The organism is Flavobacterium sp. LAR06 (genome assembly GCF_041946075.1).
Taxonomy (GTDB): domain Bacteria; phylum Bacteroidota; class Bacteroidia; order Flavobacteriales; family Flavobacteriaceae; genus Flavobacterium.
The window spans coordinates 173,015-230,685 of the sequence record NZ_JAUTYT010000009.1 but is presented as its reverse complement, the minus strand read 5'-3'; the positions used below and the strand labels follow the sequence as shown (position 1 = coordinate 230,685).

At 37.4% G+C, this 57,671-nt stretch carries 32 protein-coding genes (2 of these 32 running past the window's edge); 7 read left to right on the top strand and 25 right to left on the bottom strand.

The window, feature by feature from the left end; all coding sequences use genetic code 11:
* Positions 1-1,042, bottom strand: partial view of a T9SS type A sorting domain-containing protein gene (locus Q7C23_RS14645; protein WP_375033238.1) — the 5' portion only. 851 nt of this gene lie to the left of the window's left edge; 1,042 of the gene's 1,893 nt are visible here — the first part of the coding sequence; the start codon lies at positions 1,040-1,042; its stop codon lies off the left edge, out of view.
* 881 nt (positions 1,043-1,923) lie between these two features.
* On the opposite strand from Q7C23_RS14645, the gene Q7C23_RS14640 reads away from it, so the two are divergent.
* Together Q7C23_RS14640 and Q7C23_RS14635 are read left to right on the top strand one after the other, a co-directional pair.
* Entirely contained in the window at positions 1,924-2,499 is a 576-nt protein-coding gene (locus Q7C23_RS14640) for a Crp/Fnr family transcriptional regulator (protein WP_375033237.1), read from the top strand.
* A gap of 62 nt (positions 2,500-2,561) precedes the next feature.
* Positions 2,562-3,578, top strand: coding sequence for an NAD-dependent epimerase/dehydratase family protein (locus Q7C23_RS14635; RefSeq protein WP_375033236.1), 1,017 nt, complete (start codon positions 2,562-2,564; stop codon positions 3,576-3,578).
* 344 nt (positions 3,579-3,922) lie between these two features.
* Here Q7C23_RS14635 and Q7C23_RS14630 read toward each other — a convergent pair whose 3' ends face one another.
* From Q7C23_RS14630 to Q7C23_RS14515, 24 genes are all read right to left on the bottom strand, one after another.
* Entirely contained in the window at positions 3,923-6,403 is a 2,481-nt protein-coding gene (locus Q7C23_RS14630) for a TIM-barrel domain-containing protein (RefSeq protein ID WP_375033235.1), read from the bottom strand.
* Positions 6,404-6,809: 406 nt separating this feature from the next.
* Positions 6,810-7,472, bottom strand: a complete 663-nt coding sequence (locus Q7C23_RS14625; RefSeq protein ID WP_375033234.1) for a hypothetical protein — start codon at positions 7,470-7,472, stop codon at positions 6,810-6,812.
* A 110-nt stretch (positions 7,473-7,582) separates the two neighbouring features.
* Complete coding sequence (locus Q7C23_RS14620) at positions 7,583-9,667, bottom strand: beta-galactosidase (RefSeq protein ID WP_375033233.1); 2,085 nt, start codon at positions 9,665-9,667, stop codon at positions 7,583-7,585.
* An 86-nt stretch (positions 9,668-9,753) separates the two neighbouring features.
* Complete coding sequence (locus Q7C23_RS14615) at positions 9,754-11,583, bottom strand: glycoside hydrolase family 2 protein (protein WP_375033232.1); 1,830 nt, start codon at positions 11,581-11,583, stop codon at positions 9,754-9,756.
* Positions 11,584-11,716: 133 nt separating this feature from the next.
* Positions 11,717-13,624 (bottom strand): glycoside hydrolase family 97 catalytic domain-containing protein, encoded by a 1,908-nt coding sequence (locus Q7C23_RS14610; protein ID WP_375033231.1) that lies wholly within the window; start codon positions 13,622-13,624, stop codon positions 11,717-11,719.
* Positions 13,625-13,638: 14 nt separating this feature from the next.
* Positions 13,639-15,978: a sugar-binding domain-containing protein gene (locus Q7C23_RS14605; RefSeq protein ID WP_375033230.1), complete on the bottom strand. Its 2,340-nt coding sequence runs from the start codon at positions 15,976-15,978 to the stop codon at positions 13,639-13,641.
* A gap of 147 nt (positions 15,979-16,125) precedes the next feature.
* Positions 16,126-17,904: an NPCBM/NEW2 domain-containing protein gene (locus tag Q7C23_RS14600; RefSeq protein ID WP_375033229.1), complete on the bottom strand. Its 1,779-nt coding sequence runs from the start codon at positions 17,902-17,904 to the stop codon at positions 16,126-16,128.
* Between the two features lie 75 nt (positions 17,905-17,979).
* The gene (locus Q7C23_RS14595) at positions 17,980-19,830 is read right to left on the bottom strand and encodes a beta-L-arabinofuranosidase domain-containing protein (protein WP_375033228.1); all 1,851 of its coding nucleotides are present in this window, start codon (positions 19,828-19,830) and stop codon (positions 17,980-17,982) included.
* A gap of 66 nt (positions 19,831-19,896) precedes the next feature.
* Positions 19,897-21,480 (bottom strand): alpha-L-fucosidase, encoded by a 1,584-nt coding sequence (locus tag Q7C23_RS14590; RefSeq protein ID WP_375033227.1) that lies wholly within the window; start codon positions 21,478-21,480, stop codon positions 19,897-19,899.
* Between the two features lie 196 nt (positions 21,481-21,676).
* Complete coding sequence (locus tag Q7C23_RS14585) at positions 21,677-22,027, bottom strand: L-rhamnose mutarotase (protein ID WP_375033226.1); 351 nt, start codon at positions 22,025-22,027, stop codon at positions 21,677-21,679.
* A gap of 157 nt (positions 22,028-22,184) precedes the next feature.
* A complete protein-coding gene (locus Q7C23_RS14580) occupies positions 22,185-23,819 on the bottom strand; it encodes an alpha-L-fucosidase (protein WP_375033225.1) in 1,635 nt (544 codons plus the stop codon).
* 48 nt (positions 23,820-23,867) lie between these two features.
* Positions 23,868-26,768, bottom strand: coding sequence for an RICIN domain-containing protein (locus Q7C23_RS14575; RefSeq protein WP_375033223.1), 2,901 nt, complete (start codon positions 26,766-26,768; stop codon positions 23,868-23,870).
* 171 nt (positions 26,769-26,939) lie between these two features.
* The gene (locus Q7C23_RS14570) at positions 26,940-28,472 is read right to left on the bottom strand and encodes a glycoside hydrolase family 43 protein (protein ID WP_375033222.1); all 1,533 of its coding nucleotides are present in this window, start codon (positions 28,470-28,472) and stop codon (positions 26,940-26,942) included.
* 109 nt (positions 28,473-28,581) lie between these two features.
* Entirely contained in the window at positions 28,582-30,702 is a 2,121-nt protein-coding gene (locus tag Q7C23_RS14565; RefSeq protein WP_375033221.1) for a family 16 glycoside hydrolase, read from the bottom strand.
* A 20-nt stretch (positions 30,703-30,722) separates the two neighbouring features.
* Entirely contained in the window at positions 30,723-32,738 is a 2,016-nt protein-coding gene (locus tag Q7C23_RS14560; protein WP_375033220.1) for an NPCBM/NEW2 domain-containing protein, read from the bottom strand.
* A 124-nt stretch (positions 32,739-32,862) separates the two neighbouring features.
* Positions 32,863-34,329: a cellulase family glycosylhydrolase gene (locus Q7C23_RS14555; RefSeq protein ID WP_375033219.1), complete on the bottom strand. Its 1,467-nt coding sequence runs from the start codon at positions 34,327-34,329 to the stop codon at positions 32,863-32,865.
* Between the two features lie 118 nt (positions 34,330-34,447).
* Complete coding sequence (locus tag Q7C23_RS14550) at positions 34,448-35,674, bottom strand: glycan-binding surface protein (protein ID WP_375033218.1); 1,227 nt, start codon at positions 35,672-35,674, stop codon at positions 34,448-34,450.
* Between the two features lie 19 nt (positions 35,675-35,693).
* Positions 35,694-37,274 (bottom strand): RagB/SusD family nutrient uptake outer membrane protein, encoded by a 1,581-nt coding sequence (locus Q7C23_RS14545; protein WP_375033217.1) that lies wholly within the window; start codon positions 37,272-37,274, stop codon positions 35,694-35,696.
* Positions 37,275-37,298: 24 nt separating this feature from the next.
* Positions 37,299-40,487, bottom strand: coding sequence for a SusC/RagA family TonB-linked outer membrane protein (locus Q7C23_RS14540; RefSeq protein ID WP_375033215.1), 3,189 nt, complete (start codon positions 40,485-40,487; stop codon positions 37,299-37,301).
* 745 nt (positions 40,488-41,232) lie between these two features.
* A complete protein-coding gene (locus Q7C23_RS14535; protein ID WP_375033214.1) occupies positions 41,233-42,603 on the bottom strand; it encodes a glycoside hydrolase family 43 protein in 1,371 nt (456 codons plus the stop codon).
* 178 nt (positions 42,604-42,781) lie between these two features.
* Positions 42,782-44,368 carry a glycoside hydrolase 43 family protein gene (locus Q7C23_RS14530; protein ID WP_375033213.1) on the bottom strand — a complete coding sequence of 529 codons (1,587 nt, stop codon included), beginning with the start codon at positions 44,366-44,368 and terminating at the stop codon, positions 42,782-42,784.
* A 433-nt stretch (positions 44,369-44,801) separates the two neighbouring features.
* Positions 44,802-48,824 (bottom strand): two-component regulator propeller domain-containing protein, encoded by a 4,023-nt coding sequence (locus Q7C23_RS14525; RefSeq protein WP_375033212.1) that lies wholly within the window; start codon positions 48,822-48,824, stop codon positions 44,802-44,804.
* A gap of 365 nt (positions 48,825-49,189) precedes the next feature.
* On the bottom strand, positions 49,190-50,734 hold the full coding sequence (locus Q7C23_RS14520) for an alpha-N-arabinofuranosidase (RefSeq protein WP_375033211.1): 1,545 nt from the start codon (positions 50,732-50,734) through the stop codon (positions 49,190-49,192).
* A gap of 97 nt (positions 50,735-50,831) precedes the next feature.
* Positions 50,832-52,832 (bottom strand): glycoside hydrolase family 97 protein, encoded by a 2,001-nt coding sequence (locus Q7C23_RS14515; RefSeq protein ID WP_375033210.1) that lies wholly within the window; start codon positions 52,830-52,832, stop codon positions 50,832-50,834.
* Between the two features lie 629 nt (positions 52,833-53,461).
* Here Q7C23_RS14515 and Q7C23_RS14510 point away from each other — a divergent pair.
* The 5 genes in view from Q7C23_RS14510 to Q7C23_RS14490 are tightly spaced (at most 17 nt apart) and all read left to right on the top strand, a layout consistent with a single transcriptional unit that may run on beyond the window.
* Positions 53,462-54,589, top strand: a complete 1,128-nt coding sequence (locus tag Q7C23_RS14510) for an NAD(P)/FAD-dependent oxidoreductase (RefSeq protein WP_375033209.1) — start codon at positions 53,462-53,464, stop codon at positions 54,587-54,589.
* Positions 54,590-55,303 (top strand): methyltransferase domain-containing protein, encoded by a 714-nt coding sequence (locus Q7C23_RS14505; RefSeq protein WP_375033208.1) that lies wholly within the window; start codon positions 54,590-54,592, stop codon positions 55,301-55,303.
* Positions 55,300-56,352 carry a type III polyketide synthase gene (locus Q7C23_RS14500; protein ID WP_375033207.1) on the top strand — a complete coding sequence of 351 codons (1,053 nt, stop codon included), beginning with the start codon at positions 55,300-55,302 and terminating at the stop codon, positions 56,350-56,352. Before Q7C23_RS14505 ends, Q7C23_RS14500 begins: the two co-directional genes overlap by 4 nt.
* 17 nt (positions 56,353-56,369) lie before the next feature.
* The gene (locus tag Q7C23_RS14495; RefSeq protein WP_375033267.1) at positions 56,370-56,807 is read left to right on the top strand and encodes a 3-hydroxyacyl-ACP dehydratase FabZ family protein; all 438 of its coding nucleotides are present in this window, start codon (positions 56,370-56,372) and stop codon (positions 56,805-56,807) included.
* Positions 56,804-57,671, top strand: the 5' portion of a protein-coding gene (locus Q7C23_RS14490) for a beta-ketoacyl-[acyl-carrier-protein] synthase family protein (RefSeq protein ID WP_375033205.1). The gene runs 407 nt beyond the window's last position; only the first 868 of its 1,275 coding nucleotides appear in the window; the start codon lies at positions 56,804-56,806; the stop codon falls past the right edge of the window. The genes Q7C23_RS14495 and Q7C23_RS14490 overlap by 4 nt, the downstream gene beginning before the upstream one ends.

The window sequence follows — 57,671 nt, the reverse complement described above, 5'->3', positions numbered from 1 at the left end:
GAAAATACTGTAGATTCTCTGGCAGAAAAGTTCCTTTCCCACTTTTATCAATGACCAATAAATATCTTTTTAGATCTAAATTCAAATCGCTAAAAATGGCATTTGCATCAAACTGAACAATTGTAGATAATGCTCTGGCCTGGTCGCCTGTGGCTTTGATCAGCCATTTTCTTTGCAAAAGTGGCAAAGAAGAATTTTCGGTGGGAATACCTGCCGTTAATGGAGCATTATTATCTCCCCATACCAAAAAGTTTTTATCTTCAATAATGCCTTTATTTTCCTGATTGGATGTAGCAATTTCATCAACCCCAATGGTAACTATACCTTCTGTTTGTGTACTATGAGATTGTTTCTGATTCAGTTCAAGAGCTTCATCTTTACCAATACCAGCAATACGATTAACAAAGGCGGGAGCATCTTCTACATCAAAAATAATTTTCTTATCGGAAGAAAGATAATCTTTTGAGTTGGTAAGAGTTATACCATATTTTAATGCCAGTCCTGTCTCTACAGCTTGCTTGTCTTTATTTCTTAGCACTTTATTGTATATAACTAATTCTGCCAAAATCCCTTTTGAAGCTTTTTTTTCTTTTCCAGAAAAATTTCCAAACTCCATAAAAGTAGTAGCATTATTTACTTTGTTTCTTGCATCGAAAGTTTTCGTATAAGAATTTAAAGTAGGTGCGTCTAATTTACCTCCCTCATAAGGAATCGTTTCTTTACCATTTACAACTACTTTGTTGGTTAAATCTACTGTAGAATTAGCGGCTTTAACACTCCATAATTCTTGTTCGGGCAGAACTTTATCGGAAACATAAACGGTAAAGTAAGTTGCATTTGAAAGTTCTTCTATTTTTTGTTTTATCCGCAAAGAGCTCGCTTTACTATAATCTAAAATAATGGGATTAAAATTAATTAAGGTTTCTTCCTTGTCTGAATCCGCTCCAGTAATAAAAGTAAAATCCACCTGCTTCTTTACTAGCAGCTCGTTTAAATTACTTTTATTAAGTCGATGTGTTGGCAAATTCTTAGTTTGACCCATACAAATAATGGTAGAAAAACTAATAATCAAAAAATAGTAACTTTGTTTCATAGGCTATAGAACAATTAAATTTGGGGATTTTAATGTAATTTCTTACCCGTTCCAACAGCACCTACTTTCTTTTCCGATAGATAAAAAAGAATTCTTGTAATTTTTTATAAGAATTCTGCTGCGAATCTATAAAAGTAATTTTGATTTTTTACTATCATTATTAATAAAAAATGTTTTTTTATTATTATTTTTTTTGTTAAAACGAATTAATTACTTCTAAAATCAGTTAAAAACCTATATGATTGAAACCAATAATTTTATACTAACCTGATTCAATAAGTCTTATGTAATAAAGCTTTTTTTACAGTTTTCTTTTAAACTTTAGAATAGAATAAATGCCATGTGAACTGCACTCAAAGTTGAGGTGAATTATTGATTAATAGTAAGATTCTATTACAAGTTTTATAAATTCAAAATTTTGAGTTGATACCTTCTGCCGCAAAACAAAAGCGTTTTACTAACTTATTACCACATGTTCACATATCTTAAGTTTTGTGGCAAAATCGTAGCACTTGGTGTTTTTGAAAATTAGAAATCCAGCAAAATCAAATACTAAGAAGTTTGGGTTCGAATGTATTAGCATCAAGTTCATGTCTTTAAAATAAAAACGGATAAGGGAAATATATTTACCAATACTTCATTATTAGGGAAGCATATATTATTGCATTTATAATTGACCAAAAATCTAACTTAAATTGAATAATTTTAATCGTATTTTTGCCTGGCCGAAAAACACCCTGCTATTAAACCCACAACCGATTGAAAATCAAAAACTTTAAAAGCAATCAAACAGTAGACTAAAAAGCCAACAAATATTCTAATAGTAACAAATGTACGACCAATTATTGAACCTGATAAGTACCAAAATTGTACTCACTGACCAGGACAAAGAACTATGCCAAAAGTATTTTAGACCAGTATTATTCCCTAAAAATTGCATTATTGAAGAAGAGGGTAAAGTCCCAAAATATCTTTACTTTGTCCTATCGGGTTTTATGCGACTGTTTTATTATAATAATTTTGGTGATGAAGTTACCACGCACATCAACTGCCCGCCAGGATTTTTTACTTCTTATTCCAATTTTATCAACCAGACAAAATCTAATGAAAATGTAGAATGCATTACTGAATGTGAACTTTTGAGAATTGCAAAAATTGACTTGGATTCCCTTCTTCAAAACAGTGCAGCTTTTAAAGATTTTAGTCTTTGGGTCTTTGAGCAATCACTTACATACAACGAAAACCGCTCAAAAGATTTAGCAACCTTAACGGCAGAAGAGCGTTATAATAAATTAATTGAAAACTATCCTGAAATTATACACAATGTTCCTCTTCAATACATTGCCTCGTTTTTAGGAATGAACCCAAAAAGTTTGAGCAGAATTAGAAAGCAAATAATTAAGTAACATTTGCGAAGTATTTAAAAAAAATCATCTCCCAATTTTGTGCCTTAATAAAAACAAATAAAATGGCACAGAAAAATTTAGCATTGGTTACAGGAGCAAATGGACATCTCGGCAACAACTTGGTAAGATTACTTATCGACAAAGGTATTCCAGTAAGAGCTTCAGTTCGCAACATCAAAAACAAAGAACCCTTTATTGGCTTAAATTGTGAAGTCGTACAATCTGATATTTCTGACAAACAGTCCTTAGTAAATGCTTTACAAGGTGTAGAAATATTTTACGCAGTTGGAGCAGTCTTTAAACTTTGGGCCAAAGACCCAAAAAAGGAAATTTATGATGTCAATATTGAAGGCGCAAAAAATATCGTTGAAGCTGCAGCAGAAGCTGGCGTAAAACGAATTGTGTATGTAAGTTCTATTGCAGCTTTAAATTATTCCAAACTCCCTACAAAAGAAAGTTATGGACAGAATCCTGACCGCAGGGATATGTACTACAATTCAAAAAATGACGGCGAAAAACTAGTTTTTGAATTGTCTCGAAAGCACAAGATAGAACTGGTTGCCGTCTTACCATCGGCAATGATTGGCAGCACTGCTTTCAACCCCTTAAGCGTTTCTTATAATATTATTTCTTTAATTCTTGAAAAGCAAATACCTGTTGAAACAAACATCACTTTGAATTGGATTGATGTAAAAGACGTTGCTCAAGGTTGTTATTTAGCGGCAACAAAAGGAAAAAATGGCGAACGTTATATCCTGGCAAATGAAAAGTGTACTTCCATAAAAGAAACAACACAACTTGCAAAGGAGTTATTTCCGGATTTAAAAATAAAACTTCCTATGGCAGTTCCAAAACCAATATTATTTATGATTGCCTGGTTTATGGAAATTGGTAGTAAGGTAAATGGAAAAGCTCCTTTATTGAGTACCAAAGATATCGCCATGTTTTCAGGACTTCAACAAAACTTTGACATCACAAAAGCAAGAAATGAATTGGGTTTTAGTCCAAAAAACTCAATACAAGCAGTCAAAGAAGCGATGTTATATTTACAGGAAAACAAAAAGAGTGCTAATCGATAAGAATGCTACACGATGTAATATCGATTTTGTGCAAGTTGAGCTAAGGGAATAAATTAAACTTTTGTGTTTTATAGCGTTTTTATTCTTTCCATAAGAAAACGGGAATTGCCCTCTAATTTGCCACAAAAAGTCAAGGTGATTTTTTTACAATATATCACAAGTCTAAGTTTTGTGGCAAAATTGTGGCATATACGATTTTGTGAAATTAAAAATTCAATGATTATTGGAGGTTCACAGTTAGGTTCGAATGTGATTACGGACTCACTTCTTCCGTTTATTAAATGTTCTTCTACTGAACATTTAACGCAGCCATCTATTTAGTGATTTGCTTTCACCATAACTTTTTACAGCTTAACTAAAATTGTATTTCCTGTATAATCAACAACTTTACTAAATTTAGTACTGTTATTATTTTGCTGGTCAGGATTTGCAGAAACTTTCACAACATTGAACTGCCGTTGTTTTATCATTCCGATAAATTCTCCCTTTTGTTGCTCAATTGTTAAAACCTTTTTTGAATCATTCCATTTAAATGTAATTGTTGCGTATTTCCCTTTTTCATAATTATAATTATCTCCTTCATCTTCATAAAGTGTAAATACACCATCAGCTCCTTCATAAACTCTAATTTCAAGATTATCCCATTTCTTTTCATTAGCATATTGCACTTTAGGTCCAAAAGGAATAATACTGCCTGCCCTAATATATAAAGGAATTTCATCAATACCTGCTTCCTTTTCAATTTCCTTACCGCCATTGTATTTAATATTAGTCCAGAAGTCGTACCATTGAGTACCAGCAGGAAGATATATCTTTTTTGATTTTTTCTGACTAAAGTCTATTTCGAGGTTTTTAGGATTGTCCTTATCTTCTACTTTATTCCACCCTGTCTCTTCATTAGTTTTTACAATTACTTCAGGAGTATACTGTGCATTAACAACAGGAGCTACCAATACGGACTGACCAAATAAATATTCATTGCTGATATCTTTGACTTTCTCATCTTTATCAAAATCCATCACCAAAGCACGCATCATACTAGACTGTCCATTTGTGACTTTCCATGCATTTGAGTAAATATAGGGTAATAACGAATAACGTAAATGAATTGTTTTTTCAATAGCATCGTAAATCGTTTCTCCTTTTTGTCCAAACTGATATATTTCTCTTGGTATATCTGTACCGTGAGAACGCATCATTGGGGTAAATGCTCCAAACTGCAGCCATCTTAAGTATAGTTCCTGGTACGATGAATTTTTGGACCCCGAACCGATATTCCCATTTTTATTATAGGCACCTGCAAAAAAACCACCAATATCACTATTCCAGTATGGAATACCACATAGAGAAAAATTTAATCCCGCAGGAATTTGATTTCGTAGATTTTCCCAGGAAGAGTTCACATCCCCCGACCATGTATTAGCTCCATAGCGCTGTTGCCCGGCAAAAGCTGAACGTGTTAAGATAAAAACCCTTTTTGCAGATGATGTTTCACGCTGATGGTCATAAACTCCTCCCACACTCATTAATGGATAAGCATTTCTGACCTTTCTAAAGGATCCCAAAAATGTCATATTGTCAAAGTCTTCTGGCTTACTATCTAAATGATCTGGTTCTGTAGAATCCATCCACCAACCGTCAATACCCAAAGAAAATAAGCCTTTGTTAAGGTATTTCCAATAAATATCCCTTGCTTCAGGATTATATGCATCATATACCTTTACACCTGAAGGAAAATTCATATCTGGCGGCCATACCTCTTTTGCTGACTGTGGCCATGTCTGAAAGTCCATCAACATATTTTTATCTTTCATCTCCTGAAATTGTGGCGTTTTTGGGCCGAAGGAAGACCAGATCGAAATAAGCAAATGTGCATTCAAATTATGAATATCATCTATCATTTGTTGGGGGTTTGAAAATTCAGGGTTTAAAAAACTCATTCCATTCCAATGATAATTATCTCCCCAATACTGCCAATCCTGAATAATACCATCCAATGGAACACCTAGATCGCGATATTTTTTCACTACCTCAACAGTTTCATTTTGACTTTTATAACGCTCTTTACTTTGCCAGAAGCCAAAAGTCCATTTAGGAAACATCGGCACCTGGCCGGTTAAATCACGCATTTGGGCTATAACACCATCAGCATTATTGCCTTTCATAAAATAATAATCTATACCATCACCTACTTCTGATTTAAAAGAGGTTTCTTCACTAGAATCACTAAAGTCGGTCGGTGAGTAATTATCCCAAAAAAGTCCATATCCTTTATCTGACTGGAAAAAAGTAACAAAATCCCAAGTATTATTCTGTACCATGCGGATTTTCTGATTTCTTTGAGACATTTTTCCATTTTGGAGAATCCCCAATCCGTAAATAAACTCTTTTTTATCAAGAATAAAAGATTGTGCTACGCTGTACGTTTTAATTCCTGAATCATTAAAATCTGTAAAAAGTGCTCCTGACTCTTTCTCCTTTAATAGTGGCTTTCCATCAAATGTCTGAAAAAATATTCTTCCATTTTCTAAATTTAAAATGGCTTCAATACTCTTGCTTTTCAAAGATATAACGTTATCTATTTTAGTAATAGTAAACTTTGTGTTTTCTGGAACTTTAATAACTGATAAGCTTTTTTTATCCTTTTTTTTACCAGCAGGATATTTTATAATTCGAATTATTTCAGGACTGTAAAACTGCATTTCCACTACTGTAGTATGAATCGAAGCTTTTATCCCTAAATTTGTTCTTTCATAAGATTGAGCTATACTATCTATACTTCCAAAACATATTATTATTGATAATAAAGAAAATTTTAATGACATACTTTATAATTTTAAATGATTATTTTCTATCTATTTTACTTACTGCTTATAAGCCAAAAAATGCTACTACCAGTTAGTCATGGTGAATTTCTATATTAATCAATGAACACATACCAATCTGTCTAAATTTGAAATAGCACAGGTATTGTTATCGAGCCTTTTTGCAATTACTTTATTGTGGAAAATCCATAATAAATTTAAGTGTTTAAAAAACACTTAAAAAAAACAAATATAATATTTAAACTATTACGATCGGTTGCTTTAGCTTTAGGTTATTTAAAAATATCGCTAATGCAAGCGTTGGTTATTAGAATGACTGGAATAATAATCAAAATTATTATACAAGGAGTTAAAAACAATTTTGAAGAATAATACAGATAAGAATCCATAGAAGATATTATTACTATTAAAAAATGGAAAAATATTTTTCTATTGCTAACTTTTCGTATTCTCTGCTATTAAATTTAAAACGTGTTTGAGTTTCAATTTCAGTAGTTATTTGCTCACTAACAAAAGGTACTATGATTTTTTTCTGTATAATTTTTTTGCAAAACTTCAATTCATTAGCCTCAACACCCAATATTTCTTTATAAAGATTTGTAAGTTCAGATAATGTAAATTCTGCTGGCAAAAGCTCAAAACCCACCGCAGATTCACGTAAGGCATTCCCTATTTGATACAGGCTTAAATCTATTATTCCGTTATAATTAAACAATAAATCCGATACATCAGTAACTTTCCACCATCTTTTATAATATTCACTGATACCAAAAAACGTTTTATATTTATCAATATTTATCAGTCCATAATATTCGATAATTACATTGTGATCTGAGCTTTGCCCACTTGTATCAATAAATGTCCTTAACTGTCTTAGAAATATATTCTTATCTCCTCCATACTCCTTCACCAAACGAGATGCTGCATCATCGGCGCTTTCATTAACCTTAAGGGTATCCGTTAAAATCTTCCAGTTGGCATTAACACGATTGTTTTCCTTTGATAATAGAACTTTAAGGGTACCACTATCATAACAAAAAAGGGCACAGTTTATCGTAATTTTAATCATAACATTTATTTTAATTTATTTTATTTGCTGCCACCAGAACTAAGACGAAAGTCGATTTGGATACAACAATTGCTTTTGAAAAAAACAAATCATTTATTTTTTATAATTCATCATTCACTCCAAACTAACACACCAGCCGGTTTTAGCGTCTTTTCCCCCACCAGTATTTTAGCATTTGTAGGTACGTTCATTGTATAATTGTCTGAAGAATAATTTACCGCCATATAAAATCCATCTCGCCAGTAAACATATATTCCTTCCGGATAATCTTCGGTGATAATGCCAGCGTTGGCATAGATCTCACGTAAAATATCCTTTTCAAGTTTTGAATCGTCGGTATCTACACCTATATAGGTAACTGTTCCTTTTCCTATCTTGCGTTGTACCACTGCAGCTTTGCCTTTATAAAACTGGTTATCATAAGTGGCAAGCACTTCAGTGCCCTTATTTGCTTCGAGAAGATCGGCCCAGTTGTTCCAATTATAATGGGATGATTTCATCAAGATATCTCCTTTGGCAGACCCCGAGAGCATATCTGTGGCTTTGATATGGGCACCAATAAGATCCGAAATTGGAGCAGCCCACTCGCCTTCCCAGAAATGTCCTGCTCTACTTTTGGTGGCCGTACGACAGGTAATGATCAGATGACCGCCGTTTGCTGCATAATCGTTCCATTTCTTTATTAATGCCGAATCGGTCAATTCGTAAGCCGGAACAATAAGAAATTTATATTTGGAAAAATCTGCTGTTTCCGGAATCACAGCTGTAGGGGCACCCAGGGATTTTGTCATCTCGAGAAACTTTACAGGGTAGTTCCATGTATCCCATTGAAACGTTTGTTTTTGTCTTTCTACAGACCAGAAATTTTCCAGATTCCAAAGTATAGCTGTTGACCTTTCAGCCAATTTTTCAGGCAGCTTTGCATTGGGTTTGAATTGTTTTCTAAGCTCTTTGATTTCTTTTATGAATTGAATATAATCCTCTCCTCCCGCCGATGGAGTAACACCATCTGTTTGCATAACTCCGGCATGGTACTGCTCAGAGCTGTACAAAACCTGACGAAAACGATAGGAACAGGCAATCTTTCCACCAGCGGCAAAACTGTGATACAGCCACATTCGTACGGTTCCAGGCAGCAAAAGCGGGTTATAAGATCCCCAGTTAACTGGTCCGGGCTGCATTTCCATTACTCCCGAAACACCTCCAACTGATTTATAGTATTCAGCCGCAAAGAGAACAACTTTACTATTGCCCAATCGAAAGCCCAGGTCGCCAATATTATCAGTGCCTCCATTCGGATAGGCAGTGTAGGTCGTGAAATCCATTTTCTTTGTTCGTCCCGGATCTGCTCCGGTGCAAACAGCTGTATAGTTTGTAGTAATGTATTGTCCCTCCAGAATAGATTTTCGTAGAATAGTTGCCTGTAAATCGAGAAACTGGGCCTGTTCATCAGCCTGATAACGTTTAAAATCGAGTAGTGCATGAGGGTTATTACCCCACCAGCCGACCAGGTTTGGATTAGGAATAATAACCTGATCAAAACTGTCGAACCATTGGCTCCAGAATGCGGTTCCCCAAACGGCATTTAAAGTATCAACTGTTTTATATTTGTTTTTCAGCCATCGTCTGAAAGCCTCCTGAGAAGATGGACTATAATCTGAAATTGCTGGAGGCTCGTTATCAAGCTGCCATCCCATTACATTTTTATTCTTCCCGTAACGCTTCGCCATTTCTGTCACAATTCTTTCAACAAATTCGCGGTATTTAGCATTGGTGATCGAGCCTAATCCTCGTGTACCATTCTCAGCACGGATATAATGGTTCTCCATAATAAAGGTTTCAGGGTAATTCACTCGCATCCATGTAGGTGTAGTTGCAGAAGGGGTACACATTAGAACTTTAAGATTGTTTTTTACACACAGCTCCACCACTTTATCCAGCCATGCAAAATCAAATTTACCTTCTTCAGGTTCCATTTTATACCAGGCAAATTCAGCCAAATGGACAAACTCGAAGCCCATGTCTGCAATTTTCTTAATATCTCTTTCCCACTGGTTTTCGTTCCACTGCTCCGGATAATAATAGATACCTGTTGTTACCAGATTTTTATCCGGAAAATAGGAACTGGCATTCTGTGATTTCACAGTCATTTGGGAAATCGTCATTACTATAAATACCATTAAATACTTTTTCATCTTATTATTTTATTACAGTTAACCTTATTGCTATTGTACCTAACTGGTTACTCTTTATTTATTTATTTATTTATTTACTTATTTATTTATTTTACTGCAGCCTCTCTGCCAATTTCTCTTCTTTTTTTATAATAATCATTGATAATATACCATGCCTTTTTCTTTTCTCCTTTTTCAGATAACAATCCTTTTCTATTGTATCCTTTTTGATAAACCTGATTCATTCTGCCCAAAGATTTATAATCAAATAAAAGCCAGGGAGATATGCCGCATAAATTTGGAATCGTCTTAAACATTTCCAGCTGATCGCTATAAATCTGTTTCTGATATTCTTCTGTCCAGCCAGAAGCCGCATCTGCAGGACCTTTACTTCCGTAAAGAGCTTCTGCTCCAAACTCTGAAATAAATACTGGTTTATCAGGATAAGCGAAACTCCATTTTACATCCGATGGTTTACCTTGCCAGGGAATATACCAGCCGATGTATTCATTAATACAAATCAGATCAGAATATTCATAAAGCGGATCTGACACATTGAATGCATTATTGCTATAAGATTGTGTATTGATAACATGGTTAATTAGTCGTGTTGAATCAAGGGCCCTGCATTTTTGGGTTAGTTCAATAAGGGCATTAGTTCGGTTTGGTGTGCCCGGATAGGTTTCGTTTGAAAGACTCCAGATAACAACCCCACAGCGATTTTTGTCCCGATGAATCATTTCTTTTAACATCTTTTCCATTTTTTTTGGCACCAGGCTGTCCGAAAATTGAATGTGCTGATAAACGGGAAGTTCACTCCACACCATCAGCCCTAACTTTTCAGCTTCTTTAATCATATTTTCATTATGCGGATAATGCGCCAGACGAACCAGGTTACAACCCAATTCTTTTGCAGAATTTAACAATAGTAAAGCATCCTCTCTTGAATAGGCTCTTGTTCCTTTATTCGGGTTTTCTTCATGGATATTTACGCCTTTAAAAAAGATTTCTTTTTTATTCAGCAATACTTTACTCCCTTGTACTTCTATGCATCTGAAGCCTATTGTGTCAACAATAGTATCTGTTTCACTTTCAATAATGACTTTATAAAGCTTAGGATTTTCGGGCGACCAAAGCTTTAGATTCGAATCAAACGCTACACTGGCATGTCCTTTACTATCCGATTCAGTTTTGTATATTTTGTTGAGTTCAGGAATTTTTATTTTAATCTTTTGTTTTGTGTTGCTTCCATTGAGCTGAACCCATCCCAATACTTTGTTCAGACTTCCTTTTTTTAACTGAACAGCATAATCTTCTATAAAGGTTTTAGCAGTTTCAATTAAATTAACCTCACGGGTAATACCTCCAAAATTGAACCAGTCATATCCTGCAGCAGGCAAACCATTCTGCAAACGCTGATTATCTGCTTTAACGATTATTGAATTTTCTCCTTCTTTTACTTTGCCTGTAATTTCGAACTCAAAGGGAGTAAATCCGCCTTCGTGGCTTCCTATTTTTTCACCGTTTAGATATACCTCCGCCAAATAATTTACCGATCCAAAATGCAGAAATAGTCTTTTTCCATTATCCGATTTGTAATGAAATACTTTTTTGTACCAAACGATACCTTCCAAATAAGTCAGTTCGGGTAATTGTGAATTAAAGTCTCCTGGTACTTTTAGCATTGGTCCGCCATCAAAGGAATACTCCACAAAGTCGGTTTTGCTTTGTGGCTTTTTTTCCAGCCAGACCTGTTTCCACTCCCCTGCTCTGGTGGGATCCAGTATAACCTGCCATTTCCCATTCAAACCAGTTAAGTGTCGGGACTCAACATTCATCATTGCTGTTTGAGCCTTTACATAATTGCCTGGCAATAATAGGAACAGAACCCATAATCCCACTTTTTTAAACGCTGTATTCTTTGCTATTTTATTCATAATTTAGTTGCTTTAAGTACATCATCTTATAACCAAACTGATGTAAGTATTTAGAAATTAAAAAAATACAACTATTATCTAATTCCTGCAATCTCTCACTTATAATGATTTAATACTAAACATGTTAAATCATTTATTTTACCATACCTGCAAAGCCTCCGTTTGGAAGACATTCAATTTTTACAGTACTTCCTTTTTTAATCTTTATTATTTCTGAAGAAAAAGACTGACCATCCTTCCCGTCTTTGATTAGCTCAAAATTATAATCTCCTTTATCCATAAAATCAAACTTCACCAATAAAGTCTGTGGTACATTTTTTCCATTTAGCCCGGCGATATACCACTTATTTCCTTTCTTTCGAGCCATAATAACTTTCTCGCCCGGAAAACCGTCAATTAGTTTGGTATCGTCCCAGGCAACCGGAACCTGTTTTAAAAATTCTTTTGGTTCCTCGGGTAAAGATTCATAAGCTGAAGACCTGTCGGCAAAGTGCTGTAATCCTGATTCAAATACAACAGACAAAGCCAGTTCGTGAGCATAAGATGTTATATGTGGATGTTGTGAATCTGAAAAGGTAACCGGAGTGTAATCCATCGAGCCAATTACATTTCGTGTAAAGGGAAGTGTCGTATTATGAGCTGCAGCTTTATTAGTCAGTACCTGATCATTATTGTACCATTCGGCACCATATACCGCCTCTGTCGTCATGAGGTTGGGAAAAGTACGCGCCCAGCCACGCGGCACTGTTGCGCCATGAAAGTTTACTAATAAATGATATTTGGCCGCATCTTTAAGAATGTCAATGTAATAAGTCATCATATCTTGCTGGTCACCGGCAAAAAAATCTACCTTGATTCCGTAGACACCAATTTTATTGAGCCATGAAAATTCTTTGGCACGTTTTTCTGCTGTAAGTAAACGGTCATTTGGTGTGGGGTCAAGCCATATTGTTCCTGAATTATACCACATCAATGGTTTTATTCCTTTGCTTTTTGCATAGTTTACCGCATCGGTTATATCTCCGCCATTACTCATTACATCCCATTCCCAGTCGATCAGCACGTAAGGCCAATTCATTTCTACGGCTAAATCAACATATTCAACTACCTTTTTATAATCCTTTGAGCCATGATTATTTGCCCAGTAGATCCACGATACCGCGCCGGGTTTAATCCATTCTGTGTCTTTTAACTGGTTGGGATCGCTTACATCTGAAATCAAGGTGGATTCTACAATATCAGACAATTTACCAATGATTAGGGTATGCCACTGCGAGTTCCAGGGTAATGTAGTCATAACACCAGCCTGCTGAAAATTATCACGTGAAGAAGGGTACGTAACCTGATATTGGTTACTGTTTTTCAGGTTAGTTAATTTTGCAGCACAATTGTTCTCTGTAATATTCGCTTCAGAAATAAGCGTCCAAACTGACTGTTCATTCACCTTGTACAAAGCCGGGAACCCCCTTACCTGCTCTGTATTAGTGGTTGAATCCGTTTTGTTTAATGGGAAGAACTTTTCATACGAAATATCATAAGGCTGCATCCAGCAAGAGGTCTTATCCGGTAAAACATATGTTGTGGCTTCATTAATAATATTAACTTTTGAATCTAAATGATTTGGGAAAGTATAACGAAAAGCAACACCGTCATTATAAACCCTGAAAACAATATTTATTGGCTGCTGATTGGAATTTTTAAAACTGAAAGTCTTTTCTGTACCAAAATTTTCGCACAGTTGACGTTTACCACAAACCATTTTGTAGGTATCATGAACGGAAACCGATTTTGATGCCGCAACAAAATGAAGATTATCGACAAACTGCTCATCGGTACGATTAATGCCTAATTTAGAATCAGATAATACTTCTGTAAACTTATTTTCGATTTTATATAGCGCCTTAAAAGAAAGATGGTGTACAGCATTTTTATCGGGCAAATTCAAAATAACTTTAATTTTTCCGTTAGGCGAAATTATTTCCTGTGCATTTATAATAAATGAACTTAAAATAAAAAATAGAAAAGAGATGGTACGTTTCATTGCTATTTTATGCATTATTTATTTTGATTTGACTTAATACTTATACTATTTCCTTCCAACTGATCGGATGTTACCGTTAATTTAATTTCACCAGCCTGATGATTGCTTTTAATTACTATTAAAGCTCTGCCTTTCCATGCTTTGCGTGTGTCGTCGACATATTGTTCGAAGTCTTTCAAATCAGCATTATCTACTCCGGCAATGACACCCGGTCCATCAATTTTAAAATTCAAACGGTTGGTAGCATTGGGTTGGAATGTCCCATACTTATCTATTATTTCAATAGTTATGAATGATAAATCCTGTCCGTTGGCCAGTATTTCTTTTCGATCGGCTGTCAATTTTATTTTTGAGGCATCACCGGCAGTTTGAAGAATTGTTGATTCCATTTCCTTATCATTTTCTACTCCGACAGCTTTAAGAATCCCTGGAGAATAAGGCACTGAAAAAGTAGCTTTAAATTGCTCCTCCTTACTTGTTTTTTGCTCACTAACCAATTTTTCATTGAGATATAGTCTCACTTTTGGATATTTTGAATATACCTCAACCTCAACTTTTTTCCCTTCAAAACCCGGCCAGGTCCAGCTTTCCCACGTTGGATAAACCGACCACCATGTTTCTTTGATTTCTAAAGGTTCCGGAGCTGGTTCACGAACTGCCAAGTATAATTTTTCGTTATTATTATAGAGCATGCTTCTGTAATGCGAAATGGGCTTTCTCCAACCAATCAAATCAATATCACCGCAGTACGCACCGTGATAAGGGAAGAAATCATTCTCCCAATGCTGACCAGGTACATCACCTGAATAATACCAACGTCCGATTCCTGATTCGCCTAAATAATCCATGGCTGTCCAAACGAAATCTCCTATTACATAATTATTTTCCTGCACCAGTTTCCAGTTGTTAAAAGCATCTTTTGGATAGGATTCCGTTTGAACGATGATACGCGAAGGCACTCTTTTATGATCGTCCGGAGCAGTATGCAGGTTGTAATTATATCCGGCAACATCGTGTATCGCCATCAACGGATCGAACACTTCCCAATTCTTACCACTATTTACAATTGCAGAGGTAACAGGACGGGTATTGTCTATTTTCTTTAATGCATCAGAAAGCATTTGGGCTGTTTTCACAGCTTCAGGATCTGCTCTCTCAGGGATTTCATTGCCTATACTCCACATGAAAACCGAAGGATGGTTTCGGTCACGTAGTACCATTCCCTCTAAATCGCGTTGCCACCATTGGTTGAAATATTTTGCATAATCGTTATTATTTTTTCCAATTTTCCAGCAGTCGAAAGATTCGTCCATTACCAGTAGGCCTAATCTGTCGCAGGCATCAAGAAAGACTTCAGAAGGTGGATTGTGAGAAGTTCTCACCGCGTTAAATCCGCCGGCCTTCAGTAATTCTACTTTGCGCTCTTCGGCACGGTCAAAAGCGGCAGCGCCTAAGCAACCGTTATCATGATGTACGCAACCTCCGTTTATTTTTACGGTTTTTCCATTCAATTGAAATCCATTTTCGGCAGTAAATTTTAGGGAACGGATACCAAAATTGTTTTTGGTATCGTCCAGCACTTTTTTATCTTTTACTACCTGAACCTGAGCCTGGTATAAATTGGGCGTTTCCGGTGTCCAAAGCATCGGATTTGACACCTGGATGGTTTGTGTTATTTCCTTCTCGCCATTGGCAGGAACCTCAACCTGTACCTGATTTTTCCCAACACTTTTAGAACTCTTGTTTAAAAGATGGGTTGTAACAACAATTCTCTGTGGTGATGCTGTTTCATTTTTAACCTTGGTTTTTACCAGTACAGTAGCCTTTTTTGAAGATACTTCAGGAGTTGAAACAGCAACTCCCCAGTTTGCCACATGTACAGGATCGGTAACTATCATCCAGACATGGCGATAAATTCCTGATCCACTATACCAACGGCTGTTCATCTGTTGTGAATTGTCGACACGTACTGCAATGACGTTTTCCTTTCCAAAAACCAAATAAGGTGTAAGGTCATAACTAAATGAGGAATAACCATAAGGATAAACACCAAGTGATTTTCCGTTGATAAAAACTTCGGAGTTCATATAAACACCTTCAAAATAAATAGAAGCTTTTTTTGCCTTCCAGTTGTCCGGAACCAGAAAGGTTTTGCGATACCAGCCAGTTCCTGACGGAAAATATCCACCACCTCCACCAGTAGTATTTTTGGGATGAATTTTGCCTTCAATACTCCAATCGTGTGGCAAGTCGAGTTTACGCCAGCTCTGATCATTGAAATCATTTGCTTTGGCTTGAGGAGCATCCCCTAAAAAGAATTTCCAGTCGTAATCAAATAGCTGTTTTCTTTCCATGGCAGTTTGTGCAGATCCATAAACAAAGCTTAGACACATTATAATTAGGAATACCAGTTGTTTGGTGAGATATTGTATTTTGTATGAACTTAAACGTATCATTTTGTTGTGTTTATATTTTTATTAAATTATTGGATGTCGATCATATTATTGCAAAGGAGTTATCCGATACAGCCCCGCCCCATGCTGTGGCAATTCACGCTCAAAGCTCCCATCAAAAGTTCCGAGATCTTTGTGATTCCACAAATCGCGCACTTTTACTTTGCCTTTTAGATGAATAGCTTCAAAGTCGACTTTTACATTGGCCTTGTCGGGGATATCTATTGTTCCTTTATCAACCAAAACTCCAAAATTCACTGAGCCAGTTTCCTTTGTTACATAGCCGGTTGCTGTAAAAGAATCATATCCTTCGGGCAATTGGTAAATGATCACGGATTCTCCATGTGCACCAATTCCCTCTCGTGTTTCATTATTTATGATAATTGGGTTATTATCGCAGGTACGATTGACATTCGCTTCTCCCCAGCCCGAGGTTGCGCTCAGCCATTTAAGATTAGTCAGTTTCAAATCGCCTTTGGGACCGTGAAGGACAGGATCAACCCAAACGATATGATCCCAATCAAAACCGTTGCCACCATCTTTCACAAAAAGAACAAGTTTTTTTCCCTCTTTTACCGATACTTCTATCTTTTGCGAACTTCCTTTGCCGGCAATTATTGGACTTATATAATCGGCATTGTTAAAATCAAGATTTTCTCCCTTGCTTTGCGCATTGAAAAGGGCCACATACTTGTCTTTGCTATTAGGCACATCGGCTGTCCATACAATCAGATTTTTTTCGCGCGACACCTGACGGTTATTTACACTGTGTTGATTTACTTTGAGCATTTCGGGATTGGTAAGCATTTCCCTGGTAAAATCGTCAAGTTTGGTCATATCTCCACCAAAAATAAGTGGTGAACGACCAATAGCCCAAAGACTCATAAGCGTATATTGTTCGTTTTTGGTGAAATTGGTTGGGCGTTTGAATTCAACAATTCCAATAGGAAGCATATCAGCATCTGGGAAATGACCTGGTCCACGAAAAGGTGTCCATACCTCCATTCGCTCAAACATGCCTTGCAATAATCCCCAGCGATCCCAAAAATCATCGGTGATACGCCACATATTGGCATGATTCATAACATGTTCACCCATTTTAACAGGTGTTGCTCCCGGCGATAAACTTAGCAGAATGTGTCGGCCGGTTTTGTCTATCGCTTTTCGAAGCGCTTCAATTTCTGCTTTTTGCACATCATCGTAAGGTCGTGAAATATCGTCACACTTGATAAAATCCACTCCCCAGTCAGCATACTGCTGCACAATGGAATTATAATAAGCCTGACCTTCAGGGCTATTAGCATTAACACCGTACATATCAGGATTCCATGCACAGGTAGAGCCTTTAATGGCAATATCCTGAGCTTTTACGTTTGTCCCGAGTACCGGGGTATTTTTTTCCACCGCCTGACGGGGAATTCCGCGCATAATATGAATACCGAATTTCAGTCCTTTGGAGTGTACATAGTCTGCAAGGTGTTTGAAACCTTTTCCATCTGCAGCCGAAGGAAATTTTTTCAGACCGGGCGTTAAGCGGCCAAATTCATCCATGGTAAGTGTCGCCTTCGGGTCGTATGCATGTCCTGTCGATTCAGGCTCATACCATTGAATATCCACTGTGAGATAGTTATATCCGCTTGGTAAAAGGTATTTTTCCATTGCATCTGCCTGTTCTTTTATCTGCTGTTCGGTAACGGTTGTTCCAAAACAATCCCAGCTGTTCCACCCAAGAGGAGGCGTGGACGCCCATTGGTGATATTTTTGGTCTGTTTGTGCATTTATAACACTAAAAACAAGGGCTAAAATCCAGGTGAATTTATATTTCATTTTTATTTTAATTAGGTTAAAAAACAAAAAGTATAGTTTTTCTGTTTTAGTTTATAGTTGAGTGTAAGCTACTTGCTAATACTCATTTTGTATAGTCGCATACACTCCGTACGACTCATTATTTATTTTGTAAAAAGGCAGAAGTGTATATTCTTTTCCTTTATTTTTTAAGGTAAATGACATCGAATTCTCTTGTTTAGAGATATTTTTCAAAATATCTACCTCATTTCCTTTTAATATGGTTTCTTCATTAACTTGAAATGCTAGTAAAACCGGCCCATAAAACAGTGCAACTACATTTGGATTATCAGGCATTTTTTTGATATTAAAATGGTAATTAAAACGTATTTCTATTTTATCCCCATTTTTCCACTTTCTGTCAATTATAAAATAAGACATCGGAGTTACTTTAGCTGTAATGGGTTCTCCGTTTACCAAAACCCGGGTTTGCTTGTCAGCCCAGGATGGGATAAATAATTTCAATGCAAATGGCGTCGTTTTATTAGCCGTTATGTTAAATTTTACAATTGAATTATCTGGAAAATCGGACGATTGTGACAAAGTAATTCCTTTAGACTTCCATTTCACAGTGGAAGGAATATACAGATTGACCCAAAGGTTATCATTGTTATGAAAATAAATAGTAGCATTTAAGTTCGTAAACGCTTCAATAGTTGTTCCGTTGCAACAAAAAAACTCAGTGGGACTGGCAAAGCTCTTCTTATTCGGAGAACCTAATGGCAAAGAATAAACATTCCATCCCGTTTCGGCATTTTGCAGTGCAAAAACAGAATTATAAAGTGTATTCATATATACATCTGCGTATTCGGGTTGGGCAGTCCAACGAAACAAAGTACTTGTGATTTTTTGAGTGTTATGTGAAACGCATGACTCGGATGTTTTGTCAGTAAGTGTTGTACTTAAATAATCTGGTTTTCCCCAATGTTCTGCTCTTTGAGCAGTTGGAGTTGTAGCAATAGGCCTTGGACCACTACTGGAACCATTGACATAAGAATGATGATGTTCCAGCATCTCCCAAAAATGGGAAACAACATCACGATAATAGCTGTCTCCGGTATTTTCATACCGTTTGGCAAAACCAATTATCAAAGGCAAATGAGTATTAGAATGCAAGCCAGACAAAATATCTTTCCCTTCATACAATGGTTGGCTGAACCACTTACGGTCGAAAAGACAAGTCAACTTATAATGCGTTGAATCTTTAGAAATTTCAAATAAATTCTGTAAAACATCATTCATTCCACCCGCTTCATTTGCGGGATTTGCCTGAGGAGTATATAACATTTTTTCAATACTTTCAGACGAAAGTTTATCCATACGCTCTTTTACATAAGCAGCCATATTAACCACTATTGCATAAGCTTTTTTATTTCCTGTATGCTTATAAACATCGAGCATTCCCTGCATAATTTTATGATAAGTATAGTATGGAGCCCAAACTCCGCTAAATTGTGTTTCCAATTGAGTAAAATCTTTTTCGGGGAACGCGCTCAGGTATTTGCCACCAAGTTTTTGCTGACACTCACCAAGCACATCAACCATATATTTCACACGTTTTTCAAGCAAAGTATCGCCCGTTTTTTCAATCAAGGAAGCACAAGCCGACAAATAATGACCTACAAAATGCCCGCGCAATCCCACTTTAGGGGACTCCCAGCCTTCAAGTGGTTGGGCTTTGGATTCAATTCCGGCATTAATCCTAAAATTGTGTAGTAGCCTATCTGTATCAAACTGATAAATATATTTTGTATTGGCAGTCTCCCGCTGCTTTATCCAGGAATCAGTCAAAACAACATCTTCATTTAAAAATGCAATGGGCTGCTTCGCCTTGTCAAGGAACGATTGCCCAAAAAACGTCTGACAAACAAACAAAAACAACCCAATATATTTTATTTTATTTTTCATATTGAAAATTGAATATTAGAAAAATCGTATTACCATATTGAAACTATCATTCTAAATCAGAAACAATTACTTCATAGTTATTTTAAAAACAATCGCAATATTATTCGGAATAGCTTTTGGTTTTATAATTACCAATGAGTCTGCTTCTTGTTTCCAGGAAATTTTTTCTTTACTGCCAAGAAGTTCAATTTTTTTGATTTTTCCTGTTCCCTCTTTTTTTGACAGCGACTTCAATAAAATATTTTCTGTAGGTTTACCCATCACCGTAGCATACAATACATTTCCTTTCTGATTGTATCGAATATCTTTTGCTGAGTATTGTATTTTTCCTTCATTAAATCCCTGGCTATTAATAGGGTTCGCTAGATCAGCGGATGGCCCTTCACCGTACAGTTTCCAAGGACGGGTGTCGAAGATGCTTTCTTTGTTAATATCCATCCAGGCCGCAATACCTTCAAGAACAGCAACTTCTTTGTCATCAATTGTGCCATCTCCACGCACAGGAATATTAAGTAATAAATTTCCATTTTTACTGACAATATCTACTAAAGAAAGAATGACACTCGCAGCCGATTTATAACGGTTTTCATCATACACCTTTCTATTGTAATGCCAATCTCCAATACAAGTGCAGGTTTGCCATGCTTTTTCTTGTGGTTTGTCAGGTGCTCCACGTTCTACATCCCACACCATACATTCCTTTTGCTGTTCAGTAAGTATTTTACCAAACAAAACCGCTTCAAGCTTCCCTTTGTGGGTTGTCATATTATGGTTGTAGTAGTGAGCAGCTATTTTTAAACCAGCATCGCTAGCAGGATACAATGGGAGTGCTGTATCATCAAAATATAGCAGGTCAGGGTTGTACAAATTAATAAGATCCATAGTGCGGTTATAAAAATTTTCACAATACGCTTGGGAAGGCCATGAGCTTTTATCCTGCCATTCCCAATTCCACCCCTTTCCCTTGCTTGGTTCATGATTTTGTGCATACAATTCCTGAGGATCCAATCCTTCCCACCAAGTGCCTTTTCCAGCTGCTTTTGTAAGTTTTCCATCGTATGGAATACCACTAAATTCTCCAGATTTATCGGCGCCCTGTGCCGTTTCGTACCACATCCATGCATGGGCAGCATGTACACTCAATCCAAAAGGAAGCCCCTGTTTTTTAGCGGCTTTTGACCAACCACTTATAATATCCTTTTTAGGACCAACACGAACAGAATTCCATTCTTGGTACTTGCTGTCCCACAAATCCAGGTTGTCGTGGTGATTGGCCATGGCAAAGAAATATTGTGCACCCGCACGTTTGTATAACTTTACCAACTCTTCAGGATCCCAATTCTGGGCTTTCCAGTCTTGGATTACATCTTTAAAGCCTACTTTGGAGGGGTGACCATAATGTTCCACATGCCATTTATAGTATTCAGAACCTTCTTCATACATGCCACGTGCATACCAGTCGCCCTGTTCAGGCTGACACTGTGGTCCCCAGTGTGCCCAGATACCAAATTTGGCATTGCGAAACCAATCAGGAACTTTATATTGGCTAAGAGATTGCCATGTTGGCTCAAACTTGCCTGAAGCAATGGGCTGGTTGTTGGTATTAACTACCAGTATTTTATCCTGTGCCAATATCGTAAAGCTGCACAAAATAAAAATTACTGTCAAAGAAATGATTTTCATAAAGAAATACTTTTTTTAAAATTGTTCATACTTTTTTTAATGTTACTATAGATCTTCTATAGGATACAATCCAATTCTTATTTGCGCTGCCTTGATACTGTGCTACAATAAAATAAATTAATACCAACATTTATTAATCTCCTAATTAAGCATCTTTAAATTATCAATCCATTTTATAAATGCAATCCATCAATTCCCATTTTTGGTCGGCGGTTGCCTCGGCAGTGCTATCCTGAAATTGGGACATATGCGCTTCCCATTCGCTTTGACGCGGCTTTAGTGCTAATTCAGCCATTGCCTTGTCATGATCAAAATCTGCTGTGGTATCCATGATCATGAAAAGCTTTGTTCCAAGAAGGTAAATTTCCATATCAATAATCCCTACCTCTTTCATTCCCTGTGTTATCTCAGTCCAGGCAGCTCCTTTAGCATGGGCCTTTTTATAAGCTTCGATTAGAATAGGCTCGTTAAGCAACTCCATGGCTTTGCAGTAACGTTTAAATGAATTTTGCATTTTTTACAATTGTTATTCTATTGATTAGCGAATAGTTTTTTTTGTTGTTTTCAGATTCTTGTTATTACATGAGAAGCTTTAATATCCATTATAAAACATGGAATTCTATAAAATTCTTTACTCGATTAAAACTAGTAAGTCCACATATATTCTCTATTTATTTTATTTTAAGTACTAGTGCAATATCATTCGGGATAATCTTCGGCTTTATAATTACCAGTGAGTCAGTATATTGTTTCCATGAAAGCTTTTCTTTGCTTCCAAGGATCTGAATACTTTTAATTTTGTCCTTATTTTTATTCTTGCCAAGCAATTTTAAACAAATGTTATCAGAAGGCACTCCTAAAAGAGTGGCGTAAAGAATTTTTCCGTTTTGATTGTAGCGGATGTCTTTAGCGGATAGTTTTATTTTTCCTTCATTAAAACTTTTGTTATCATCAGTTTTTACCGATTCTGAAGCTGGTCCCTCACCAAAGTATTTCCATGGACGTGTATCAAAAATACTTTCTTTGTTTACCTCCATCCAGGCCGCTATTTTTTCAAGAATTGCTACTTCTTTATCGTCGATTGTACCATCTCCCTTAACAGGAATATTAAGCAACAGGTTTCCATTTTTACTGACAATATCAACCAACATATGAATTACTGTCGCAGCAGATTTGTACCCATTATTTTCATAAACGGACTTACTGTAATGCCAGTCGCCAATACAGGTACAGGTTTGCCATGGAAGGTTTTGAACAGTATCAGGAGCACCTCTCTCTACATCCCATACCATGCATTTTTTTTGTTCATCGGTTAATATTTTTCCAAATAACACAGCCTCCAGCTTATCGTTATGGGTTGCCATATTATGATTGTAAAAATCAGCTGCAATTTTGAGTCCAGCATCGCTTACCGGATAAAGAGGCAGTGTAACATCATCAAAATAAAGCAAATCGGGATTGTATTTATTGATAAGATCTATGGTGCGGTTATAGAACTTTTCGCAGTACTCCTGTGAAGGTACTGCTGCTTCATTGCTCCAGTCCCACTGATTCCATAAGGCATACAGATCTTTTTCACTTCCCTTGCTCATAGGATGGTTTTGGGCATAAAGTTCTGCAGGATCAAGTCCTTCCCACCATGTTCCTTTACCATCTGCTTTACTGAGTTTTCCATCGTAGGGCACTCCTGCTAATGCTCCCGTCTTATCTGAACGCTGGGCGGTTTCAAACCAGGTCCAGGCATGTGAAGCGTGTACACTAAGTCCGAATGGAAGATTATATTTTTTTGCTGCTTTTGACCAACCGGTGATAATATCTTTCTTAGGCCCCACGCGCACCGAGTTCCACTCCTGGTATTTACTGTCCCATAAATCCAGATTATCATGATGATTGGCCATGGCAAAGAAATATTGGGCTCCTGCGCGCTTGTATAATGCTACAAGTTTTTCAGGATCCCAATTTTCAGCTTTCCAATCCTTAATGACTTCCTTGAATCCAACTTTGGAAGGATGCCCATAATGTTCAACAAACCATTTATATTGGTCACCCCCCTCATTATACATGAATCTCCCAAACCAGTCTCCTTGTTCCGGCTGGCACTGTGGTCCCCAATGCGCCCATATGCCAAACTTTGCATTACGGAACCAGTCAGGCGTTTTATATTGCTGCAGTGATTGCCATGTTGGCGCAAACTTTCCGGCGGCAACAGGTTCATTACCCTCCCTAATTGGGGATACATACTTTTCCTGAGCTGTCAAAAACTGTGAAAACAGGATGCAAGCCACTATAAACCGGTTAATTTTCATATGTCTTTTATCTTATATTTATAATTTTTCAAATCTCAACAAACCGATTTATTTTTTAATAATCTTAAATGATTTTGAGAAATTTGAGTTTACTCCTTCAACCTGCACTATGTATAATCCGGGTTGCAATGAAGCCCCCAGTAACAATTGTCCTGATTCAGAATTGGATTCAGCTTCTTGTACTTTTTTCCCCGTAACATCAAAAATGCTGACACGAATTGGTTCATTCGATTTTGGAACTTCAACCTTAAATTCAGTACTAAATGGATTTGGATAAAAGGATATTGAATTGTCTGATACCTCTGAAACATCATCTTTAGACAACGAATTCATTTTTAAACTTTGGCTTCCTGTTATATTTATTGACCATTGCTGGTTAAAACTGCTGCTCTGACTCCATTGAAATAAATCAGCGCCATTAGTGGTAGTACCCATTCCATCCAGATACAGACCTGTGGCTTTATTTTTAAACTTAACATAGTTGCCTGCTGTTTCACGTGTCCAATATTGCGCGTCTGTACCACTAAAACTATATTGTCCTACTACGGAACCATTGGAATTTCTATACATACCATCAAGATACAATCCTGAAGCGCGATTCTTTAACATTACATAGTTTCCAACCGTCTCAATTGACCATTGTTGTGCAGTGGCGCCACTGTTAGCATATTGTCCTGCACTGGAACCATTGTCGAATCTGTACATACCATCCATCAGCAAATTGGTACCTCTATTGGCTAAAGTAACGTAGGAAGCTGAAGGTTCTGAAGGATTTGAAGGATCCCAGTAAATTAGGCCTCGTCCTCCGCCCGCACCCATAAATACCCTTCCGGCAACATTCATATCTCCAACAAGCAATGACGTACCACCAAACTCATGGGCATCATCATTGATTCTAAGCCAGGTAACACCCTGATCTGTTGATCTGAAAAGGCCATTGACACCCGATACTGTTCCCCAGATGAAAATAGTAGGATAGCTCGCTCCGGACATTGTTTTTCCTATTCCGATAGCTTTGCAATACGATACATTGGCAACAGTGGTATAAGCCGCCCCAGCGTTGGTCGAATATTTTAATCCATTTCCTGCAAGAGGCACCCAAATATGCCCTTCAAAACTGGGTACTGTTCTAATCAGGACTGATTCCCACGGATGATTCGCGGTTGACGCGCCCGGAGTACCTGCCACTGAAAAATTAACTCCCTTATTGGAACTTCTTAGCATCTGCCCGGTTGATGGATGGTATATGTAGAAATAATTTGAATTTACCTGATCAGCCACTGGTGCTGCATCTCCGAGCGATACACCCGAACAGCCGGACCAGCTTCCTCCATTATTGGTCGTATACCAGGTAGTGGTAGATCCCCAGGGACAATGCAGTATAGTTCCTCCATCGGCACTGATGGCTACTCTTCCTGATACGCCCACGTTCGTTGCGGTGCCTGTCCATGTTGTTCCCTTGTCGTTAGAATAGTAAACAACATTTTCCCCGTTACCAATTCGGACTACTTTGTTTGGGTTGGCAGCAGCATAAGCAATACTATGGTTATTGTGGCCTCCTAAAGGAGAAATTCTCGTTGACGGAAAAGAAGTCAGTGACTCATGTACAAAGCCTGATACGTCTCCGAAAGAGGAAATAAACGGACCTCCCGGAATGCTGACCCCATCAAGCAAGGCAGTCTCTTCAATTCCGATCACATCATTTTTCCATGTCGTATTTGTGGCTGTAATATTGGAACAGGTAAATACTCCTCCTCCCCCTATTACGCGTACTTTTAAAGGATCATTACCGTCAAACTCGACAGAATCCATCCAGTTAATCGCTCCACCGGCTGCCCAGTTCATTCCGTTAGCATCAAAGGTAGAATCCGGGCCTATCTTTAGGTTCCAGGTCGATCCTCCATCGGTAGAGAGAAAAACAAAATCTCCCCAGCCACTACCAAACTGTTGATTCCAGTACATACCACAAGTCGAAACCACTACTCTGTTACTATTGGAAGGGTCTATACTTACACCGCCATACGGATACTTTGCTGTAGGATGATGCGCAGGGGTAACATTAGTCCATATTCCTGTATTGGTGTTGAGTTTATATACTCTGCCCATATCATTAGCAGGCGTGGTCCCTGTGTAATCACCTGAAATATTGGGACCTTGCTCAACCGAAAGGGTTGCATACATAGTAGTACCCTGTAGTGCTACCCGATGCGGCATAAATCTATTGTCAGGAGAAACATCTGTAAATGTTACTCCTCCATCGGTACTCTTGTAAATATTGGCGCTGCCGATACGGGAAACACCGATATAAAGGGTTTGTGTAACCCCGTTTACCACAGCACTTAAAGGATCATAAGCAACCAAACAAATTCCGTTTCCATTAGCTGTGGTCGTTACGCCATTCCAGGCCTGATTCCAGCTAACACCTCCATCGGTACTTTTCCATAATCCGTTGGCTCTGGTTCCGCAGAATAATACGTTGCTGTTTTTGGGATCGACAGCGAGGCGTTCTCCGTTGGAACGTCCATATCCGTTTCCATGGGTCTTGAATTTGGAGGTAACATCGGTATAAGTGAAGCTGTTTCCTTTGTCTGTTGATTTTAATATGGCTGTTCTTCCGTTGGCTATATATTCCGTTCCACAGAGCATATAAACATTATTCGGATTCTGTGGATCCACAGCAAGAGATTCCACTCCGTAAAAGCCATTTTCTGCCTCACTCAACCAGTCAAGCAACTGAATCCATTTATTGTTGTTAGTATCCCAGCGATAAGCGCCGCCTATATCGGTACGGCAATACCTGTCGCCGGATGTTTGGTGGGTAATGAGTCCTGTCACAAATCCGCCTCCTCCGATGGGTACATTCTTCGAGGTATACGTCTGGGCGTTTATTACAACCGGACTAAACACTAAAATAAGGTGTAAAAAGAAAATTTTTATATCGTTTTTCATATTTAATATTTTAATTGGACAAAAACATTTTAAATATTATTCTGTCTTTTTGTTTCAAATTCTGAATCATCTGAACTCAAAAAACTTTATTATTTCTTCGTTCTTATTGTGATTACCAACAAGAAAGTATACGTATCCATAAGTGCTGTTGCTTACAAAGCCAACAGTTAGTTAATCGATAAATTTCCATTCATCAAACAAAAAATCTTTTCCATTAAATACAAAATAGATGTTCGCTGTTCCTTTATCTATTTTCTGTTCTATTTTCTTGGAGAGTGTAATCCAGTCTTTTCCATCAGCTATAATGGAAACAACAGCTTTACCTTTAAGATTATTTAGATAAACCTCGATTCTGCCTTTTCCTTTAACCCTTGCTTCGAATTTAGACGGAAGCTTTTTGCCGAAATCGGCTCCACGGACCATAAGACATTGTTTATCTGCTTTTCCTTTGGCAACCATATTACCTACATTACCATCGGCTTCGAACTGAACCTGCCCCGAAGTACCTCCGGTAGTTTCTGCCTGCTGAAGAACAAATGGATTTAATGGGTTAATTTGAGATGGTCCTTTAAAAGTTGCTTTGCCCATTTGGATATTCACATTCTCTTCATCCACCTGCATTTCTTCGATACCCACATTACGAAAACCTCCTTTAGTGCCAAAATAATCCTGTAAATACATGGCATGGTAAGCAATATAATATTTGCCTTTAAACTTGAACAGGTGCGTGTGATTGTTTGTCAAAGGCCCCACGCCAACATCGCCGGTATTTTTAAAGTAATTATCGCGATACGTCCAACTATCCGGATCTAATGGTGTTTTAGTCGTCATATAGGACATACTGCATTGAGTTGGTTTATCTTTATTCGTATAAGGCCATTCAGTGCGCTGTTCCCAACTTGTATTATAAGTATAAGCCCAGGTTCCATTGATAAAGTTAAGATCGCTGGCCTCAAAGAAATAAGGAGCGGGTATCTTGACAACGTCGCTAGCCAAACTGATCATATCTGCTCCTAATTTGACGATTCTGGAATTATCCGGCATATATTTGGTTTTAGGCGTTCCACCTCCAAAACTCAGCCAGCCTGTACCCTGGTCGTCAATCACAACTCCGGGATCGAATGGAGCTTCACAATCCACACCAGGAACAGTACGGTCGACTATATTCTTTCCTAATGGGTCACTCCACGGACCAACTGGAGAGGTAGAAGTAAGGACCGCTGAACCAACACCGCTATTGGAGTAATACAAATAGAAGTGCGTCTTACCATCTGACTCCAGTCTGGATGTAATGGAAGGCGCCCAGGAATTCTGACTCCATGGTGCCAGCTTTGCAGTATCGATAAGACCATGATACGTCCAGTTAACCATATCCTCGGTAGACATCATGACCAGTGTATGGATGTGCTCGTATGAATTTTTCCCATCCTTTCCCACATGCTCATACTGTTGATGATCATTTGTGGCATACACATAAATTCTTCCATTGTATTCTACGGCGGTCGGGTCGGCAGTAAACATAAAATCCAATAATGGATTGGCATTATCCGCGGTAAGTTTCGGCGAAACATTTGCGAATTTTTCTGTCAGGTTTTCTTTTTCCTTTTTCGGTTTACCTGCACTGGTCTGAGCTTCTGCAGATTCTCTGCCTCCCAGAAAAGCCATAACAACGGCTGTACTTAACAATACTTTTTTTCTAAACATGTTTTTTTTATTTTACCCAAAACGGATACTGGTTAAGGGTTTATTTCAATTAATTATTCTTTAAGCAACTGTAACAAAGAGGTCCAAAGAGGATCGTTCGCCGACAAAATTATTTAACGATATAGATCGGCAGTTGCCCTGATGCTGCTAGAGAAGGCTTCGGTACAGGAGCATTTCTGTCCTTGATCAATACATTATCGTAAAAAGGTGTACTGAGCTTTTTTCCGCCACCGGCAATCAGTCCTGCCATACCCTGGGTGTACAGACTATCTGTCACTTGTAGCACCTGCTTTTCATCAACGAATGCGCTAATAACAGATCCTTCGAATTGGAGTTTCAGGTTATGCCATTGGCTGTGGCTGATATTTGAAAGTTGTATTTCACCAAGCACCTTTTCCCCACCTTCGCTTTCATCGTTTTGTTTTTTGATAATTGCTTGTTGTTCAGCATCTCCCGTAATTTCTTTTTTATCCTCTTTTCCTCTGCTTACCATTATCGTGCATTTGCCATTGTCTTCAAGCTGCAGATAATAGCCTTTTGGAATAAATCCATACCCTGTACCAACGTGGTTGACCCTGCCCATAACCCCAACATTATCGCCTGCATTTAAATACACATCAGCGCTTACTTCATAATCCTTCCACTGCGCATCACCTAAAATAGTGTAAGGACGCCAATCTGGTCCCCAGGATATGGTTCCCTCCGCAACAACCTGGCGCAGGCATTTGCCGTTTTTATCCGGGCGTTCAGTGATTTCAAACGCATCAACAATATCGGCAGTGTAGCGTGGTAAATACCCCCATACTTTAGGTGAGGAATATTGTTCAAATGTTTCATAATAGGGAAAGGGAAAGGGCTTAGAATCCGGAATATTAGCAAAGCTGCCCTTTTGCTGCCCTGTAGTCGTGGAAAGAGAGTAAACTGAATTGGGTTCTAAGGTAAGTGTAAATGTGCCCTTTGTTGGTTTTATACCAGCTTGCTGTACAAAATGCTCTTTCTCGTTACTACGCCATACGCAAAGCTGCTTTAGAGACAGCCCCTCGCTGATCTGAAAACGGATTTGTTGTGGAACTTTTGCGTTTTTTGTTTCAATAATGATACTGTAGTCCTTTGCAGGCGACTTTAAGGTTACTAAAGTTCCACCACCTTTAAGGTTAATACTACCCCCATTCAGGTATTGCCATCCAACTTTCGAGAATTGCCCATAATGTGCATAACCCCACAAAGCCTCGCGTATCTGATAATGCCCGCTCCATGGCGACTGTGCCAGTATGGCCGCAGGGTCTTCCGAGTATGGTTCGACAGGATAAACACCGGCAATATCATACCAATTCACGATCTTGGTAACACCACTTTGAATAAAATTACGATTGAAACACTCCACAATACTGATCAGGCAATCGAAACCTTTCTTATAAATATGATCCTCCGTGTTCCAGATAGGTTTATCAAGCTTCTGAGCCATCTCCTGAACTTGTTGGGAAGCGGCGTCTCCTTCATAAAATGTGTGTGCGCTGATAATATCTATGGAGTTGCGAAGTTGATCATCTTTAAACAAGTCCTTGACGAAGTCTACTTTGTCTTTCCACCAAAGATCAAACGCATGAAGCTTAACTTTTTCAAAGCCATTGGCATTAAGGGTAGAACGTAATGTCTTCGCAAAATTGTAGTCCATTCCCTTTTCATTGCGACAGCCGATAGCATCTAACTCAAGGCCATAAACTTCACGAAGTCCCTGAAGCCATTTAACGTAATAATCAGCTGCATCCTGCGACCAAAAATTTCCGTTCCCCACCCATCCGGGAGCGCTCCATGCGGTAGCATCCAGGGTAAGATCGGGATTGCGTTTTTTTGCTTCCTGTAAGATCCACCAGGTATAGCCTCTAGAGTAATTAAGATCATTACGCGTATGCATGTGGCTCGGCATGGAACCCTGCGTTGAATTACCATCACCGGGAATCTCAACAAGAAGTGCGCTTACGGAAGCTCCAAATTTTGGCTTATAAACTAAGTCGAGAATCTGACTGCGTTGGGGTTCGGGATAATCCTTCAGCAGTACCGATGTAGCGCCTCCCCCATTTACCACACCAATTCCATCGAAACGCTTTCCCCCTGCATTGCCCTGTAGTTTCACCAACTGGACAGAATCCTGATACACGATTTGTTGTGCATTAGATTTAAAGAAAAATAAAAGAAGAATTAGAGGTGCTGAATTAAAAATTGCTTTCATGAATCGGTGTATGTGTATTTTTATTTAACAGGCATAAATTTGTACAGCACCACTCCATGCATCGGAACCTTCACCGAAAGAGCCTCGTTGTCTGCGTGGATTGTTGTAATATCTTTTTGGCGCCATAGATCACGCACCTTTTGCTTTCCTGAAATACCAAGCTTTTTCAGATCGTTGTAAGAGATATCTACTTTCTCCAGACCGAAATTGCAAAAGCCTGCTACACGACTGCCATCCTCTAAATCTTTTACATAAATGCGTAAATCTCCGATAGTCTGAACACAGGTAGCCTGTTTGCCAAGAGCATCCTGATTAACAGCAATTACTTCATCGTTTGTCAATAAATTCAGGGTAAAGTCATCCAGCTTTTCCAGATCGCAACCCAGTAGCAGCGGAGTAGAGAAAAGACTCCAAAGGCTGACATGAAGATATTGCTCATCTGGTCTGAGCCTGGTCGGATGAAGGTTACCCCATCCAACGGTTCCTACAACCAGCATGTCTGCATCGTTCCAGTTACCGGGTTTAGCGAAGGCTGCAGACTGATCCTGCGCTAATGCAATACCTTTCACATTGGACCAGGTGTCCAGGATATCATTTGTGGTACGCCAGCTGTTTCCTCCTACCGAATCACCCCATTTCCAAACATCCGACATTCCGTATTGACACAAGCTAAAAACAATGTCGCGCGGTTGCTGACGGATATACTCTCCCATTAATTTGTATGGTTTAACTGCGGTAGACAATTGATAACCTCCATTGTACGATATGGAGATTACTTTATTCGGGTCGTTATCAGGTAGTCCATTTAGCGCCCCTCCGTAGCTACACCAATCGTATTTCAGATAATCAAAACCCCATTTGGCATAGGTTTCAGCGTCTTGCTTTTCATGACCATAACTACCGGCACAGCCACCACAGGTCCACGGACCAGGACTGGAATAGATACCGATCTTCAAACCAAGACCATGCACATAGTCTGTCAGGGCTTTCATATCGCCAAATTTTTTATTAGGAACTATAGTACCAGCTTCGTCCCGCAGCTTGCCTTGCAGGGAAGGATCTGTCGAATCTCGGTTATTTTGCCAGTAGTCGTCAATATTTACATAATTCCATCCGTGATTTACAAGTCCGCTTTTCACCATTGCTTCTGCAGCGCGTTTAATTTTTTCACCAGAAACTTCATGGGCAAAACAATTCCAGCTATTCCATCCCATTTGCGGTGTAAGTGCAATTTTATCACCACAGCTAATACGCAAACTTTTTTCGGCTATCCCTTTTGCATTCTTTGCCTTTAATTGAATAACGTAAGTGCCGGCTTTTACAAGCTTACCCGTAATAAGTCCTGTTTTTTGATCCAGCTCCAGTCCCTGAGGCAAGCCGGTAACCTGAAAGGTCATTGGACGCTCGCCAGTGGCCGGTATTCTGAACAGAAACGGTGAGCCTGGGCGGACACCAAAAACGCTTGCGCTATTAATCTTTGGTTTTGCCGATGGCTTAGGGGTAAGAATGTAGGGTTCACCTGGGACAGGATAATAAGTAGCAAAAGTTGATACTCCTGCGGCCTCAAATTTCGCATCAGCCCAGTTGGCATGATCGCTGCCACCGTCTCCTGCGTCTGTTACCCGCAGCTCAAGTTGTTTCACACCCGAAAGTTTAACACTACATGGCCGGGCAGCATCACCTTCATGCATTACACCGCTCGCCCAAAGTTTCGCTCCATCACCGAATACTATAAACTCTACGGCTGGTTGACGTCCTTTCACCTCATCATCAATGCCCACCTGTGCGGTAAACGAATTTGCCTTACCATCGAGTTGGATAAAAAGAGAACTTTCTGCGTGTGTGCCGAAGCCACGCTCAAAGGTTTTGCCTGCAATTGTCATGATGTTGTCATCAACCGTCCTGTTTTTTTTAGGTACACCCCAGCCCTGTGAAGCTACGCTGAGATCCAGTTCATCTAACCAAACCGTTTGTGCGGAAAGAGTACCGCTAACGATCAGCAGTAAAATAATTTTATAAAAATGTTTATGTTTCATTGAGAATTCTTTTATAAGTGAATCTGTGACTTTTACAAGTCACAGATTTTTTAAATTCAGTCCTGCTTAATAGTATCAATACATGATGCCCTGCAAAAACTGTATTTTATTTAGTTATAATGTCTTACTTACCTCCTGCAATAATGGCATCCAACATAGCCTGGTCTTTTACCTTATTGTTAGCTCTGTCTAACATAAAACCTATCTCCCACCAAAATGGCACGATACCATTCGCTTTAGCCTGTTTCGTCACATAATAAGACCAATGATCCACAGACTTGTTGTGCATAGCCATATCCTTAGGAACAGGCTTGTTCAGGTCGGGAGTTCTTCTCCAGGTTGCATACTCGCCCAGTATTACAGGGATACCTTTATCAACAAATTTTTGTTTCATCTTTTGGAATTCGGAATCAATCACATCCTCTTCACCAAAGGTGGCGTTGCGTTCCGGCTCAATAGTGGAATGATTCCCGGCTCCCCAGTAATAAATCATCTTACCCCAGCTTACATCTGCATCTGTTACTATCGTAAATAAAGCAGGTGTATAGTTATGTACCTCAACCATCAATTTGTTAGGAATGTTGTCTGTTGGCATCGTATTCATCAGATCAAAAGTTAGAGCAGCATCAGTTCTGGGACCCTGCACAACCAGCACCCTGTAACTGTTTCTGCCTCCGGTAGCACGAACTGCCTTGATGAATGTTTCGTAGTAACCATTAAGTATGGCCATCTGCTCGGCATTTTCAGCCGGAGGTTCATTTGCACCGGCGAATATAAGGTGCTCATTAAAATCACGCATGGTTGTAGCAATCTGTTCCCAAATCGCCTTTTGCATTGCATTAATGGACTCTTGCTTTGCCTTAGTGATGTTATTATCAAGCCAGCCATTATCCGCATGAGCATTTAGTACCACATACATATCATTTTCCACACACCATCCCACTACTTCTTTCACGCGGTTAAGCCAGGCAGGGTCAATTTTTGCTTTTGCCGGATCGCTTAAATGGGTCCAAACCCAGCCACATGGAATCCTTACAGAATTGAAACCTGATTCTTTTATAAATTTCACATACTCTTTGGTAATTTTACTATTTACCCACTCCGCTTCGGTTGGTGCTTCCATAGTATTGCCAAAATTTATTCCCAAATGCATTTTTGCAGACAATTGCATAGCTGTACTGGTCATATCGGTTGCATCGGGAGCTTTAGGCGATAAATTATAGGTTGGATATAAATTACCTCTTTGTGTAATCGTAATTCTTCGGGCCTGACCATTTTCCGCTTCAATGGTTAGTACTACAGAGCGGGTAAATCCGGTTTCATTACTTAAAACTGTAAATTTTGTTGCTGTAACGCCACTACTACCACTTGTTGTGGTTAATTGCAGCCATGATGCTGCCGAATTGTTAACACTCCATGCACTGTTGGCTTCAATGGTGATATCTTCTGATGTACCACCTGCTGGTTCAAAAGAAACTGTTTTTGCTGAAACCGTTAATTGTGGAGCTTCGTCCCCATCTTTTGAGCAAGAAACTGAAAATACAGTAATGATCAGTAGCAGTACAATTTTATAAAAATGTTTAAAGTTCATTTTTTACGTTTTAGAATTAATAAATTTTTATTAAGACCTGCAGAAGAGTTTAACTTTAATGAAATAGCTGCAGGTCCTTCTTTTACTAGTAATTTATTATAGAATTAATAGGTTGTCGTTATTTGATTTTTACAATCCTGATATTATCAACCCCTGCACGAAGACCGGTTGTACTTTCTTTGTCAGAAGTATTGACCGCAAAGAAATTTATAGTCTTCTTTTTTGAACCAAATAATTCTGAAAGGCTTGTTGCCGAATTACCCGTACCGTCTATACCATCCTTTTTTGTACGGAATTCAGTCAATGGGATTGTTACTGTTACCCATTTTCCTTTTGTAGTGAAGTTGGCTGTTTTAGTTCCTGTAAGTTTCCATGGCTCAAAACGGGCTAAATAATCCCAATTGAAATCTCTAACAATAAACATTGATATGCCATTCCAGTCTCCGGGAACATTAAGTTCAAACTTTAGTGCAAATTGATCTATATCTAAATTTAAATCAGCTGCTGAAACCCACTCTGATCCATTTTCGATGTTAATGCTTCGACCGCCTTCCCACCAGGCTCCGTTACCCGCAGTAAGAACAGGAGTGTCTAAAATAGGATACCATCCATGGTTACCCGGGAAAGCCGGATCATTATTACTAGTCGAGGTACCCCATGCTATATTGCCAATAGTATCAAAATTACAAAGCATGCCTGTCGTAAGATCATTAACCTTAAATGTTGTTAGAATTTCACCTGATGCTGTAACTATTTTTAAGGGACCGCTTGTAATAGTAGATACTGGAAAGCTAATTGCAGTTCCATCCTCTTTTGTTACATAATCAGTTATTGCCACCCCTCCAAAACTGAGTTCGCTAATAAGGAATAAATTGGTTCCAAATACAGTAACAATTTCACCTTCAACCGGGTTTTCATTTGAAATAGCAGCAAGCAAAGGTGGTCCGGCAACGATATCAATATTGAAAATTGTAGAACCACCCGCAGTAGCCACCTCAATAGTATTTAATTGATTTTCAGGAACCAGAGGAAATGGAATTACATAGGGCAGCTGTACAACAGCATACTCATCTGAAAACAGTCCTCCATCAAATGCAACTGATACGCCATTGAAAGCGATCTTTACTAAATTTTTTAAATTTGAGCCCTTTAAAACGACCCACTGACCAGGCACTAATTTATTTACAAGAGTATCATTGGGAGCGGCAGCATAATTCCTTACCTCTGTAATAACAGGGGCACCATTTGAGTCTTCATCATTATTACAAGATGTTAACATTGTAATGATCAGCAGCATGCTTAAAAAAAACAAACGATTAACACGATTACTTACTATTTTTTTCATATCTGTATATTTTTTATCACTATTCATAATAAGGCACTGATGGTTCGTTCAATTTAGGATTAGCAATCACCTCTACTGCAGGCAGCTGTAAAGTAAAAGTAGCAAAGGTAGCTGGAGAAATGGGACCAATAGGATCAGTAGGCGTAGCTACCTCAGTATCACCATTATATTCAAATCTTACTCTTTGCTGATTACTAAGAAGACCAACTGCTTTTTGCGGATTATAGTAAGAAAGTCTTACCAGATCAAACCAATACTGTCCTTCACAGGCAAATTCAAGTCTTCTTTCATTCAGGATAACATCTGTATTAAGTACGGTTACCGGATCGACACCTGCTCTTGTTCTTACCTTATTAAAATACAATAATGCATTGACGTCACTTGTAGTACCATTATTACCAAGGATAGCCTCAGCATATATTAAATAAATATCTGCCAGTCTTAATAATGAATTATGCTGTATGGACCCCAAAAACGTCATTGCAGGAGAATTGTTATCTGCCTCATTACCAATAATATGTTTTTTCATACCTGGGCCCTCGGCAGTGTAGCCACCACCTGCAGCGTTTAGTTCGGGATAGTGGTCCCCGGTCAGCATAAAAGTCGCTTTACGTCTTATAGAATCCTGCTTGGGATAAGCTAAATACAGATCATAACTCGGTGACGGAGCTCCCCATGCCCCATCTTTCTGAGGATTAATATCTTTACTCGGCGAGTAGGTCAATAATTGATTCCCTTCCATCCATCCAGTAGTAACAGACCATTGAAGTGCAAATAATGATTCAGGATTGTCATTGAATTGTGTTCTAAAAAGATCAGGGTACGTTGGAAGCAAAGTTAAACCGCTGTTTTCAATTACATCCTGTGCATAGAGTTTTGCCTTGTTTAAATAATCCTGATTACGATTACCTCCCAGCTGTCCTAATCCGGACATAGTTAGATACACTTTACTTAACATTCCTTTTGCTGACCAGCTCGTAACCCTGCCTTTACTATCAGTTGCAGGAAGATTCTCTACAGCAAAAGTTAAATCTTCAGTAATAAATCGGTATACATCTGCTGTTTTATTTTTATTTATCAAAGGTGATTTTATCAACTTCGTATTATCTTCAATAATAGGCACTTCTCCCCACAACATTACAAGATGGTAGTAAGCCATAGCACGTATAAATCTTGCTTCAGCTACTCCGGCATTTTTATCAGCAACAGCAACTGTTTCCGGCGTATTTTCATTGATAGCCTTAATTGTGCCATTACAGTGTGCCACTATAATATATAATCCTGTCCAGCCGTCTGTTAAACGTTGGTTAGATCCTGAAAGCGTAAAAGTATTAAGCTGCACCAGATCTGCACCTTGCCACGGTATAACAAGGTTTCCGCTTAATATATCTCCTAATGGAATGTATGCCAAATTATTCCATTGTGCCCATACTCTGCTATAAAGTGCTGCCGTAGCTAATCTGATTTCTTGTTTTGTCTGATAAAAATTCTCAGTGCTTATCTCTGACTGAGCAGGGCGATCCAGAAAATCATCCTGACAACCAGTCAAAACTATTAAACCCAAAAGGGTTGAAACAGTTATTTTATATATTGACTTCATATCTCTCTGTTCTATTAGTTATTTTTATTTAGTTAATCCCACATTTATTCCCAAAGTAAATGTTCGGGCTTGTGGATAAAAGCCATAATCAATTCCTGCTTCTAACGGATTCCATGAACCCACTTCAGGATCCATTCCCTTATAATTTGTAATAACAAAAGGATTACTGACATTAACATACATACGTAGAGAACTTATGTGTATTTTTCGCATCCACTCACTTGGCATTGTATACCCCAAAGTCATGTTTTTGCATCTAAGAAAAGATCCGTTTTCAACGTACTTATCAGAGAAACGATGACTTCTGTTACTATCGTTATTTTTAAGCCCGACAATCGTAGTATTTGGATTGGTAACATATACATTTTTGGGATCTGAAGCCGAACCATCTGGATTAATTAAAGCCAGATTAGCATGATCATTTAATGACTTTAGGAAGCCATATTGTGTCGAAGGATTTTCTCCGTTAATCCTCAATCCGTTTACTACTTCATTACCCATGTTGGCACTAAAGAAAATATTCAGATCAAAACCTTTATAGGTAAAAGTATTACCAAGCCCTAATTGACAAACCGGAATAGGAGAACCTAAATAGGTTCTGTCTTTTTCTGTAATGACACCATCACCATTTAAGTCTTTAAATTTCATGTCTCCATACCATACCCCTCCAGGGTTTGGTGTAATTGGCAAAACTGCCCCATTTGTATCTGTAGGCAAAGCATGTGTTTCAAAGTCCTTCGCAGTTGCAAATACACCATCTATCATATAACCATAAAAGTCACCAATAGACCCACCAACTCGAGTTTCAGCAACTACTTCGTTACCAGCATATTTTCCAAGCAGTGATGCGCCGTCTGTATTTAATTTTAATACCTTGTTTTGATTATGTGATAATGTGAAATCAGTTGTCCAGTTAAATTTATCTCCGTTTCCGATTATATTTCTGGAACTCAGATGAAGGTCTATCCCTCTGTTTCTAACGACCCCAACATTTACAAATGGAGGATTAATTATTCCGGACCCGCCAATTGTTCCGGAATATAATGGTAAAGGAAGCTGAAGTAACAATCCGTCTGTCAGACGATTATAAATATCAACTGATAGATTAAGCCTCCAGCCGAAAAGTGATGCATCGATTCCGGCATTACTATATTCTGTTTTTTCCCATGAAACTTCACGATTTCCTAAATTATTAATAATTTGTGCATTACCCGCCAAACCAGTTGAAGTAGTCCTTAAGGTAGTGATATAAGCATTATCCCTAACATTTTGATTATTAGTCGAACCATAACCTATCCTAAACTTTAATTCATTAACCGTTTTTGAGCCTTTTAAAAATTTCTCATTGTTTAATTTCCAGGCAAAGGCTCCTGAATAAGTGGTTACCCAGCGATTTTCAGGCGCAAATTTTGAAGAACCATCTGCACGTGCATTTACGGTAAACAAATATTTATCGTCATAAATAAAATTAACACGCCCAAAAAAAGATTCCTGTGCATTTTCTCCGCGAGTCCCATCATTGGTTGCTGTTGCGGGATCGCCGCTGCCTATATTGGTAACACTGTTTGAAATGAAATTTTTTCTTGCTGCAGCAACATTTTCAAACTGGAACAACTGTGCCTCATGTCCTCCCAGTATGTTAACGTTATATTTGCTTTTAAACACTTTAGCATAAGTCAGGAAACTTCTAAAAGTGGTAAAATACTCCTGACTATAAGAATAAAAGGCATCATTTACTAATCTTTCCGCTAGTCCAAACTTGTAAGTAGGGCTGAATCGGTCCTCTGTCCTGAATGAAAAATTCCCCGAGACTTCATTTCTAAAGGATAAATCCTTTGTAAATGCGATATCTGCATAAAAATTACCAAACATCTGATTTCTTTTGGGTGTATTGACATTAGTAAGTGCAAGAGCATATGGATTTACACGTTTATTAATCCATCCTTCACTGCTTTCTTCTCCGGCATAACTACCATCAGGATTTTTTACAGGGATGTCTGGTGTCTGACTTAATGCCTCTGCAATAACATTTGAACCTGTTGAATTTACATTCTCATCAATATGGGTTAACTGTAAACTAGTCCCTATTTTTAACCAGTCAGTAGTTTTATTGTCTAAATTTAATCGTAACGAAGCCCTTGTAAACTCAGATCCCAGTGCTATACCTTCCTGATTAAATAAAGATCCTGACAATAAATACTGCGTTTTATCATTACCACCGCTTAAAGTAAGCATATGACTCACTACAGGAGCCTTTCTGAATAATTCATCCTGCCAGTTTGTACCCTCGCCTAAATACTTTGGATTCGCAAATTCTGGTCTTTCATCAAAACCCCAAACAGCTGCCCTGTCATTAATAAACTTAGCATATTCTCTTAAATTCATAGTAGGATATTGCTTAATCAGCTCTTGATATCCGGTTGAAAATTCATAAGTAATTTTTGGAGCTCCCTCTTTACCTCTCTTGGTTGTAATAACAATTACACCGTTGGTTGCCTGCGAGCCATAAATTGCGGTTGCTGATGCGTCTTTTAAAACGTCAATTGATTGTATATCCGAAGGATTGATTGTAGATAAGGGGTTTGTACCATTGGCTCCACCATAACTTTGGCCAATTATAACGCCATCAATTACATATAAAGGAGAGCTGCCGCCAAAAGAAGACAAACCTCGTATTTGTATATTAACTCCTCCTCCTGGTTGACCTGAAGTCTGCTGCACTACAACCCCTGCCACTTTACCCTGCAAAGCCTGGTCAATTGTTGTGGGACGGGTTCTCATAAGATCTTCTCCCGATATGGACGATATTGCTCCGGTTAGATCTTTCCTTTTTGCCTTGCCATATCCAATTACTACCACCTCATCAAGTGCTTTTCGGTCTTCTTTAAGGCTTATCTTTAATTGGCTGCCTGTCACTTTTACTTCGCGGCTTACATAACCCAGATAACTGATAACAAGTGTTTCTCCAATTTTAGCATCAATAGAAAACGAACCATCCAAATCGGTAGATACGCCGGTTTTAGCTCCTTTGGAATTTACATTGACACCAAAAATGGGTTTACCCTCTGATTCATCTGTTACCGTTCCTGTAATTTTTACATTAGAATTCTGAGCTGATGTCAGACTAAAAGAACAAAGCAGAACCAGCAAGGCATATTTTTTAAAGAGTTTCTTTGCTTTTACAAAGCGATGAATAACATGTTTTTCATTCATAATTAATTGGTTTAAGTTAGTTAGTCAAGTGGTTATTTTTTTAAATAAAAAAGGTATCAGCCTGAAATAATGGAACTACTATTTCATTTCGTACATTTTGGATCTATTGGGAACAAATTAACAATAATGGAAAGCCACACGAGGGCTCGTTTTGTATCAAAGGATGGTATCAATTGTTGCAATTTTTACACTTGTAATAAAAAATTGACTTTATTTATCATGTTTTCCTATTTAATATCATAATAAATTATCATTTCAATAAGCAGAAAGATTTATCCAAACGGGTAAAGGGAGTATGTTTTTAACATTTAGTTTACACTTGAATATTCTCTTTTGGAAACAACTTCACTAGATTTTTGAAGAAAACAACTGTAGATTATATCAAAAATATGATACTCTTGTTAGTGACCAGATTGGTTTTAGCCGTAGTGATAGTTAATGTTGTTTGATTCGGTAAGCCAACGAGGGAATTAGGATGGGTTTGGTGATAAGACAGCTGTGTTTTTTTTTTAAACTTTTTAAAACGGAATTGATTTATGGAAGATAATAATGCACAAAGCCCAAATGAAGCAGAAAAATTCTGAATTACTTGTTATAATAATTTAAGAGATGTTTTATTTGTAAAGCTTTGGTCTTTAATCAAAATAAAATAGATGAGTATCCATTTATCTATATTGCTACTCAATCTTAAAAAAAATCTAAGTCAGGATCTTTTAAGATTGAATAGCTTTCTTTTTTTTTAAAATTATTTTAAGAATTTCCAATAATCAAAGTACAGTATATCAGTCTTGGCGTTTCCTTTAAAAATAAAATACAAATCGTGAACTCCTGACACTTTTTTAACCTCAATGGTTTGTAATGTCCATTTTTCATTAGCAGTCGTCATTGGCACATTTACAGTTCCAATTAACGCTCCGTCTTTAGTGTCCAGTCGTATTTCCATTGAAACATTTCCTTTGTGCGCTGTTCCAATTCTTGAACTGAATTTCGAAGCTCCTTTGCGGAAATCCACCTCTTTTACTTTTATAAAAGCGTCATTGTATTTTGCCATAACAAAATTGCCAGTCCCGTTATCAGTCATTGACTTCACTCCTTCCGACCAGGCAATAGTTTCGGCTTCCGTTTTTTCATAAGGATTTAACGGACTTAAACTCTTTTTAATTCCAGCTGTCATATTCATCTGCACAATCGAACCGTCCTTATTAAACCTGACTTCTTCTATACAAACGGAACGGGTAAAACCGCTGCCGCCTGGTAATGCTGCGTTGTGATAGAAAAGATAGCTTTTTCCCTTAAAATCAATTACGCCGGGATGATTGGTAAAAGAACCTCCTTGTGTAGGCATGACAATACCCTGATACTTCCATGGTCCTGTGATACTTTTACTGGTTGAATACCCAATATGCTCCGGAATTGGCCCTGCGGCAAAAAATAGATAATACAGACTATTGCGTTTGTAGAGCCATGGTCCTTCCTCATAAGTGGTAGGTCTTTCCTCATTTTTTGTTCCTTCACGTTTACCAAAAGATTCGAAAGTATTGGGTATTTGTTGTACTTCACCTGAAGTGGAAATCATGTCCTTATTCAGTTTTACGTAATACAGGCCGGGATTTCCCCAGTACAAATACGCCTGACCATCTTTATCAATAAAGGGTGTAGGATCGATATCGTTCCACGGATGATGATCGATAAGTTTCTTGTTAATAGGGTCTTTAAAGGGACCATAAGGACTATCTGAAACCAACACTCCTATGTTTCCGCCATGCAGGGGACAGTATAAATAAAATTTACCGTTTCGTTCAATGCACTGCACTGCCCAGGCACCATTGTCCTGCTTTCCCCAGCTAAAATCTTTTAGCGAAGCCACTATTCCATGGTCTGTCCAATTGACCATGTCGGTTGAGGTATAAAGCGACCAGTTGAGCATTTTAAAACCTTTGCCATCGGCATTGGCATCGTCTTCATCATGGCTTGTATACAGATATACCGTGCCGTTGTGCACCATTGGTGCCGGATCTGCCGTATAATTGGTCTGCACAATAGGATTCTGTGCAGAACCAATGGAACAATTTAAGAGCGTTATTAGTGTTGCTATAAGTTTATAGGTATATTTCATTTTAGTTATTTAGTTAATAAAATTCTCCATTTGACTGGATAGTTATTGCTAGTTCTACTTTTATACTTGTCTTTTTATTATGCCACAGATAAAAGGATTTAAAAGATTAATCATTATAATCTGGGAATCTGTGGCAAAAAACTGAAAAAAATCTATGTTTCTCCCATGGGTTATTTTACTATTTAATCCTGAACCAGTCAAAATCTGCATAACCGCCTGTTTCTTTTGTGGCATAATTAAACAAGGCAAAGCGATAACCCATAAAATGTGGAATGGTATATTTCATCTTCAAAGGTTGGCCTATCGGTTTCCAAACTTTTCCATCAAGACTGTAAAAGAAACTAGCCTGATCTTTCCCATTAAGAGCGTAAAGGCTAACTGCTGCATCGTTCATACCCGTAAAATCGCAATCTATTCTGAAGTAAATTTGGTCCTGATCCAATGGAATTCGCTTTACTTCTACTGGCTGACCGTTATCCGTAGTGATCATTACTATAAATTTTTGACCTGCGTCAATTTTAACGCCCACTGATCCATACTCTTTTTGGAAAGCTGATAATCCTGCAAAATCTCCCTCTTTCATTTTGGAAACATCCAAAGCAACAGAACCTGAGCTGATTGGGCCAATAGTACGTTGCGTAAGCGTGTTTCTGACCTGCAGAAAATCAGTGTCGGTTCTTCCTGTTTTGAGACGCAGGAATCCTTTTCTTTCTGTTACAGACCACAGCGCATTATCCGGATTATGGTTCCATTGCCACACTAAAGGCAGTGCCGCCTGTCCTTTTTTTCGGTTGAATTCATCAGAAGCTACCAAACCCGGAATCAAACCTTTACTGGCTGGCAAGTCTACTATTTCCGGGACTTTTCCGTTTTCTCCTAACACAGGCCAACCATCTTCCCACTTAACCGGAACCAGATAAGGAACGCGGCCAACAGCAGCATAATCGCGGAAAAGATAAGAGAACCAACGTCCATCGGGAGTGTCTATCAATCCTCCCTGAGCAATTCCCCGATCCTGTAAACCTACTTTTCCTTCCCAGGGACCGTTGATATTATCTGCCCTGTGTATAATTACAGTTCGCATATCACCGCGTGGCGCGCAAATATTAAATAGATAGTATTTTCCTTTTACTTTAAATAATTGGGATCCTTCAGCTGCAAGACCTACTTCCTTTCCTGTAGGTGCACTGGCATTTTCGATGAGTACTCGTTCCGCAACTCCTTGTTTAATTCCTGTCAGATCCTCATTTAATTCAACAATTTTAAGTCTGTCTGCGTCATAAATTAAATATACCTTGCCATCATCATCAAAAAATAAGGAATGGTCGTGGAGGGATGGCTTAAAAGAAACTCTTTCCCAGTTTCCTTTTTCTATATCCTTTGTTTTAAAAATATAGGTTTCACCTGGTATGTCATGTGCAAAAGTGGTTACATAATACATACCGTTGTGGTAACGCAAACTACTTGCCCATGAACCTCTGCTATAGATATTTTTTCCTTCTGTTAAATTTAGTGCTGGCAGATCTGCCAAAGTATCATAGGCATAGTTGATGATTTTCCAGTTGACAAGATCAGTCGATTTCATAATGGGCACACCCGGATTCATATGCATTGTGGTACTGCTCATATAATAATTTTTTCCCACTCTGATCATAGACATATCAGGCACATCGGCAAAAATGATTGGATTTTTGGCTTGTGCCAGAATAACGGCCGGAACAAGCAAAACAAGGAAGCATAAAATGAGCTTAATTTTTTTTTTCATTGGATAAAAGAATAATGGAGAATCGAACTTACTTGATTTTGCTGATAACTTCAACAGAAATAACCGAAAACGAGTAGTTTTTTTCTCATGGTTTAAAAATGGGTTGATCGTTAATAAATGATTTCTTAAGCAAACAAAGTAATGAGAAAACCATGCCGGACAACGTTTCATTTTGTATCAAAAGAGTATGCCAATTGTATTAAATGAAAAACCTGTACTATCAAATATGCTTATGAATCAATCTGAAATTGTATGGATTTATCTCAATTAAGATTTGAAGCTGAATGCATTGATCAGATTAAAAAAATAAGCAGCATCAAAAAAAAGAGTAATAAACCTAAGCTTACTACTCTTTAAAATTATACTTGCAATTAGGACTTATTCTTTATTAAATTTTGGTTGATATCACCTAATAATTCTTCTCCAACAGCTATTATTGCTGCTGTTTATAAATACGCAGGTATTCCGAAGGCAGAAAACCAAATTCTTCCTTGAAGTACTTAGCGAATCTTTTCGGGGAATTAAATCCTACTTCATACGCTATTTCAGCAATTTGCATTTGACTTTTTTCCAGAAGCTGGCGTCCGCGTTTCAATCGTATGGTGCGAATAAATTCGATTGGACCTTTACCGGTAATGGCAACTAATTTTTTGTATAAATGACCGCGGCTTAGGCCTAAAGCCGTACTTAGAGTTTCAACAGAAAATTCAATATCACTTATATGTTCTTCTACAACCTTAATAGCTTTTGCGATTAGTGCTTCATCTAATGAAGTAATGGTAATTTCTGAAGGAGAAACATCTATCTTTTGGCTAAACGAGGCATGGCTTTTTTCTGTCCATTCTACAAATTTCTGGATTCGCAGTTTTAGCAAATTAAAATTAAAAGGTTTAGTGATATAATCATCCGCACCAAGTTCCAGACCTTCTACTATATGTTCTTCAGCAGTACGCGCCGTCAATAGAATAACCGGAATATGAGACCATTGGATATTTGTTTTGATCTTTTTACAAAGTTCTATTCCATTCATAACAGGCATCATTACATCGCTAACGATAATGGTCACATTAAACTTTTGCAGCAATTGCAGTGCTTCTTCTCCATTATTGGCCGTTATTACAGTATAGGCATCCTCGAGATTATCTTTAATAAATTCACAAAAATCATTATTGTCGTCTACAAATAACAATATCTTTTTATTTGTGGCTTCATCGTTTTCTTCCTCCTGTTCCGTAGTAAATTCTTCTAAAGTATTATCCGGTAAATTTTCTTCCTCCGTATCTAAATCTTCCATTCTGATTGGAATCTGGAAGGTAAAAACACTACCCTGAGGAACATTATCTGTAACGCTTACTGTTCCTCCATGAAGACTGATATATTCAGCTACAATATGTAATCCTATACCGGTTCCTGTTTTCTCCTGTTCCTGCTGAGCCTGATAAAAGCGTTCAAAAATATGTTCTTTCTCTATATTACTAATACCACGGCCTGTATCTGAAACACTAACACAAACATTATCTCCGGCCTTTTTTATATGAATCTTTATAGTACCTCCGTCTAAAGTATATTTGAATGCATTTGAAAGTAAATTTGAAAATATTTTCTGAATCTTATCGCGATCAAAGGGCATTTCTAAATGCTCAATATCACTCTTTAACAGCAAACTAATATTACGTTCTTCTGCATAAACACAAAATAAAAGGTAAATTTCATTGATAAAAGAAACAAAATCGCCCGATTTTAAATTTAGTCGTTCTACTCCAACATCCAGTTTATGAAAATCAAGCAGTGAGTTTATTAATGTCATAAGCTGTTGTGCATTTTTATACATAACACTTAATTTTTTTCTCATACTTTCGCTTGTTGCATCATTCAATAAAATCTGCAAAGGAGTTATTATAAGGGTAAGTGGAGTACGCAAATCATGGCTGATGTTGGTAAAAAATCGTAGCTTGATTTCATTAATATGCATTTCCTTCTCATGATCCATCTGTAAACGATGCTGCACGAGTTTTATCAGATGTTTTTCTTTTGTTTTACGAACAAAAAATATTAGTGCACCAATAATCAAAATGGCATAAATAATAAAAGCCCAAATTGAAAAATAGAACGGAGGCATAACATTAATAGATAATTCTGTAGGGATATTGTTCCATACACCATCAGCATTACGTGCTTTTATTAAAAGTTTGTAATTACCCGTTGGAAGTGAAGATATTACTATTTTATTTTTTTGAGTTGGCAGCCATTGTGTTGTAAAACCTTCTATCTGATAAACATATTTCACTTTATCTGCATTCAACAAATTTCCTGTTGTAAACTGTAAGGAAATAAGTTTATCATCATGCCTGAAATTTAATTCCGAAGTTAATTGCATGGAATGCTCGAGCAGCCTGCGGCCATCATAATAGGAGTCGACCTGAATAGTGTTGTTGCCCACTGTCAATTCAGTAAATATAACTTTGAATGTAGACGGGTCTTTTTCATACATTTTATTCGGGTTCAAAACTGTATATCCTTCTACATTACCAAGGACAATATCACTATTTTGTAATTTGCAAAAAGCGCGGTCATTAAAATAATTATTGGCCAGACCATCTTTGACGGAGTAATTTTTACTTGAAAAAGTAAAATCGCCATTTGAGGTTGGCCTCACGGTAAGTATTGAAAGTCCGTTGCTTGTTGGTACCCAAATATTATTGAAATTATCTTCTGTTATGCCTTTAATTAAGTTATCGCACAAACCACTCTCTTTGTTAAAAAAATAAAGGGTATCCTTTTTTTGATTCCAGATAGTCAGTCCATCGTTATTGCCTAACCATAACAAACCGCGTTTATCTTTATAGACATTTGAAATTTGATCCTGAGGAAAAGCCTGATTTCCTCTCTTATTGCCATGATATGAAATCTTTTTGTAATTGGTAATATCAATTACTAATAATCCACTTACAGTTCCAAAATACATTTTGTCACCACCATCATAAAACATATCCAGCGCATAGACAATATCATCAAATGGAGTAGTCACAGAATTAAAATTATCTGAGTCCTGTGGTAATACCTGGATTTTTCCACCCAGTGGTCCTATCCATATATTTCCGTAGCGGTCTTCTTTTAAATTCCAAATACTATTGTAGGTTAATTTGCTGTTCTTTGTCGTATACTGGGTCATTTTGCCATTTTCGTAACAAAAAAGTCCTTTTTGATAGGTACCAATCCAAACACGATTCTTCCTGTCTTCCAAAATTGATATTATGGCAATGTCCGCAACCGGGAGTTTTCTGACTGCTTCAGATTTTTTATCTTTTAAATACAACCCGTTCCCATCTGTTCCTAACCATATATTCCCCTGATGATCTTCCATTATAGACATGATATCGGAACATTGGGGATGTCTGAAATTGATAAAATTCCGAAAACTTTCATGACAATAGGATAATCCCTTTTTAGTATATCCAACCCAAATAGTCTCGTTGTTGTCTTTGTAAAGACACTTTACAGTATTTGATGACAGGCCTGTCTCGACCCATGGATCAGATACGAGATTTTCAAACCGATCTTTTCCCTTGTCATAAATAAACAATCCTTTGTGGTCTGTTCCTACCCAGATCTGTCCCGGTTGGTTTTCGATAATACTGGTGATATGATTGGCCTGAGTTCTTAATCCCGAAGCTAATTCAAATCTCTTCCAGGGTTCAGCTGCATTCTTTTTGTAAAAGACCTGTTCGCTTTTATCCGAACAAATCCACAAACCTTTATTGCTGTCTGTATAAATTATATTGAGAGCGCTAATAGCATTTTGTTTAATATTGTCCGGTAATTCTATAAATGTCACAACCCCTGATTTTTTGTTTACCTTAAAACAAACCCCTGAATCATATCGAATTGCGTAGAGAAATTCACCACTATCTGCGATAGAAAGTTCCCCTTCTAAAGTTGTTTTTAATTGGAATACAGCCGTTTTCTTTTTTCTGAAATCGTGAAAAAAAATTTTCTTTTTGTTGATCACCCATAGATTACGATTTTTATCGACAAAAACTTTAGGATTAAAATCTGTCTCTATTCCCAGATTAAGCAAAAATAATTTTGGGTCTGAAAAAGAATCTTTATCCCTTTTATAAACCATATAAGAGTATCCAAAGTCAATCCAGATATTACCCAGGCCATCTTCCTGTAATTCAAGTATATTATTTGAAGACAATGCATTAGACACACCGGAATGCATTTTATAAACCTTAAATTCATATCCGTCATATCGGTTTAAGCCAGACTCTGTTCCGATCCAAAGAAAACCGTAACTATCTCTTAGAAATGCTTTCACATTATTATTGGAAAGACCTTGTGTTGTTTCTAAATGATGAAAAACATAGGACTGCTGCCCCATAATATTCTGGAAAGAAACAATCCAAAATAAGATCAGTATTGGTACGCAGATTTGTCGTATGTTTTTTTTCATATTAAAATAGTCAAAGAGAAAATTCAGTTTTGATTAAGAAATTAAAATTATTGAGCTAAAAAATATAGCCACAAATTTCATAAATTAACACAAATTAAATTAGTGAAATTAGTCTGCATTTATTAAACCAATAAAACTCCTGATAAAATTTTATTTCTCTTATCAGGAGTGTTAACAAGATTTATTTAATAAAATTCAAAAGATGCGTATCTCTTTTTTATAATTTTTATAAAAGGAAACTTCCCGATTTCAATTGGTTTAGATTTCTTTTGACTAGCCGCTAACATTCAAATATAACAAAAGTTTTGATCAATTTGTCTCAACTTTACCCAGAGTCAATTGTGGTCCTTGTAATTGATTGCTGATTATTTTCCTTCCAGAACCACTACAGAAAAAGGTGGTATTGTCACATCCAATTTACCTGCTTTTATTGAAAATTTATTAAAAACAACCGGGGCTATCTTATTTGGATCTTCAAAAGTATTGTAGTCCTGAATCTTTGATGAAGACAATACGTATCCTTTAATATCATTGATTCCCAGTTCTTTTAAATCTATTCTGATTTTATTTTCATTTTTCAAATCAATATTCACAATTGAAATATGAGTTAAATTGGCTTTATCTTTTGAGGCTGAAACAGAAACAGCCGGTAATTCTTTTTTATCAAAAATGTATTTTGGTGACTCTATTTTTAAAGCAATAAGCTGAGCATCCTGGTGCACGTTATACATTTTCATTACATGATAGGTTGGAGTAAGTAACATTTTCTCTTTATTAGTCAGGATAACGGCCTGTAAAACATTTACAATCTGAGCCAAATTTGCTCCTCTTACTCTATCTGCATGATTATTGAATGTGTTTAATGTTACACCTGCAATCATAGCATCTCTCATTGTATTTTGCTGATACAAAACGCCGCCTTCGTTCCCTCCGTCGCTATCAAACCATCCTCCCCACTCGTCTACGATCAAAGCAATTTTCTTTTCCGGATCATATTTGTCCATTACCGCAGCATGTTTTTGAACTAATTCTTCCATTTTAAGCGCCGAATGCATGGTTTCAAAATACTGATTTTCATCAAAGTTAATCGATGGTCCTTTCTTTTCCCAATTTATAACCGAATACCAGTGCAAGGCCACCGCTTCTACTAATCCTTTTGGAATATCGCGCATTAAAACTTCTGTCCAGTGATAATCTTCTCCATTGGCACCCGATGCTATTCGAAATGGCTTGGCAGCACCATTTGCATCCGGCATAAAAGTAGCATACTGCCTGTATAGATTAGAATAATATTCGGCTGTCATATTTCCACCGCATCCCCACATTTCATTTCCTACTCCCCAAAAAGTAACTTTCCAGGGTTTTTCCCTATTATTTTTCTTTCTTAAGTCTGACATCGGAGTTCCTGATTCATAATTGACATACTGTACCCACTCTTCTAATTCACGAGGAGAACCGCTCCCGACGTTTCCGGCCAAATAAGGCTCTGCACCAAGAACTTCACACATATCCAAAAAATCATGTGTACCAAAACTATTGTCTTCAACAGCTCCTCCCCACCAACGATTCACAATACTTGGTCGGTCTTTTTTGGGTCCAATTCCGTCTTTCCAGTGATAAGTATCGGCAAAACATCCGCCTGGCCAGCGAAGATTTGGCACTTTTAATTCTTTTAATGCCTTAATGATATCATTACGAACTCCTTTTGTATTGGCAATATTGCTGTCTTCTCCAACATACATACCTCCATAAATACATCGCCCCAGATGTTCTGCAAAATGACCGTAAATATGTTTATTAATGATGGTTTTATTGTCTGTTTTCTCGATTGTGATCTCCGCAACCTTAGTTTGCGAATTAACATTTTGAAAAATTAAAACAATACAGGTTAGTAAAAAGAGTTTTTTCATTTTTTGGTTGTTTGTTAGTATGTAGAATTATAATTCCAGTTTTGTTCTGAACATGCTGCTATTTTAAATCGTGCAGCATGATTATGCATTTTTAACTTTATAGTTTCTTGAAACGAATGGCTGTTCCGCCAGCGCCGCCTAAATGCAATTTCAATACATCTGAAGCTTTTACGGTTTTCTTAGAAATGGTAATTGCAGCCGGATTGTGTGTTTCATCCGTTCCTTCTGCGTCAGCATAAATCTGAGCTTCGTACGTTGCAGTTGCATCTAAGAATGATAACGCAACATTTACATCCCTTGCTTTTTCATTTGTGATCGTTCCTAAATACCAATCGGCACTGTTTCTGTCTTTACGCGCTGTAGTGATGTATTCCCCAATTTTTCCTTCCAATACTTTTGTGTCTTCCCAGTCTGTCGGAACATCTTTTAAGAATTGCAAAGCTGGTTTTCCTTCATAGTTTTCAGGCAAATCTGCCATCATCTGGATTGGAGCATAAATCGTTACGTATAACGCCAATTGCTGGGCTGCAGTTCCGTGTACTCTTTTTCCAGGGAAACCCTGTTTTACTTCTACATCAAAAATTCCAGGTGTAAAATCCATTGGCCCTGAAAGCAATCTTGTAAACGGAATAATTGTTAAGTGGTTTGGCGGATTTCCTTCGCTCCACGCGTTATACTCTTGTCCACGTGCCGCTTCTCTCGAAACCATGTTCGGAAAAGTTCTTCTTTCTCCGGTATCTTTTATCGATTCGTGGTATAAAACAGCTAAATCATATTGCGCTGCTTTTTCTAAAATATATCTGAAATAATTTACTCCAAATTGCCCGAAATGATTTTCTTTCATGTTCAATTTAGAACCAACGTGACCAATTTTAACCGAATGCATTCCGAGTTTTTTGTACAAGGCAAAACCTTCATCAACCTGTTTTAGATAATTAATAAGATTTGAACCCGTTTCGTGATAACCAATAAGTGCTACGTCTTTTTTCTTTCCGTATTCCACCACTTTTTCTATGTCGAAATTGTCTGCGCTTTTAGTAAAACTGAACATGTGCATGTGGTTTTCATACCAGGCCGGTGTCCAGCCTTTGTTCCAGCCTTCAATCAATAAATGGTGAAATCCTTCTTTGGCTGTAAAATCAATATATTCTTCGGCGTGTTTGGTTGTTGCTCCTTGTTTGTCACTTTCCCAAAAAGTATATTTTCCGATGTGCATTCCCCACCAGATTCCAAAGTATTTATAAGGTTTGAAATAACTTGTGTTTTTTAATTTGTTTGGATCATTCAGGTTTAGAATCAAATAAGAAGTAATTAAGTCTCCTGGATTCTCTCCAATCTGAAGCGTTCTCCACGAAGAGGTAAATGTATCTTTTACACGCACTTTTACACCATCTGCCCAAGGCACTAAATCGGATTTCAATTGTGTTCCGGTTGTATTGACCAAAGTCATGCTGGCAAAATCAGTTAGGTTTGCTTCATGAAAACTCAAGGCCAGTCCGCTTTTACTTTCAATGGTAAGCGGTGTCAAAACTGTATCCAACGTACTTACCGGAGCATCTTTAAAAAGATATTCGTCACGGTTTTCCCTGTTGGCCGGAATCCACCATGCCTTTCCATCTTCTTTCAAATTAAAAGTCGTTTTTTCATCCATAATGAAAATACTGTCTTTTACATTTTGTTTTGGATACACATATCTAAAAGCGATTCCATCATCAAAAGCACGAAACTGAATTTCTAATTTGCGTTTGTTTCCGCTTTTTTGCTGTAATTCAACTGAAAGCTGATTGTAATGGTTTCTGATGTTTTTCTTTTCTCCCCAAACCTGTTCCCAGGTTTCATCGAACGAAGTGTTTTTTACATTTTTGATTTCGAAGTCAGAACTTAAATTTTCATTTCCTTTTAGTAAAAAACCCATGTCTGATGGTGTAATCACTTCTGTTTTTCCGTGTGAAACAGCATATTTTGGAGCGTTTTTTACCAGCTCGAATTTTATTTTATTCTGCCCGTTTGGCGATGCCAATTCGTAAGTGTTTTTATTTTGGCTATAGGCAGAAATTGCAGAAAAAGCCAAAATGGTAATTATTGTTTTTTGTATCATTGTTTTGTTATTAAAAAAATAAATTAAACCAGGGAAGTCTTACGCTCCCTGGCTTAAAGCAAACTAAACTTAAATTTAACCATTCAATTTAAAGTTGTATGTTCAATGTAAAATTGGGGGATTTCAAATTCTTTGACACCTATTTTATTTTGGAACCAAAGTGAATAGTGCTGCAAAAATCTTAGTTTACAGAGAAGCGTAGACCTATTTAAAAACACTTTTTTGTTTTTAATCATCCAATTAATTGTATGTACAAACCTCCATAAAAACTTCATTACTTCATGGTATTCATTTGTATCAAAAAACTATCTCATTTGTTGCAATTGCAGAAGTCATAGTCTTATAAAACCATTTTTTTTAATTTTTTAATTTTGTAAAAAATGAAATCATATAGGAACAGAGTTCTCGAAAATTGGAATGAAAACCTTTTTTGTCACAAAAACCAAAATTTAGCAGCCCGTTTTTTTTCAATAATAGTCACCAATCAGTTTTAAGTTGATCATCAATTGATACAATCTTAAGCCATTGAATATAACCCTAGTTTATCAGATTAAATAATGGATATGTAAAGGGAAATCTAAGACACGTTTTTATTTGTATATCCAAAATTTTATAGCTAACTTCCTGAAATGGAAACAAATCCGGATGTAGTAATTATTGGTGGTGGACTTGCCGGATTGGCAGCGGCAATACATCTATCTCAAAAAGGATTAAAAATAATCCTAATCGAGAAATCAGACTATCCCAAGCATAAAGTCTGTGGAGAATATATTTCTAACGAGATTCTGCCCTATTTGCAATGGCTTGGCGCAGATGTTTCAGAACTAAATCCCACTCCTATCTCTAAGTTCGAGTTTACAGCAAGCAACGGAAAAGCTGCAGTTGCAAAACTTCCATTGGGAGGCTTTGGCATTAGCCGATATGCTCTTGATAATTTTTTATACCAAAAAGCATTAGCAAACAATTGCACCATTATTAAGGAAAATGTTACTGATGTTTCTTTTAGCAATGATGTCTTTACAATTGCCACTTCAAACCAAATTTTATCGGCTAAAATAGTATTGGGCGCTTTTGGCAAACGGTCTAACATCGATCAGGTTTTAGCTCGCGATTTTATCCATAAAAAATCACCCTGGCTGGCTGTAAAGGCGCATTATTCGGGTGATATAGATAATGATCTCGTTGCTTTACATAACTTTAAAGGAGGTTATTGTGGTGTTTCTAAAGTAGAAAATAATATTATAAACATTTGTTATCTGGCCGATTATGCCACCTTTAAACAATATAAAAACATAGAAGATTATCAGCAGAATATTCTCTATAAAAACAAACATTTAAAATCTGTTTTTGAAAATAGTACGCTTCTTTTTGACAAACCAATCACCATAAGCCAGATATCTTTTGATAAAAAACAACCTGTAGAAAACCATTTGTTAATGATTGGTGATACAGCTGGACTTATTCATCCTCTTTGTGGTAACGGAATGGCGATGGCAATTCATAGTGCAAAAATCGCAGCAGAATTAATAATCGATTATTATTCAGGCAAACTAATCTCACGCGAATTATTAGAAAGAACTTATACGAATCAATGGAATAAACATTTTAGTAAAAGATTATATATGGGTAGAATCCTGGCAAAAATCTTAACCAATAAAACCATTACTAATGCACTCTTTGCAATTGTAGCATCATTTCCTGCAATAATGCCCGCAATAATTAAACAGACTCACGGCAAACCTATAGCAATCAATTAAATGGGAATAAGCACTAAATTCAGAACACAAGAAACCGAAATAATGGATGATTTTTCTCTTGAAGGGAAAGAGCTCAAAAATGCATTAGACAAAATAGCCCGTATTAATCAATTATTAGGCGGTAACAAACTCACACTTCATGGCATAAAAACATTATTAAAGAAATCAAATACTGATAAAACAATAGTAATTGCAGATATAGGTTGTGGCAATGGAGATATGTTGCGCATGTTGGCGAAATACGGCCAAAGAAACAATCTTAATTTTAAACTTATAGGTATAGATGCAAATGCCTTTACGATAAATTATGCTAAAATGCTCTCCGCCAATTATCCAAATATCGAATATGAATGTGTGGATATTTTTAGTGACGCGTTTACCACTCTTAAATATGATATTGTTTTATGCACTCTTACCCTACACCATTTTACGAATGAACAAATATTAAATATAATTACTATCTTTAATAACAATGCCGAAGTTGGTATTATTGTTAACGATTTGCATCGAAGCAAATTAGCCTATCGTCTTTTTAAAATGATTGGTATTGCTTTTAATCTAAATAAAATGTCACGCGAGGATGGACTTGTATCTATTTTAAGAGGTTTTAAGAAAAACGAATTAGAAAGTTTTTCAAATAAAGTGAATTTTAAAAACTATACCATAAACTGGAAATGGGCTTTTCGTTATCAGTGGATAATCGCTAAAACATGAGTGTAAAAATTATAACTGTTGCCAAGCAACTACCAAAATATTCGCGTACAACGGCTGATATACTTCCAATGCTGGATGGCTGGCTTCATGAACAAGATGATCGTTTTATAAAAAAAGTCAAAAAGATTTTTGAAGGAGCTGCAGTAGACAAACGGTATTCGATAATGGATCCTGCAGAAGTCTTTACCGCAACTTCATTTGAAGAGAAAAACGATATTTATAGTCGGGAAGTAATCATTCTGGGTGAGCAAGTATTAGAGAAAGCACTAACCAAAGCAAACTGGGATCCGAAAACGCTGGATTATATTATAACTGTAAGTTGTACAGGGATTATGATACCGTCACTAGATGCTTATCTTATCAATAAAATGAAATTAAGACAAGACATCGTGCGCCTTCCTGTGACCGAAATGGGTTGTGCTGCCGGTATATCGGGTATTATATATGCCAAAAACTTTCTTAAGGCTAATCCCGGAAAACGTGCTGCAGTAATAGCAATTGAATCCCCAACGGCAACATTTCAGCTGAATGATTTTTCGATGCCAAATATTGTAAGCGCAGCAATTTTTGGTGATGGCGCCGCCTGTTGTCTTTTATCATCGTATGAAGAAGATAATGGCCCCGAAATACTGGACGAACAAATGTATCATTTTTATGATGCGGAACATATGATGGGATTTAAACTCACCAATAGCGGTTTACAAATGGTATTGGATATTGATGTTCCGGATACTATTGCATCCCATTTTGAAGATATCATTCATCCTTTTTTACAAAAAAACAATTTAGAGATTAACGACATAGATCATATGATTTTTCATCCCGGTGGAAAAAAAATAGTTATAACAGTAGAATCACTTTTTGCCGGATTAGGAAAAAATATTGACGACACTAAGGAAGTTCTTAAACAATACGGTAATATGTCGAGCGCTACGGTTTTGTATGTTTTAGAAAGAATTATGAACGGAAACCCAAAATCGGGAGAAAAAGGATTGATGCTTAGTTTTGGCCCGGGGTTTTCGGCACAAAGAATTTTACTGCAATGGTAATAGTAGAAAAACAAATTATGGAATTGAACGATATTATAGCAAAGTTACCTTACACAAAGCCTTTTTTATTTGTAGACGAATTATTGCATGCAGATGAAAATAGTGTAACAGGAACCTATACTTTTAATGAAGATCTTGATTTTTATAATGGCCATTTTAAAGATAATCCTGTAACTCCGGGTGTAATTTTAACGGAAACAATGGCCCAGATCGGTATGGTTTGTCTGGGTATCTATTTACTCGGAAATGATTTTAACAAAGAGACTGTAATTGCATTTACCTCAGCAGATGTACAATTTTTAAAGCCCGTATATCCAAACGAAAAAGTAACTGTAACTTCTCAGAAATCATTTTTTAGATTTGGTAAATTGAAATGTGATGTAATTATGAAAAACGAAGCCGGAGTGGAAGTCTGTAAAGGTATTTTGGCTGGTATGATTACAAAGAAACTATGAATAAACGAGTTGTAATAACAGGATTAGGCGTAGCGGCTCCCAATGGAGTCGGGATTACTGCATTTACGGATGCTATAAAAAAAGGAGTTTCCGGAATTCGGCATGATACACGATTGCAGGAATTACAATTTTCTTGTCAGATCGTTGGTCAGCCACAAATATCAGACGAACTGAAATCGGAATACTTTACAGAACTTGAACTAAGAGGCTTTAACAGCACCGGTATTTTATATGGCGTTATCGCAGGTATAGAAGCCTGGAAAAATGCCGGTTTATCAATAGAAAACAACGACAATCCGGATTGGAACAGCGGAACTATTTTTGGATCGGGCACATCGGGAATTGATAAGTTCCGTGAAAGCATTTATAAAATAGACGAATTACAAGTTCGAAGACTTGGCAGCACTGTGGTAGCACAAACGATGAACAGTGGAGTAAGCGCTTATCTTGGTGGAAAATTAGGACTTGGGAATCAGGTTACCACAAATTCATCAGCCTGTGCCACTGGTACAGAGGCTATTTTGATGGCTTATGATCGCATACAATCCGGACAAGTAAAACGAGTACTCGCAGGAAGTACTGGTGATAGCGGCCCTTATATTTGGGGTGGATTTGATGCTTTACGTGTTTGCAGTTCGAACTATAATAATAGTCCAGAACGAGGATCCCGCCCAATGAGTGCCTCTGCAGCAGGGTTTGTTCCCGGTAGTGGTGCCGGAGCATTGGTTATAGAAGATTTAGAAACCGCTTTGAAAAGAGGCGCCACCATTTATGCAGAAATATTGGGCGGAAATGTAAACTCCGGGGGACAACGCGGAAACGGAAGTATGACCGCACCAAATAGTACTGCGGTGCAGCGATGTA

Excerpts from the sequence above, each read along its gene's own strand:
- Q7C23_RS14640 (WP_375033237.1), top strand. The coding sequence starts at position 1,924 with ATGTACGACCAATTATTGAACCTGATAAGTACCAAAATTGTACTCACT.
- Q7C23_RS14635 (WP_375033236.1), top strand. The coding sequence starts at position 2,562 with ATGGCACAGAAAAATTTAGCATTGGTTACAGGAGCAAATGGACATCTC.
- Q7C23_RS14630 (WP_375033235.1), bottom strand. The coding sequence starts at position 6,403 with ATGTCATTAAAATTTTCTTTATTATCAATAATAATATGTTTTGGAAGT.
- Q7C23_RS14625 (WP_375033234.1), bottom strand. The coding sequence starts at position 7,472 with ATGATTAAAATTACGATAAACTGTGCCCTTTTTTGTTATGATAGTGGT.
- Q7C23_RS14620 (WP_375033233.1), bottom strand. The coding sequence starts at position 9,667 with ATGAAAAAGTATTTAATGGTATTTATAGTAATGACGATTTCCCAAATG.
- Q7C23_RS14615 (WP_375033232.1), bottom strand. The coding sequence starts at position 11,583 with ATGAATAAAATAGCAAAGAATACAGCGTTTAAAAAAGTGGGATTATGG.
- Q7C23_RS14610 (WP_375033231.1), bottom strand. The coding sequence starts at position 13,624 with ATGAAACGTACCATCTCTTTTCTATTTTTTATTTTAAGTTCATTTATT.
- Q7C23_RS14605 (WP_375033230.1), bottom strand. The coding sequence starts at position 15,978 with ATGGAAAGAAAACAGCTATTTGATTACGACTGGAAATTCTTTTTAGGG.
- Q7C23_RS14600 (WP_375033229.1), bottom strand. The coding sequence starts at position 17,904 with ATGAAATATAAATTCACCTGGATTTTAGCCCTTGTTTTTAGTGTTATA.
- Q7C23_RS14595 (WP_375033228.1), bottom strand. The coding sequence starts at position 19,830 with ATGAAAAATAAAATAAAATATATTGGGTTGTTTTTGTTTGTTTGTCAG.
- Q7C23_RS14585 (WP_375033226.1), bottom strand. The coding sequence starts at position 22,027 with ATGCAAAATTCATTTAAACGTTACTGCAAAGCCATGGAGTTGCTTAAC.
- Q7C23_RS14580 (WP_375033225.1), bottom strand. The coding sequence starts at position 23,819 with ATGAAAATTAACCGGTTTATAGTGGCTTGCATCCTGTTTTCACAGTTT.
- Q7C23_RS14575 (WP_375033223.1), bottom strand. The coding sequence starts at position 26,768 with ATGAAAAACGATATAAAAATTTTCTTTTTACACCTTATTTTAGTGTTT.
- Q7C23_RS14570 (WP_375033222.1), bottom strand. The coding sequence starts at position 28,472 with ATGTTTAGAAAAAAAGTATTGTTAAGTACAGCCGTTGTTATGGCTTTT.
- Q7C23_RS14565 (WP_375033221.1), bottom strand. The coding sequence starts at position 30,702 with ATGAAAGCAATTTTTAATTCAGCACCTCTAATTCTTCTTTTATTTTTC.
- Q7C23_RS14560 (WP_375033220.1), bottom strand. The coding sequence starts at position 32,738 with ATGAAACATAAACATTTTTATAAAATTATTTTACTGCTGATCGTTAGC.
- Q7C23_RS14555 (WP_375033219.1), bottom strand. The coding sequence starts at position 34,329 with ATGAACTTTAAACATTTTTATAAAATTGTACTGCTACTGATCATTACT.
- Q7C23_RS14550 (WP_375033218.1), bottom strand. The coding sequence starts at position 35,674 with ATGAAAAAAATAGTAAGTAATCGTGTTAATCGTTTGTTTTTTTTAAGC.
- Q7C23_RS14545 (WP_375033217.1), bottom strand. The coding sequence starts at position 37,274 with ATGAAGTCAATATATAAAATAACTGTTTCAACCCTTTTGGGTTTAATA.
- Q7C23_RS14540 (WP_375033215.1), bottom strand. The coding sequence starts at position 40,487 with ATGAATGAAAAACATGTTATTCATCGCTTTGTAAAAGCAAAGAAACTC.
- Q7C23_RS14535 (WP_375033214.1), bottom strand. The coding sequence starts at position 42,603 with ATGAAATATACCTATAAACTTATAGCAACACTAATAACGCTCTTAAAT.
- Q7C23_RS14530 (WP_375033213.1), bottom strand. The coding sequence starts at position 44,368 with ATGAAAAAAAAAATTAAGCTCATTTTATGCTTCCTTGTTTTGCTTGTT.
- Q7C23_RS14525 (WP_375033212.1), bottom strand. The coding sequence starts at position 48,824 with ATGAAAAAAAACATACGACAAATCTGCGTACCAATACTGATCTTATTT.
- Q7C23_RS14520 (WP_375033211.1), bottom strand. The coding sequence starts at position 50,734 with ATGAAAAAACTCTTTTTACTAACCTGTATTGTTTTAATTTTTCAAAAT.
- Q7C23_RS14515 (WP_375033210.1), bottom strand. The coding sequence starts at position 52,832 with ATGATACAAAAAACAATAATTACCATTTTGGCTTTTTCTGCAATTTCT.
- Q7C23_RS14510 (WP_375033209.1), top strand. The coding sequence starts at position 53,462 with ATGGAAACAAATCCGGATGTAGTAATTATTGGTGGTGGACTTGCCGGA.
- Q7C23_RS14505 (WP_375033208.1), top strand. The coding sequence starts at position 54,590 with ATGGGAATAAGCACTAAATTCAGAACACAAGAAACCGAAATAATGGAT.
- Q7C23_RS14500 (WP_375033207.1), top strand. The coding sequence starts at position 55,300 with ATGAGTGTAAAAATTATAACTGTTGCCAAGCAACTACCAAAATATTCG.
- Q7C23_RS14495 (WP_375033267.1), top strand. The coding sequence starts at position 56,370 with ATGGAATTGAACGATATTATAGCAAAGTTACCTTACACAAAGCCTTTT.